The organism is Rhizobacter sp. P3_C12, assembly GCF_056402735.1.
On sequence record NZ_JBFUGW010000004.1, the window covers coordinates 1 to 54,651 of the forward strand.

Annotated in this window: 57 protein-coding genes and 1 pseudogene (1 of these 58 only partly in view); 24 read left to right on the top strand and 34 right to left on the bottom strand. The window is 68.8% G+C overall.

Annotated elements, in window-relative coordinates; genetic code table 11:
• The 3 genes from AC1DXV_RS01490 to AC1DXV_RS01500 form a co-directional block, all read right to left on the bottom strand.
• A partial coding sequence (locus AC1DXV_RS01490; RefSeq protein WP_477874657.1) for an ABC transporter permease occupies positions 1 to 725 on the bottom strand: 725 nt, incomplete at its 3' end.
• Positions 726 to 752: 27 nt separating this feature from the next.
• A complete protein-coding gene (locus AC1DXV_RS01495) occupies positions 753 to 1,577 on the bottom strand; it encodes an ABC transporter substrate-binding protein (RefSeq protein ID WP_477932202.1) in 825 nt (274 codons plus the stop codon).
• A gap of 47 nt (positions 1,578 to 1,624) precedes the next feature.
• The gene (locus AC1DXV_RS01500) at positions 1,625 to 2,182 is read right to left on the bottom strand and encodes a DUF308 domain-containing protein (protein ID WP_477865194.1); all 558 of its coding nucleotides are present in this window, start codon (positions 2,180 to 2,182) and stop codon (positions 1,625 to 1,627) included.
• A 222-nt stretch (positions 2,183 to 2,404) separates the two neighbouring features.
• Between AC1DXV_RS01500 and AC1DXV_RS01505 the strand changes: the two genes are divergently transcribed.
• Positions 2,405 to 3,724, top strand: coding sequence for a pectate lyase family protein (locus AC1DXV_RS01505; RefSeq protein ID WP_477865195.1), 1,320 nt, complete (start codon positions 2,405 to 2,407; stop codon positions 3,722 to 3,724).
• An 18-nt stretch (positions 3,725 to 3,742) separates the two neighbouring features.
• Here AC1DXV_RS01505 and AC1DXV_RS01510 read toward each other — a convergent pair whose 3' ends face one another.
• Genes AC1DXV_RS01510 through AC1DXV_RS01520 form a run of 3 tightly spaced genes read right to left on the bottom strand, consistent with a single transcriptional unit; the run spans position 3,743 to position 4,960 of the window.
• Positions 3,743 to 4,225: a hypothetical protein gene (locus AC1DXV_RS01510; RefSeq protein WP_477865196.1), complete on the bottom strand. Its 483-nt coding sequence runs from the start codon at positions 4,223 to 4,225 to the stop codon at positions 3,743 to 3,745.
• Positions 4,222 to 4,584, bottom strand: a complete 363-nt coding sequence (locus AC1DXV_RS01515; protein ID WP_477865197.1) for a hypothetical protein — start codon at positions 4,582 to 4,584, stop codon at positions 4,222 to 4,224. The genes AC1DXV_RS01510 and AC1DXV_RS01515 overlap by 4 nt, the downstream gene beginning before the upstream one ends.
• Positions 4,585 to 4,639: 55 nt before the next feature.
• Positions 4,640 to 4,960: a winged helix-turn-helix domain-containing protein gene (locus AC1DXV_RS01520; protein ID WP_477865198.1), complete on the bottom strand. Its 321-nt coding sequence runs from the start codon at positions 4,958 to 4,960 to the stop codon at positions 4,640 to 4,642.
• A gap of 277 nt (positions 4,961 to 5,237) precedes the next feature.
• On the opposite strand from AC1DXV_RS01520, the gene AC1DXV_RS01525 reads away from it, so the two are divergent.
• The 5 genes from AC1DXV_RS01525 to AC1DXV_RS01545 all read left to right on the top strand — a co-directional run bounded on the left by AC1DXV_RS01525 (position 5,238) and on the right by AC1DXV_RS01545 (position 14,564).
• Positions 5,238 to 5,891 carry a response regulator gene (locus AC1DXV_RS01525; RefSeq protein WP_477865199.1) on the top strand — a complete coding sequence of 218 codons (654 nt, stop codon included), beginning with the start codon at positions 5,238 to 5,240 and terminating at the stop codon, positions 5,889 to 5,891.
• Complete coding sequence (locus AC1DXV_RS01530; protein WP_477865200.1) at positions 5,875 to 8,919, top strand: sensor histidine kinase; 3,045 nt, start codon at positions 5,875 to 5,877, stop codon at positions 8,917 to 8,919. The genes AC1DXV_RS01525 and AC1DXV_RS01530 overlap by 17 nt, the downstream gene beginning before the upstream one ends.
• A gap of 144 nt (positions 8,920 to 9,063) precedes the next feature.
• A complete protein-coding gene (locus tag AC1DXV_RS01535) occupies positions 9,064 to 10,617 on the top strand; it encodes a methyl-accepting chemotaxis protein (RefSeq protein ID WP_477865204.1) in 1,554 nt (517 codons plus the stop codon).
• Between the two features lie 342 nt (positions 10,618 to 10,959).
• Positions 10,960 to 14,028 carry a di-heme oxidoredictase family protein gene (locus AC1DXV_RS01540; RefSeq protein WP_477932204.1) on the top strand — a complete coding sequence of 1,023 codons (3,069 nt, stop codon included), beginning with the start codon at positions 10,960 to 10,962 and terminating at the stop codon, positions 14,026 to 14,028.
• Positions 14,029 to 14,126: 98 nt separating this feature from the next.
• Positions 14,127 to 14,564 (top strand): DUF1801 domain-containing protein, encoded by a 438-nt coding sequence (locus AC1DXV_RS01545; RefSeq protein ID WP_477865202.1) that lies wholly within the window; start codon positions 14,127 to 14,129, stop codon positions 14,562 to 14,564.
• 30 nt (positions 14,565 to 14,594) lie between these two features.
• Here the strand turns inward: AC1DXV_RS01545 and AC1DXV_RS01550 are convergent, their stop codons facing one another.
• Together AC1DXV_RS01550 and AC1DXV_RS01555 are read right to left on the bottom strand one after the other, a co-directional pair.
• A complete protein-coding gene (locus tag AC1DXV_RS01550; protein WP_477932206.1) occupies positions 14,595 to 14,837 on the bottom strand; it encodes a glutaredoxin domain-containing protein in 243 nt (80 codons plus the stop codon).
• 78 nt (positions 14,838 to 14,915) lie between these two features.
• Complete coding sequence (locus AC1DXV_RS01555; RefSeq protein ID WP_477865680.1) at positions 14,916 to 15,317, bottom strand: nuclear transport factor 2 family protein; 402 nt, start codon at positions 15,315 to 15,317, stop codon at positions 14,916 to 14,918.
• 134 nt (positions 15,318 to 15,451) lie between these two features.
• Here AC1DXV_RS01555 and AC1DXV_RS01560 point away from each other — a divergent pair, with 134 nt between their 5' ends.
• Genes AC1DXV_RS01560 through AC1DXV_RS01575 form a run of 4 tightly spaced genes read left to right on the top strand, consistent with a single transcriptional unit; the run spans position 15,452 to position 19,034 of the window.
• Positions 15,452 to 16,651, top strand: a complete 1,200-nt coding sequence (locus tag AC1DXV_RS01560; RefSeq protein WP_477865681.1) for a hypothetical protein — start codon at positions 15,452 to 15,454, stop codon at positions 16,649 to 16,651.
• A 14-nt stretch (positions 16,652 to 16,665) separates the two neighbouring features.
• On the top strand, positions 16,666 to 17,307 hold the full coding sequence (locus tag AC1DXV_RS01565; protein WP_477865682.1) for a TerD family protein: 642 nt from the start codon (positions 16,666 to 16,668) through the stop codon (positions 17,305 to 17,307).
• A gap of 36 nt (positions 17,308 to 17,343) precedes the next feature.
• Complete coding sequence (locus AC1DXV_RS01570) at positions 17,344 to 18,291, top strand: hypothetical protein (RefSeq protein ID WP_477865683.1); 948 nt, start codon at positions 17,344 to 17,346, stop codon at positions 18,289 to 18,291.
• Positions 18,291 to 19,034: a VWA domain-containing protein gene (locus tag AC1DXV_RS01575; protein ID WP_477865684.1), complete on the top strand. Its 744-nt coding sequence runs from the start codon at positions 18,291 to 18,293 to the stop codon at positions 19,032 to 19,034. Before AC1DXV_RS01570 ends, AC1DXV_RS01575 begins: the two co-directional genes overlap by 1 nt.
• Positions 19,035 to 19,172: 138 nt before the next feature.
• Here AC1DXV_RS01575 and AC1DXV_RS01580 read toward each other — a convergent pair whose 3' ends face one another.
• From AC1DXV_RS01580 to AC1DXV_RS01610, 7 genes are read right to left on the bottom strand one after another with little or no spacing between them, the layout of a single operon-like run.
• Positions 19,173 to 20,780, bottom strand: a complete 1,608-nt coding sequence (locus tag AC1DXV_RS01580; RefSeq protein ID WP_477865685.1) for a gamma-glutamyltransferase family protein — start codon at positions 20,778 to 20,780, stop codon at positions 19,173 to 19,175.
• Between the two features lie 38 nt (positions 20,781 to 20,818).
• The gene (locus AC1DXV_RS01585) at positions 20,819 to 21,697 is read right to left on the bottom strand and encodes an ABC transporter permease (RefSeq protein ID WP_477865686.1); all 879 of its coding nucleotides are present in this window, start codon (positions 21,695 to 21,697) and stop codon (positions 20,819 to 20,821) included.
• 2 nt (positions 21,698 to 21,699) lie between these two features.
• Positions 21,700 to 22,641 (bottom strand): ABC transporter permease, encoded by a 942-nt coding sequence (locus AC1DXV_RS01590; protein WP_047507078.1) that lies wholly within the window; start codon positions 22,639 to 22,641, stop codon positions 21,700 to 21,702.
• A gap of 7 nt (positions 22,642 to 22,648) precedes the next feature.
• Positions 22,649 to 24,163 carry an ABC transporter substrate-binding protein gene (locus AC1DXV_RS01595; RefSeq protein WP_477932208.1) on the bottom strand — a complete coding sequence of 505 codons (1,515 nt, stop codon included), beginning with the start codon at positions 24,161 to 24,163 and terminating at the stop codon, positions 22,649 to 22,651.
• A 19-nt stretch (positions 24,164 to 24,182) separates the two neighbouring features.
• On the bottom strand, positions 24,183 to 25,256 hold the full coding sequence (locus tag AC1DXV_RS01600) for an ABC transporter ATP-binding protein (RefSeq protein ID WP_477932210.1): 1,074 nt from the start codon (positions 25,254 to 25,256) through the stop codon (positions 24,183 to 24,185).
• Positions 25,253 to 26,224: an ABC transporter ATP-binding protein gene (locus tag AC1DXV_RS01605; protein WP_477932212.1), complete on the bottom strand. Its 972-nt coding sequence runs from the start codon at positions 26,222 to 26,224 to the stop codon at positions 25,253 to 25,255. The genes AC1DXV_RS01600 and AC1DXV_RS01605 overlap by 4 nt, the downstream gene beginning before the upstream one ends.
• On the bottom strand, positions 26,221 to 26,316 hold the full coding sequence (locus tag AC1DXV_RS01610) for a DUF1028 domain-containing protein (RefSeq protein ID WP_477874930.1): 96 nt from the start codon (positions 26,314 to 26,316) through the stop codon (positions 26,221 to 26,223). Before AC1DXV_RS01610 ends, AC1DXV_RS01605 begins: the two co-directional genes overlap by 4 nt.
• A 181-nt stretch (positions 26,317 to 26,497) precedes the next feature.
• Here AC1DXV_RS01610 and AC1DXV_RS01615 point away from each other — a divergent pair, with 181 nt between their 5' ends.
• Positions 26,498 to 27,685, top strand: coding sequence for a Fic family protein (locus tag AC1DXV_RS01615; protein WP_477932214.1), 1,188 nt, complete (start codon positions 26,498 to 26,500; stop codon positions 27,683 to 27,685).
• 181 nt (positions 27,686 to 27,866) lie between these two features.
• On the top strand, positions 27,867 to 28,793 hold the full coding sequence (locus AC1DXV_RS01620) for a hypothetical protein (protein WP_477932216.1): 927 nt from the start codon (positions 27,867 to 27,869) through the stop codon (positions 28,791 to 28,793).
• Here the strand turns inward: AC1DXV_RS01620 and AC1DXV_RS01625 are convergent, their stop codons facing one another.
• The 3 genes from AC1DXV_RS01625 to AC1DXV_RS01635 are packed head-to-tail and all read right to left on the bottom strand — an operon-like array spanning position 28,794 to position 30,582.
• Positions 28,794 to 29,261 (bottom strand): type 2 periplasmic-binding domain-containing protein, encoded by a 468-nt coding sequence (locus AC1DXV_RS01625; RefSeq protein ID WP_477864466.1) that lies wholly within the window; start codon positions 29,259 to 29,261, stop codon positions 28,794 to 28,796.
• 13 nt (positions 29,262 to 29,274) lie between these two features.
• Positions 29,275 to 29,673: a GFA family protein gene (locus tag AC1DXV_RS01630; RefSeq protein WP_477864467.1), complete on the bottom strand. Its 399-nt coding sequence runs from the start codon at positions 29,671 to 29,673 to the stop codon at positions 29,275 to 29,277.
• Positions 29,674 to 29,724: 51 nt separating this feature from the next.
• Complete coding sequence (locus AC1DXV_RS01635) at positions 29,725 to 30,582, bottom strand: LysR family transcriptional regulator (protein ID WP_477864468.1); 858 nt, start codon at positions 30,580 to 30,582, stop codon at positions 29,725 to 29,727.
• A 100-nt stretch (positions 30,583 to 30,682) separates the two neighbouring features.
• On the opposite strand from AC1DXV_RS01635, the gene AC1DXV_RS01640 reads away from it, so the two are divergent.
• Positions 30,683 to 31,993 carry an aspartate aminotransferase family protein gene (locus AC1DXV_RS01640; protein ID WP_477864491.1) on the top strand — a complete coding sequence of 437 codons (1,311 nt, stop codon included), beginning with the start codon at positions 30,683 to 30,685 and terminating at the stop codon, positions 31,991 to 31,993.
• Here AC1DXV_RS01640 and AC1DXV_RS01645 read toward each other — a convergent pair.
• Positions 31,983 to 32,879 carry an SDR family oxidoreductase gene (locus tag AC1DXV_RS01645; RefSeq protein WP_477864469.1) on the bottom strand — a complete coding sequence of 299 codons (897 nt, stop codon included), beginning with the start codon at positions 32,877 to 32,879 and terminating at the stop codon, positions 31,983 to 31,985. The two genes, AC1DXV_RS01640 and AC1DXV_RS01645, sit on opposite strands and share 11 nt — an antisense overlap.
• Before the next feature lie 91 nt (positions 32,880 to 32,970).
• Here AC1DXV_RS01645 and AC1DXV_RS01650 point away from each other — a divergent pair, with 91 nt between their 5' ends.
• Positions 32,971 to 33,798, top strand: a complete 828-nt coding sequence (locus tag AC1DXV_RS01650) for a helix-turn-helix transcriptional regulator (RefSeq protein ID WP_477932218.1) — start codon at positions 32,971 to 32,973, stop codon at positions 33,796 to 33,798.
• 9 nt (positions 33,799 to 33,807) lie between these two features.
• Here AC1DXV_RS01650 and AC1DXV_RS01655 read toward each other — a convergent pair whose 3' ends face one another.
• Both AC1DXV_RS01655 and AC1DXV_RS01660 read right to left on the bottom strand, forming a co-directional pair.
• On the bottom strand, positions 33,808 to 34,854 hold the full coding sequence (locus AC1DXV_RS01655) for an NADPH-dependent curcumin/dihydrocurcumin reductase (RefSeq protein ID WP_477864471.1): 1,047 nt from the start codon (positions 34,852 to 34,854) through the stop codon (positions 33,808 to 33,810).
• Positions 34,855 to 34,859: 5 nt separating this feature from the next.
• Positions 34,860 to 36,053: an MFS transporter gene (locus AC1DXV_RS01660; protein ID WP_477864472.1), complete on the bottom strand. Its 1,194-nt coding sequence runs from the start codon at positions 36,051 to 36,053 to the stop codon at positions 34,860 to 34,862.
• An 88-nt stretch (positions 36,054 to 36,141) separates the two neighbouring features.
• On the opposite strand from AC1DXV_RS01660, the gene AC1DXV_RS01665 reads away from it, so the two are divergent.
• Positions 36,142 to 37,260: an AraC family transcriptional regulator gene (locus tag AC1DXV_RS01665; RefSeq protein ID WP_477864473.1), complete on the top strand. Its 1,119-nt coding sequence runs from the start codon at positions 36,142 to 36,144 to the stop codon at positions 37,258 to 37,260.
• Positions 37,261 to 37,629: 369 nt separating this feature from the next.
• On the opposite strand, the gene AC1DXV_RS01670 is transcribed toward AC1DXV_RS01665, so the two are convergent.
• The 4 genes and pseudogenes from AC1DXV_RS01670 to AC1DXV_RS01685 form a co-directional block, all read right to left on the bottom strand.
• On the bottom strand, positions 37,630 to 37,935 hold the full coding sequence (locus tag AC1DXV_RS01670) for a helix-turn-helix domain-containing protein (RefSeq protein WP_477864474.1): 306 nt from the start codon (positions 37,933 to 37,935) through the stop codon (positions 37,630 to 37,632).
• A complete protein-coding gene (locus tag AC1DXV_RS01675) occupies positions 37,928 to 38,242 on the bottom strand; it encodes a transcriptional regulator (RefSeq protein ID WP_477864475.1) in 315 nt (104 codons plus the stop codon). The genes AC1DXV_RS01670 and AC1DXV_RS01675 overlap by 8 nt, the downstream gene beginning before the upstream one ends.
• 178 nt (positions 38,243 to 38,420) lie before the next feature.
• Positions 38,421 to 38,723: a helix-turn-helix transcriptional regulator gene (locus AC1DXV_RS01680; protein WP_477864492.1), complete on the bottom strand. Its 303-nt coding sequence runs from the start codon at positions 38,721 to 38,723 to the stop codon at positions 38,421 to 38,423.
• Between the two features lie 135 nt (positions 38,724 to 38,858).
• A pseudogene (locus tag AC1DXV_RS01685) lies at positions 38,859 to 39,409 on the bottom strand (cupin domain-containing protein); the annotation flags it as partial.
• Positions 39,410 to 39,434: 25 nt separating this feature from the next.
• On the opposite strand from AC1DXV_RS01685, the gene AC1DXV_RS01690 reads away from it, so the two are divergent.
• Entirely contained in the window at positions 39,435 to 40,187 is a 753-nt protein-coding gene (locus AC1DXV_RS01690; protein ID WP_477864476.1) for an SDR family oxidoreductase, read from the top strand.
• Here AC1DXV_RS01690 and AC1DXV_RS01695 read toward each other — a convergent pair.
• The 5 genes from AC1DXV_RS01695 to pdxR form a co-directional block, all read right to left on the bottom strand.
• Complete coding sequence (locus AC1DXV_RS01695) at positions 40,180 to 40,677, bottom strand: GNAT family N-acetyltransferase (protein ID WP_477864477.1); 498 nt, start codon at positions 40,675 to 40,677, stop codon at positions 40,180 to 40,182. The genes AC1DXV_RS01690 and AC1DXV_RS01695 overlap by 8 nt on opposite strands.
• A complete protein-coding gene (locus tag AC1DXV_RS01700) occupies positions 40,677 to 41,096 on the bottom strand; it encodes a hypothetical protein (RefSeq protein ID WP_477864478.1) in 420 nt (139 codons plus the stop codon). Before AC1DXV_RS01700 ends, AC1DXV_RS01695 begins: the two co-directional genes overlap by 1 nt.
• Positions 41,097 to 41,207: 111 nt before the next feature.
• Complete coding sequence (sugE, locus tag AC1DXV_RS01705; protein WP_477864479.1) at positions 41,208 to 41,525, bottom strand: quaternary ammonium compound efflux SMR transporter SugE; 318 nt, start codon at positions 41,523 to 41,525, stop codon at positions 41,208 to 41,210.
• 1 nt (position 41,526) lies between these two features.
• On the bottom strand, positions 41,527 to 41,985 hold the full coding sequence (locus AC1DXV_RS01710) for a carboxymuconolactone decarboxylase family protein (protein WP_477864480.1): 459 nt from the start codon (positions 41,983 to 41,985) through the stop codon (positions 41,527 to 41,529).
• Between the two features lie 97 nt (positions 41,986 to 42,082).
• Complete coding sequence (gene pdxR / locus AC1DXV_RS01715; protein WP_477864481.1) at positions 42,083 to 43,504, bottom strand: MocR-like pyridoxine biosynthesis transcription factor PdxR; 1,422 nt, start codon at positions 43,502 to 43,504, stop codon at positions 42,083 to 42,085.
• Between the two features lie 179 nt (positions 43,505 to 43,683).
• On the opposite strand from pdxR, the gene AC1DXV_RS01720 reads away from it, so the two are divergent.
• From AC1DXV_RS01720 to AC1DXV_RS01730, 3 genes are read left to right on the top strand one after another with little or no spacing between them, the layout of a single operon-like run.
• Entirely contained in the window at positions 43,684 to 44,241 is a 558-nt protein-coding gene (locus AC1DXV_RS01720) for a 2OG-Fe(II) oxygenase family protein (RefSeq protein ID WP_477864482.1), read from the top strand.
• Positions 44,238 to 44,753: a hypothetical protein gene (locus AC1DXV_RS01725; protein WP_477864483.1), complete on the top strand. Its 516-nt coding sequence runs from the start codon at positions 44,238 to 44,240 to the stop codon at positions 44,751 to 44,753. The genes AC1DXV_RS01720 and AC1DXV_RS01725 overlap by 4 nt, the downstream gene beginning before the upstream one ends.
• A 6-nt stretch (positions 44,754 to 44,759) precedes the next feature.
• A complete protein-coding gene (locus AC1DXV_RS01730; protein ID WP_477864484.1) occupies positions 44,760 to 45,170 on the top strand; it encodes a hypothetical protein in 411 nt (136 codons plus the stop codon).
• Between the two features lie 8 nt (positions 45,171 to 45,178).
• On the opposite strand, the gene AC1DXV_RS01735 is transcribed toward AC1DXV_RS01730, so the two are convergent.
• Positions 45,179 to 45,610, bottom strand: a complete 432-nt coding sequence (locus tag AC1DXV_RS01735; protein WP_477864485.1) for a hypothetical protein — start codon at positions 45,608 to 45,610, stop codon at positions 45,179 to 45,181.
• 210 nt (positions 45,611 to 45,820) lie between these two features.
• Here AC1DXV_RS01735 and AC1DXV_RS01740 point away from each other — a divergent pair, with 210 nt between their 5' ends.
• On the top strand, positions 45,821 to 46,888 hold the full coding sequence (locus tag AC1DXV_RS01740) for a right-handed parallel beta-helix repeat-containing protein (protein WP_477864486.1): 1,068 nt from the start codon (positions 45,821 to 45,823) through the stop codon (positions 46,886 to 46,888).
• A gap of 48 nt (positions 46,889 to 46,936) precedes the next feature.
• On the opposite strand, the gene AC1DXV_RS01745 is transcribed toward AC1DXV_RS01740, so the two are convergent.
• Together AC1DXV_RS01745 and AC1DXV_RS01750 are read right to left on the bottom strand one after the other, a co-directional pair.
• Positions 46,937 to 47,392, bottom strand: coding sequence for a GNAT family N-acetyltransferase (locus AC1DXV_RS01745; RefSeq protein WP_477864487.1), 456 nt, complete (start codon positions 47,390 to 47,392; stop codon positions 46,937 to 46,939).
• Positions 47,389 to 47,517, bottom strand: coding sequence for a hypothetical protein (locus tag AC1DXV_RS01750; RefSeq protein ID WP_477864488.1), 129 nt, complete (start codon positions 47,515 to 47,517; stop codon positions 47,389 to 47,391). The genes AC1DXV_RS01745 and AC1DXV_RS01750 overlap by 4 nt, the downstream gene beginning before the upstream one ends.
• A gap of 253 nt (positions 47,518 to 47,770) precedes the next feature.
• On the opposite strand from AC1DXV_RS01750, the gene AC1DXV_RS01755 reads away from it, so the two are divergent.
• Both AC1DXV_RS01755 and AC1DXV_RS01760 read left to right on the top strand, forming a co-directional pair.
• Positions 47,771 to 48,295 (top strand): type II secretion system protein GspG, encoded by a 525-nt coding sequence (locus tag AC1DXV_RS01755; RefSeq protein WP_477864489.1) that lies wholly within the window; start codon positions 47,771 to 47,773, stop codon positions 48,293 to 48,295.
• A gap of 242 nt (positions 48,296 to 48,537) precedes the next feature.
• Complete coding sequence (locus AC1DXV_RS01760) at positions 48,538 to 50,853, top strand: IPT/TIG domain-containing protein (RefSeq protein ID WP_477932220.1); 2,316 nt, start codon at positions 48,538 to 48,540, stop codon at positions 50,851 to 50,853.
• A 50-nt stretch (positions 50,854 to 50,903) separates the two neighbouring features.
• Here AC1DXV_RS01760 and AC1DXV_RS01765 read toward each other — a convergent pair whose 3' ends face one another.
• Positions 50,904 to 52,028, bottom strand: a complete 1,125-nt coding sequence (locus AC1DXV_RS01765; RefSeq protein WP_477865244.1) for a hypothetical protein — start codon at positions 52,026 to 52,028, stop codon at positions 50,904 to 50,906.
• A gap of 227 nt (positions 52,029 to 52,255) precedes the next feature.
• Between AC1DXV_RS01765 and AC1DXV_RS01770 the strand changes: the two genes are divergently transcribed.
• A complete protein-coding gene (locus AC1DXV_RS01770) occupies positions 52,256 to 53,359 on the top strand; it encodes a helix-turn-helix domain-containing protein (protein WP_477865245.1) in 1,104 nt (367 codons plus the stop codon).
• 108 nt (positions 53,360 to 53,467) lie between these two features.
• Positions 53,468 to 54,651, top strand: the 5' portion of a protein-coding gene (locus AC1DXV_RS01775; protein WP_477932222.1) for a hypothetical protein. Its footprint extends 232 nt past the window's final position; 1,184 of the gene's 1,416 nt are visible here — the first part of the coding sequence; its start codon is at positions 53,468 to 53,470; the stop codon falls past the right edge of the window.

Here is a 54,651-nt window from a genome sequence, read left to right on the forward strand (position 1 = left end):
CGCAACGGTGGCACCGCGGGCAGCGCCCGCGTGCGCGCGCCCCACCACTGCAGCAGCATGATCACGCCATTGACCACGCCCACGATGCCCAGCAGCACCAGGCCCAGGCCGAGCGCCAGCGCGAGGTCGCCCTTGCTGGTCTCGAGCGCGATCGCGGTGGTCATCACGCGCGTGACGCCGGCGACGTTGCCGCCGACGATCATCACCGCGCCGACTTCCGCGACCGCGCGGCCGAACGCGGTCAGCAGCACCGTCGCGACGCCCAGCCGCTCGTGCACCAGCATCAGCAGCGCGCAGGCGAGCGGCCCCGCCCCGAGCGAGCGCAGCTGGTCGCCGCCTTCATCGAGTGCCACCAGCACCAGCCGGCGCGACAGCGCGGCGATCAACGGCGTCACGAGCACGCTCTGCGCCACCACCATGGCCGTCGGCGTGAACAGCAGCCCCCACGGCCCGAGCGGCCCCGCCCGCGACAGCAGCAGGTAGACCAGCAGCCCCACGACCACGGCGGGCAGCGCGAGCAAGGTGTTGACCGCCCAGACGAACACGCCGTGGCCGGGGAAACGCGCGACGGCCAGCCAGGCGCCGAGCAGCAGGCCCGCCACCGACCCGACCCCCACCGCGATGCCGCTCACCTGCAGCGAGAGCATCGCGATGCGCCACAGCTCGGCGTCGCCGCCGACGATCAAGGTCCACGCGAGCCGCCAGCTGTCGGCGAAGGTGCTCATCCGCCCGCGGCGTCAGTTCGCATCCGGTCAGTCCGCATTCGGGAAGAAGAGCGGCTGGCCCTCGATCTGGTAGCTGCCGATGGCGGCCTGGCCCGCCGGCGAGACCAGCCAGTCGACGAAGCGCTGCCCGAGCTCCTTCTTGACCTGCGGATGCCGGGCCGGGTTGACCAGCATCACGCCGTACTGGTTGAAGAGCCGCTTGTCGCCTTCGACGAGGATGGCGAGCTCGCCGCGGTTCCTGAACGCGAGCCAGGTGCCGCGATCGGTCAGCACGTAGCCGTTGATCGAGGCCCCCATGTTCAGCGCCGGCCCCATGCCGCAGCCGCATTCGCGGTAGCCGGCCGGCTTGGCGGCGGCCGGGTCGAGCCCCGCCAGTTTCCACAGCCGCAGCTCGGCGCTGTGCGTGCCGCTGCGGTCGCCGCGCGAGACGAAGGGCTGGCCGCCGGCGGCCACCTTGCCCATGCCRGCGACGATGTCGGTGCCGCGCGCGCCGGCCGGGTCCGGCTTCGGGCCGACCAGCACGAAGTCGTTGTACATGACTGCAAAGCGCTTCTCGCTCCAGCCCTCGGCGACGAACTTCTCCTCGGCCGCCGTGTCGTGCACGAACACCACGTCGGCATCGCCGCGCCGGCCGATGTCGAGCGCCTGGCCGGTGCCGACCGCGACGACGCGCACCTCGATGCCGCTGGCGCGCGTGAACGCCGGCAGCAGGTGCTTGAAGAGGCCCGATTGCTCCGTCGACGTGGTCGATGCCACGACGATGAACTTCTCCTGCGCACCGGCCGCCTGCGGCAGCAGCACGGCGCAGGCGGCCAGGAGCAGGGCGGCGAAGGCACGGCGAGACGGCGTCATGTCATGCAACGGAGGAGTCGATCGAAGGACCCCATCATCGCGGATATTCAGCGCGTGCGGCGCTCGCGCCAGAGCAGCATCAACCCTGAGATCAGGAAGTAGACCGCCCCCACCGCCGCGTACCCCGCCAGGTTCTGCAGCATCGGCGCCGGCCCGCTGGCCTGCTTGACGAAGAACGTGCCGGCCAGCGCCGACTGCGCACCGCTCAGCACCATCGCCCACTGCGCACCGTGGTGCTTCCAGCGGCGCACGGCGGTGCCCAGCTGCAGCAGGCCCGAGAGCACGGCCCAGACGCCGAACACGACGAACACCGCGGGCATGCCCCGCTGCACCGCCACGCCCATCGCGACGGTCGTCGCGGCGCTGACCAGCACGTTGACCATCTGCGTCGTGTTGGCCGACATGCCGCCCGATTGCCGGGCGTCGAGCGCGTTCGCCAGCGCATCCCACGCGGGGTACAGCACGAGCAGCACGCTCGCGACGACGGGCGATGCCAACGCCACCGTGAAGGCGAGCGCCACCCACGCGATCGAGAAGCCGGCGCGCGTGAGGTAGAGCGTCCTCAGCCAGGTGGAGTTCGTGGAAAGGGAGCTTGCAGTCGTCATGGCGTGATCTCGGTGGAAAGCGGATCAGGCCAGTCTGCGGCGCGCGGCCGGCCGGCGGAATCGGACGATTGACCGATGCCGGCATCGCTCCGGATGGACGGCCCGGGCTCACAACGTGTTTCGATCTTGTCGTTCCCGGCATCCCGCCAGCAAGGTTCCGTCACGACTTCGGCGAAGCCTTGCCCTAGGGTCGTGCATCGAGCCATCCGGAGGAACAGCATCTTGTCGACCCACCCAACCCATCGCGTCTGCAGCCCGGCGCTGTGGCTCGTCACCGTGGCTGCTGCCGTCCTCGCGGCGTGCGGTGGCACGTCCGAGCTCGATCGATCCGGCGCCGAGGCCAACGACGGCGCGGGCGCCGAGGCGCAAACCGTGCGCGCCGTCAGCAACGTGCCCATCGGCTTCGCGGCCGGCGTCACCGGCGGCGTCGGCGGCAGCACGGTCCGCGTGAGCACGGTCGCCGACCTGAAGCGCGAGCTCTGCCGCACCAGCAACGGCAACGGCTGCACCGACACCGAACGGCGCATCATCGAGGTGGCGTCCGTCATCGACCTGACCGACAGCGAGGGCAGCGCCTCGGCACCGGGCTGCTTCGCGACCAGCGTGTGCACCGGCGTCACGCAGAAGAGCGAGATCACGCTGAACGTGCAGGACTGGCAGAAGAGCTACTGCACGGGCAAGCCGACGAGCTCCTACCGGTACAAGGTGGCCGGCACCACCGCCCTCCTGATGGGCTCGAACAAGACCCTGGTCGGCGTGGGCGCCAACGCCGGCCTCAAGGGCAAGGGCGTGATCCTGCAGGGCGGCGTCAGCAACATCATCATCCGCAACCTGTCGTTCACCGACATCAACGAGGGCATGGTCTGGGGCGGTGACGGCCTGTCCATCCCCGCGGCCACGAAGGTGTGGATCGACCACAACCGGTTCGCGCGCATCGGCCGCCAGTTCATCGTCCTCGGCAACGGCGATGCCACGGCGACGGTCGACGAGATCACGCTCTCCAACAACGAGCTCGACGGCCGGTCGGCGTGGTCGGCGCGCTGCACCGGCAGCCACTACTGGACCCTGCTCGCCTACGGCAACGGCAGGATCACCATCGCCGGCAACTACCTGCATCACTTCGACGGTCGCGCTCCGCGCTTCAATTCCGCCGGCAGCGGTGCGCTGGTGCACCTCGTCAACAACTACTTCGAGACCGGCGGCTGGCATGCGCTCGACTACGAGGGGGCCAACACGCGCGTGCTGATGGAGGCCAACTACTTCCGGAACGTCTCGATGCCGGTGCTCACCGATGCCACCGGCAACGGCCAGCTGTTCGGCGTGTACGGGCAGACCTCGGCCACCAAGGCCACCTGCATCGCCGCGATCGGGCGCCCCTGCAACCCGAACATCGCCAGCCCGGCACCGACCACCGACAAGCTCGTGCAGGACTCGGCCGTGCCGGCCGCGTTCAAGCCCCTCGCGGGTGGATTGATCAAGCCGATCTCGGCCAACGACGTGCCCGACACGGTCAAGGCCCATGCCGGCGTCGGGAAGATCTGAGCGATCAGCAGGCGTCCATCAGCAGGAGTCACCCTGGCGGGTGATCCAGCACGGATACGGTGGGTTCGCCCCCCAGCGGGCCGGCAGGCCTGCGGTGACCTGGGTGTTCCTCGTGTCCGTCGTGTAGACGAAGCCCTGCGTCACGCCGCTGCCCTGGGCGGCAAGGAAATAGGTGGTGGCCGTGACCTGCATGCATTGCACGTGGAAGGTCCCGGCCGCGCCGGCCGGGAGGGTGTCGCAGGGGCTGACGATGTCCTCGCTGATGGTCAGGTAGGTGCGGTGGTGCCGGTGGTACGACTCCAGGCGCGCACGCAGGCCGGCCAGCGCACTCGTGCCGTCGACCAGCTGGTCGCGAGCGATGGCGTCGCCGTGGCGGCGCAGCGCCATCGCGGCGAGGATCGCCACCGCCGCCATCGCGACCAGCGCGAGGCAACGCCGCCGGACGGCGCGCTCCTCGGCGGCACAGGCATCGGCGTGTCCGGGCCCGCGACAGAGGCTCATCGACCCGCGTGCAGCGGGGCGCGTGCCGGCGCCGCCGTGGCGCCATGGCGCAGCAGCGCCTGCATCAGGCGCAAGCGCAGGATGGTCAGCCCGGTGCTCCGGCTGGCGAAGCCGATCGCCTCCAGCTGGACCAGCGCGCCCTGCAGCACGCCGACGGGCAGCCGGTGGGCCGCGGCGCGATCCTTGTAGCGCAGCGTGTTCTCGATCACGCTGAGGTGGATCAGGGTGCGCCGGGCCCCGGGATGCCGGGTCAGCAGCTCGCTCAGGTCGTCGGCGATGTGTTCGAGCGTCGCGCTCGCCAGCTCATCCAGCCAGCCTGGCAGCAGCGGGTACGGGTCGTTGATGCGGTACGAAGACATGGTGCATGCACCTCATGAAGAAGCAGGTCGGCATCGATCGATGGCGGGCGGCCGCTCAGCACGCCACCTCGCCATCGAGCACGGCGACGAAGCGATAGCCGACGCGCGGGTAGGTGCGGATCAACTGGCCGATGCCGGGCTCCCCTTCGCACAAGGCCTGGCGGATGCGCATCACCGCCGCGGCCAGCGAACCGGGCTGGACGATCTGGTGGCGCCAGACCTCGTCCAGCAGTTCGTTCGTGGTGCGCACCCGGGCACGGCTCTCGATGAGGACCAGCAGCAGGTCGAAGGGCCGCGGCTGCAGCGCGCGCAGCTGGCCGTCGACCAGGATCTCGCGCGACGCGGTCCGGACCTCGCAGCGGCCGAAACGCAGCACGGCGTGAAGCGCCGGCGCGCTGGCGGAACTGTCGTCCCGGACGCTCCAGGCAGCGTGGTCGGATCGATCTCGGGGTGATGGATAGATGAACATAAGCCCTTGCGGTGTAGTGCAACATCAAATCGTGTAGACATTAATCTACAAGAAACAGAGAATGATCGACGGGTAAATTCTCACAAACTGCTCGATTCCGACGCGACCGGGCCGGTGATCTGCCGATAAAGCGGGCATCCTGTAGACTGATCACTACATCAGGGGCACCGTCCCGGTGACTCCCATGCCGCCACACACCTCCATCGCCGTCCCGATCCGCGTCTTCATCGCCGACGACCACGCCCTCGTGCGCGAAGGCCTGCGCAAGATGCTCGAGCTCGACGCGGGGCTGGCGCTGGCCGGCCAGGGCGCGTCGGCGGCCGAGGTGCTGGCCGCTGTCGACGCCGGGGGCATCGACCTGCTGCTGCTCGACCTGCTGATGCCCGGCTGCAGCGGGGTCGACCTGATCGAGCGTGTCGCCGCGGCCCATCCGCAGCTGCCGGTGCTCGTGCTGACGATGCATGCCGATCCGCACATCGCCCGCCGCGCGTTGAAGGCCGGCGCCCTCGGCTACCTGACGAAGGACGTCTCGCCCGAGCAACTGCTGGATGCGATCCACCGCGTGGCGGCCGGGCGCGGCTATGTCGATCCATCGCTGAGCAGCGAGATGCTGCGCGCCGAGCAGGCGCAGGCCGAGCCGATGGCCTTGCTGTCGGCCCGCGAGCGCCAGGTGCTGCTCGCGCTGGTGAAGGGCCAGGCCCCGACCGACATTGCCAGCGAGCTGAACCTGGCCCCGAACACCGTCAGCACCTACAAGGCCCGGCTGATGGAAAAACTGAATCAGGATTCGCTGAGCGACCTGGTGCGCTATGCGCTGAGGCATGGCCTGGTGGATTGAGCGCGCCCTGGCGGCGCTCGCCGCGCTGCTGCTCGGGTGGAGCGGCCCTGCGCAGGCACAGCACGCGGTCTTCGAGGCCTATCAACAGGCGGCCGGACTGACCAACATGGCGGTCGGCTGCCTGACGCAGGCCGCCGACGGCACCCTGTGGCTGTGCACCGAGAACGGCCTGTTCCGCTTCGACGGCTTCCGCATCCATCGCGAGCCGATGGCCCCGGGCGCGCAGCGGTCCATGGTCCACGCGGCCCGGGCCGATGCCCGCGGCGGCCTCTGGGTGGCGACCGATGTCGGCCTGTTCCTGCGCCGCGAGAAGAACGGCGTGGCGCAGTGGTCGGCCATCACGCAGCCCGGCGGCAAGCCGATCGGCGTCGATCCCGGACAGCGCATCGACATCGACGAGCACGGCACCGTGCTGGCCATCGACCGCAGCAGCCGGATCTGGTCGATCGACGCCCCCCTGCCCGGCGCTGCACCGGTCGTGCGGCAGCTGCAGTTGCCGGCGTTCCCCGCGCCGCCGGGCGAGATGGATGCCGATTCCGGCCCGCTGCGCGCCGGCCGCGGTGCCCTGTGGTTCGGCTGTGGCCGGGGGCTGTGCGAGTGGCGCGCCGGCACGCTGCGCCGCTGGGGCGAGGCCGAGGGCCTGCCGGCCCGCATGTGGGGCAACCTGGTGATAGCGCGCGACGGCAGTGTCTGGGCGCGCAGCCGCGACCGGCTGGCCCACCTGCCGCCGGCGCAACAGCGCTTCAGCGCCGTCGAGGCCCCGTTGGCACAGCGGTTGCCGGCCACCGCGGCGCTGGCCGAGGACCCGGCAGGTGGCATCCTGACCGCCACCGATGTCGGCATCGCACGCTGGGACGGGCGGCGCTGGCGGGAATGGACACCGGCGCAGGGCTTGCCGGAGACGCTGATCCGCTCGCTGTTCTTCGATGCGGAGGGCAGCTTGTGGCTGGGCACATCGGGCCGCGGCCTGCACTGCTGGATCGGCTACCTGAACGTCGAGCACTGGACCCCGGCCCTCGGGCTGCCGGCACCCGCCACGTTCACCTTCGCGCGCGACGGCAGCGGGCGGCTGTGGGCCGGCACGGCCCGGGGTGCCGCGTGGCTGGACGAGAGCACGGCCCGGTTCCAGCCGTTGCCGGCGCAGGCAGGCCACCCGGCCAGCGCGGTCAGCGCTCTCGCCGTCGATGCGAGTGGCGACCTGTGGTGGGTGGAAGCAGGCCGCGTCATGCGGCTGAAGGCCGACACGGCCCGGGCCGCGGTGATCTTCGACGATCCGTCGCTCTCCGTCGTGATGCAGGGCCGGCAAGGGGGCATCTACCTCGCCGGGCGCAACGGCGTCGACCGCGTCGTCGCCGCGGCGTCGGGCCCGCAGCGCCAGCCCGTGGCCAGCGGGCTGCCGGACCAGGACTTCGTGAACGAGATCGCCTTCCCGGCGCAGGGGGTCGCGGCCAACGCGGTCGAATGGTTCCTCAGCGGGCACCGCGCCTTGCGCGCCGTCGACGGCCGCTGGCTGCCGATGCGCGATGCGCAGGGTGAGCCGGTCGAGGTCTACGGCCGCGCAGCGTTCGTCGATGCCACGGACTTCTGGGCCTTCGACAGCCAGGGCCTCTCGGTCTACGCCGTGGACGCCGCCGGCATCGCCCGGTTCACCCGCCGGTTCGACCTGGCCCAGTTCGGGAACCCGACCGAGTACTTCCTTCGCACCGCGTCCGACGGACGGGTCTGGTTCGGCACCGACCGGGGCGTGTTCGTGTTCGACGGCAGCCGCTGGTGGCACATCGACCACTCGAACGGGCTGCTGTGGGACGACATCGACGACGGTGCCGTGCTGCTCGAACCCGATGGCACCGCGTGGATCGGCAGCAGTGCCGGGGTCACCCGCATCCGCGCGCAGGCCACCGAACCGGCGCCGCCCGTGCTGCGCATCCAGGCCGTGGCGTTCGGCGACAGGACCGCCGCAGAGGTGCCGGCGCAGATCGACTGGGACGACCGCCATCTGCAGTTCACGCTGGGGACGCCGAACCTCGGCCGCAGCCGCATGCTGCACCTCGAATACCGCCTGCACGACAACGCGCCCTGGCAGGCCATCGCCGGGAACGTCGTGACGATCGAGTCGCCGGAGGACGGAAGCCAGGTGCTGGAGGTGCGCGCCGCCTACCGGTTGCCGCTCGTCGCGGCCGGCCCGCCGCTGCGGATCCCCTTCACCATCGCGCCGCCCTGGTGGCTGTCGACGCCGGCCAAGCTGGCCACCGCGGCCGGCCTGGGGCTGCTGTGGTGGCTGAGCACCTGGGCGACGAGCCGGCGCCAGCGGGCCGAGCGCCATCGGCTGGAGCACGCGGTGACCGAGCGCACCGCCGAACTCGAGGTGTCGCGCCAGGCGCTGCGCCGGCTCGGCGAGCACAACACGCGCGCGCTGGAGGACGAGCGCAAGCGCATCGCGCGCGAACTGCACGACGAGATGGGCCAGCAGCTGGCCGCCCTGCGCATGGAGGCCTCCGTGCTGCGCGCCCGCGCCCGCGGCGAGCAGCCGCCGGCACAGGAGCAGTACCAGCTGCTGCTCGACCGCATCGACAACCTGGCCGGCGGCGTGCGTGCGCTCGTGAAGCAACTGCGCCCGCCCGCCCTCGACGGCGGGCTGGCCGCCGCGCTGGAATGGCTGGCCGCGGAGTTCAGCCAGGCCACCGGCCTGCCGTGCCGGCTGCAGGTCGATGCCGGCGCGGACCGGCTCGCTCCTGACATCGCGACGCAGGTCTTCCGCATCGCGCAGGAATCGCTCACGAACGTGCGCCGGCACGCCCATGCCGCACGGGTGGACCTCGCGCTTCAGCACACCGACGGCCGCTGGCAGCTGGCGATTGCCGACGACGGCACCGGCTTCGACCCGTCGGACGAGCGCAGCGGGCATGGCCTGCTCGGCATGGAGGAACGCGCCCGCCTGCTCGGCGGCACGCTCGAGATCGCCAGCCGGCCCGGCGGCGGCACGACCGTGCGCCTGCACGTCGAGGACCCGGCAATCCTCCGCACCTGAGCCTGCGCCGCCGACTTGTTCACGTTCGCCGGCTCAGGCTCGCGCCCGCCCTGCCGATAGTCCCGGTACATCACGCGTTGGCAAATGCAAGCGCGGCAAGCGCGAACCAGGCTCCGCGGAGCAAGAGAGGTCATCTTGAAAGCTGTGGACAACCTGAAGATCGGCACCCGCCTCACCGCGGCCTTCGCGCTGGTCATCGGCCTGCTGGTCGCCGTTGCCGCCATCGGCTACACGCAGATCGGCGCCGTCAACGCGAACACCGAGACCATCCTCCATGACCGCTACGCCAAGGTGGCGCTGGCGCAGACCATCGAGAACGAGGTCAACAAGCAGCTGCGTGCGATCCGCACCGCACTGATCGCGACGGACCCCGCCGTCGCCCGCGAGGAGCTGCACAAGGTCGAGCAGTCGGCGCCGATCGTGGCCGGCGCCATCGATCGCCTGAAGGGGTCGGTCCACTCGGAGAAGGGCGTGGCGGCGCTCGCGCACCTCAACGAGCGCCGTGCGAAGTTCAAGGAGCGCGAAGCCGGGTTCGTCGAGCTGATCAAGGCCGGCAAGACCGACGAGGCGCGCCAGCAGCTCGTGAGCGTCATCCTGCCGCTGCAGAAGGATTACCTGGAGTCGATCGAGGCGTTCTCGACCAGYCAGGTCGACGGGATGGAACAGTTCGGCATCGAAGCGTCCGGCATCGCCGGCACGGCCAAGCTGCTGATGATCGGCCTGACGGTCGTCGCCGTCGCTCTGGCCAGCGGCATCGCCGTCGTGCTCACGCGCTCGATCACGCTGCCCATCGCCGAAGCCGTGCGCGTGGCGCAGACGGTCGCATCCGGCGATCTCACCTCGCAGATCACGGTCGAGCGCAAGGATGAGACCGGCCAGTTGCTGGCCGCGCTGAAGGCGATGAACGAATCCCTGGTCCGCATCGTCGGCCAGGTCCGCCAGAGCAGCGACTCGATCGCCACCGGCTCGAGCCAGATCGCCACCGGCAATGCGGACCTGTCGCAGCGCACCGAGGAACAGGCCTCCAACCTGCAGCAGACCGCGTCGTCGATGGAAGAGATCACCGCGACGGTGAAGAGCAGCTCCGATGCCGCACGCACGGCCACCGCGCTGGCGGCTTCAGCGAGCGTCGTGGCCACCAAGGGCGGCACGGTCGTGTCGCACGTGGTCTCGACGATGAACGACATCAGCGCGAGCTCCCGCAAGATCGCCGACATCACCGGCGTGATCGACGGCATCGCCTTCCAGACCAACATCCTGGCCTTGAATGCCGCGGTGGAGGCGTCCCGGGCCGGCGAGCAAGGGCGCGGTTTCGCGGTGGTTGCCGCCGAGGTGCGCACGCTCGCGCAGCGTTCGGCCACGGCAGCCAAGGAGATCAAGGCCCTGATCGGCGAGAGCGTCGGTCTCGTGGCCACCGGCGCGGGGCTGGTGGCCGACGCCGGCACGACGATGCGCGACATCGTCAGCTCGGTCCAGCGCGTCGCCCAGCTGATCTCCGAGATCGGCACCGCGTCCGAACAGCAGTCGCTCGGCATCGACCAGGTCAGCCATGCCGTGACCCAGCTCGACCACGTGACACAGCAGAACAGCGCACTCGTCGAGGAATCGGCTGCGGCTGCGGACAGCCTTCGCGTCCAGGCGCAGCGCCTGACGGAAGTGGTCGGCGCCTTCCGGCTTCGATCCGCCGTCGCCGCCTGAGCGCTGCCAGCGGGGAACCACCCCGCACCCATCGAATATCGAATGGCATCCATCGCCTGATCGATGGGGTGCATTGCAGCACCCGCGGCCGCAAACTGTTCCCGGGCATCCCATCCGGTCAAGCTTGTTTCCAGTTGTTTCTGTCGTGAAATGCGTCGCTCTTCGGGCGACGCCGCGCGCTTGCGGGCTCCGTAGGACGCACGGTGCGGAACCGGTTCCGTTGCATCGACGTTGGCATCAAACCTGCGCATCAGTTCCTGCATGCACCCGGCACTGAGGATTGATGAAGTTCTCGGGCGCCGCAGCCCCAAGCCAACAGACACGATCAAAGGACCTGTAAGCATGAAGCACCAGATTCCCGAGGGACAGAGCCGGCCGCGCGCAGCGCTGGTGGCGCTGAGCTCCCTCTTCCTCGCAGCGGCCGTCCTCAGCGGGTGCGGCGGCAAGGATGCGGATTCCGCCGCGGCACCGAGTCCCGACGTCGGCGCCCCCGCGCCGCAACCGCCGGCCCAACCGCCCGCCTCCGGTGGCGGCAATCCCAATGAGCCGGTGCTGGAGCCGGTGACACCGGCACCGCCGCCGTCGATTCCGTCCGGCGGCGCACCCGCTGCGCYGGCCCCGACGCCCGCGCAGCAGCTGCCGACCGGCGTCGACATGAGCAAGCCCGGCGTCGCCGTCGTACCGACCAAGGCCACCGCCTCGAGCGCCAACGGCGGCAACACCGCCGACAAGGCCATCGACGGCAACGCCACCCAGAACAGCCGCTGGGAAAGCTCCCAGTCGGATACCAACTGGCTGCAGTTCGACTTCGGCGCCAAGACCCAGATCGGCTACCTGAAGCTGGTGTGGGAAGCCGCGTACGCCAAGGAGTACGCGATCCTCGTCTCCGACGACGGCGACACCTGGTACCAGCTGCGCTACGTGGCCGACGGCAAGGGCGGCACGGAAGAGTTCTACAACCTGAACGCCAACGTCCGCTACGTGCGCATCAACGGCGTCAAGCGCGCCACCGGCTACGGCTACTCGATCATCGAGGCGAGCTTCAAGTCCCCGGGCAGCGACAACACGCTGGGCTMGACGGTCGCGACCTCGCTCATCCCGCACCCGGCCGACGGCAGCAACCTGATCCCGGCAGCAGCCCAGCAGGCACCGATCGACACCATCCAGTTCTCGCTGCCGGACGGCACGCTGGTGACCCGCGTCGGCTTCGTCGGCCGCTCGCGCCACGCCCGTGAGCGCGGCGAAGACTGGAACGAGGTCGGCTACGGCGCGAACGAGACCGTCGATGCCGCCGGAAAACCGGTGGACAAGGGGCCCGGCGCGCACCTGAACTTCGTGGCCAACTACTTTGCCTTCCGCACCTGGGGTGTCGAGTTCATCGACAACAGCAAGGTGACCGGCGTCACCAAGCCCAAGCTGATCGTCAACGAGTACTTCCAGCAGCCGCAGTTCGGCGGCGGCCATTCCTTCGTTCGCGGATTCGACAACCCCAACACCACCGGCTTCGGCTGGATGAGCCCGGGCGACCTGCTGGACGACGACACCTACAACCTGGGCCGCCAAGGCATCGCCGCGTGCCCCGTGGTGCCCAAGCCGCCGCAGAACGCGCTGGCCAAGCCGACGAGCGGCTACAACAACATCATCGGCGCGAACGATGGCTGCAGCGTGGTGTTCGACACCTTCCCCGGCCATGCAGCACTCTCCACGGACGCCAACGGCGTGCTGAGCCGCAGTGCCGACGTGCCCGGCGCCACCCAGTTCTACGACTACGCGGTGAACTTCGATGCCGCCACCGGCAAGTCGACCACCGGGACCCTGGTCGCCGGCAAGACCGTCGCGGCGCGCTCGTTGAAGACGGGCGACGTGATCGAGTTCACGCCGTCGTTCTTCTCCACGACCGAGATCATGAAGGGGCTCGGCACCAGCGACGGTCATCGCTACTACACCAACGAATTGAGCTATGTGGTGGGGGCCGGCCTGCGCCCGTATTACGGTGCCCAGCCGCGCCTGAACAACACGCCGTTGCCGCCCGAGGCGTTGCAGGGCGGGCTCGGTTCGGTCTCCTACGACTACGCCGACAACTCGACCTTCGTGTTCCAGCAGCCGCACAACAACATCGGCATGCAGAACATGCAGCGCTTCGTCGAAGGCCGCCGCTGGTTCCACAGCAACATGCAGACCGGCGAGCACACCGAGAACGGCAACGACACGAACAAGGCCGCGATCGGCCTGCAAGGCCCGATGTTCAACCAGTCGACCTGCTTCGGCTGCCACATCCACAACAACCGCAGCCTGGCACCGACCGTCGTCAATCAGAAGCTCGACACGATGGCGGTTCGCACGGCAGCAGTCGATGCGAACGGGCAGCAGCTGCCGCACCCGATGTACGGTCTGGGCGCGCAGATGAACGCCAAGGGATCGACCGACGGCGTGCGTCGTGACTGGGGCACCGCGGTGCACGTCTCAGGCTTCGAACTGAAGACCGTGAAGCTGGCCGACGGCAGCTCGGTGGAGCTGAGCAAGCCGACGATCTCGTTCGACGGCCCGACCCCGAGCGTGTTCTCGGTGCGCAGCGCCCAGCCGGTGATCGGCATGGGCCTGCTCGAGGCGATCCCGGACGCCGACATCATCGCGCGCGCCAGGACCACCCCGGATGCCGACGGCGTCATGGGGGTCGCGAACTTCGCGTACGACCCGGAAACCGGCAAGGTGCGCCTGGGCCGCTACGGATGGAAGGCATCGAAGGTCAGCCTGCGCCACCAGGTGTCGGCCGCCGCGCTGCTGGACATGTCGGTCACGTCGCCGGTGTACCCGAACCGCGACTGCCTGTATGGCCCGGCGAAGTGCACCACCGCGAACCGTGTCGACACCGGCCTGACGGAAGACGCGCTGAAGTTGCTGGAACGCTACGTCGCCCTGCTGGCCGTGCCGGCGCAACGCAACGTGGCGAGCGGCTACCCGAAGGGTGTCACTCCGCTGGCCGCGCTGAACCCGGACGTCGACAAGATCGCCGCCGGCGCCAAGGTCTTCACCGACATCAAGTGCTCGACCTGCCACGTCACCCAGATGAAGACCGGTTCCACCAGCGAGTTCCAGGAAGTGCGCGACCAGACGATCAAGCCCTACACCGACATGCTGCTGCATGACATGGGCTCCGAGCTGGGCGACGGCCTGACCGAAGGCCTGGCCACCGGCAACATGTGGCGCACGTCGCCCCTGTGGGGCATCGGCTACACCGAACTGGTCGCAGGCAAGGACGTCAAGTTCGGCTACCTGCACGACAGCCGCGCCCGCACGCTGACCGAAGCCATCGTGTGGCACGGCGGTGAAGGCAAGGCCAGCCGCGATCGCTTCGTCGCGCTGAGCAAGACCGATCGGGAAGCCTTGCTGGCCTTCCTCGGTTCGCTGTAACGCCATCGCCAGACAGGAACGCCGCCTTTCGAGGCGGCGTTTTTCGTTGCACGATCGGCTTTTCAGCAACCGCGCTGCTGCGCGCAGCGTTCACTGCCATGAAATCGACATCGAAGGCGACATCGAAGGGCAAGGCGCCCGTGCTGCTGGCCGGCGGCAATCCGCAGATCCCGAAGGGAGATGGCGACGCACCCGTGCAGGCCTTCATCGCCGCGATGCCGGGCTGGAAGCGCGACGTGGGGCGCCGCATCGACGAACTGGTCGTTCGCGCGGTGCCGGCCGTGCACAAGGCGGTCAAGTGGAACTCGCCGTTCTACGGGATGGCGGACAAGGAATGGTTCCTCAGCTTCCACGTCTTCACGAACTACGTGAAGGTGGCGTTCTTCCGCGGAGCACTTCTGGAGCCCATGCCGCCGGTCGAGTCGAAGAGCCCGGAGACGCGCTACCTGCACATCCGCGAGGACGAGCCGTTGGACGAGGCCCGGTTCATCGATTGGGTGGCGCAGGCGAGCCGGCTGCCGGGAGAGCGGATGTGAGGCCGGAGGGCCGGAGCAGCACGATGCCGCTCACCGCCCGAGCTGCGCCAGCGCCGCCTGCAGCCCCGCCAGCCCGCCGACCCGCTGGTCGTTGATGAAGACCTGCGGCATCTGCCGCACCGACGGGCCGCATTTCTCGAAGAACGCCAGGCGCTCGGCCTCGTCATCGATGCGGATCTCCTTGAACTCCAGCGCGCGGGAGCTCAGCAGCATCTTGGCCGAGTCGCATTGCGGGCAGGCCGATTTCGAATAGACGACGATGTTCAGGGTCATGGGGGTCGAGGTTCATGGAGCGGGGCCGCCAGGGTAGCGAATTTTCCCGGCATCGGCAGGCCCCGCCAGCCTCGCCCCTCAGTGCTTCGTCGGCGCCCCCTCGGCCGGCGTCTCGGTGTGCATCACGCACTGCCAGCCGCCGCCGTTCTTCACCCAGGTCGACGAGTCGTTCATCACCTGCTGCGTGGCCTTGCTCTCCCCGCGCGGCGCGACGCCCTGCTTGACGCGGTAGGTCACGATGGCCGTCGCGTCGTTCGGGAACACCACCTCCACGTCGCTCAGCTCGAACGACGTGATCACCATGTTGCCGTGCTCCGCCATCTGGCGGTAGGCCGCGTGGTCGAACTTCATCGCGCCGTGCGAGCTGACCATCAGCGAGGGCTCGCTGAGCATCGCGAGCGCGGTGTCGGTGTCCTGGTTCACCATCGACTGCCAGAACTTCTTCTCCAGGTCGATCAGTGTCTTCTGCGGTGTCGGCATGAGGAACTCCTTTCAGGCTCGATCAGGAACAGGCTTCCATCCTGCGACTCCTGTGCGGCAGGGACATCGGAGAAGGCGGGGTTCCCCCGTAGGTGTGCTCCTACATCCGCAGCGCTTGTATGAGAATGGCGCCCATGACCGACCCCAACGCCCTCGTGGCCACCTCGCCGGCGTCGCTGGCGACGAACCCGCAGCTGAGCCTGCCGCAGAACTTCCCGCTGGCCTTGTCGCCGCAGCAGCAGGACAGCCTGCTGGCCCGGGTCGACGCCTTCCGGTTCACCGAGATCTCGCAGCACGACATCGCCTCGCTGGCCCTGGAGCCCGAGCTGGCGCTGAACCGCACGCTCGACGGCTTTCTCTCGCGCATCGACAAGAGCACCTCGCCGCAGCTGTTCACGCTGGTCGCATCGTTGAACCAGCATGTGCAGGACGAGAACCTGCCCGAGCTGGCCAACCGCATCCTGAACGCGCAGCCGTCGCTGCTGGCGCGCATCCTCGGCCTCTTCAACCGGAAGTCGCTGCGCCAAGCCGCCAGCCGGGCCTATGAAGAGGCGGCGCGCATCGCATCGGGCCGCTCGAAGGCGCTGTCCGAGCTGATCGCCGGCATGGAGACCAGGCTGCGCACCGAGATGACCCGCCTCAACGAGGAGCTGCGCCACCTCGACACCGTGAAGGCCGAGTACCGCAAGAGCTTCGTCGCCTTCGCTGAAGACGCCGTCTTCCTGAACAGCGCGCTGGCCAAGGCGCGCGCCGAGGTCGCTGCACTGGAGCCCGTGCTCGCCGGCGACCCGCAGCGCCGCCACGACCTGCGCGACAAGCTGCAGTCGCTCGAATCGCGCGCGCTCGCCGTCGAAGGCACGCTGAGCAAGCTGCCGGCCGACCAGCTCGTGATCCGCCAGCTGCAGAACGCCGGCGTCGCGACGCTGCAGGAACTGGCGACGACGATGGCCTCGCGCTTCGCGAGCATCAAGATGACGCTGCTGACCATCCACGGCGCGCGCATGGTGCAGGACCTGCAGCGCCTGGGCCAGCAGGGTGCCGACCTCGATCGCAACCTGAACCGGGTGCGCAGCATCCTGATGCAGGATGCCGTCCAGAACGCTGCCACCGCGCCGGGCAACAACCGGCTGGCACAGGCGCAGCAGCTGCAATCCGTCGTGGCCGACACGCAGAACCTCGTGGCCCTGGTCGATGCCGCACGCGACACCAACCAGCGCAAGTTCGACGAAGCCCGCGCGCTGATGGCGCAGGCCCGCGAAGACATGCTGACCCTCGGCAAGGGGCTGAACCCCGCCGCCACCGTCGCCGCCCAGTCCTACACCCTCACCCGCTGATCAGCGCTGCCCCCATGACCGCACCTTCGCTCAAACTCAACCTGACCAAGCCCGGCGATGCCGCCCCGAAGCTGTCGCTGTCGCTCGACAAGGGCGAGCGCTTCAAGGTGCGGCTGGCCTGGGACGGCGACACCGACATCGACCTGCACGCGCTGGTGGCCGTGAACACCGGCGGCGGCGCAAAGGTGTCGAGCTTCGGCGACATCCTGTCGACCTACAACGTGCAGCGCACGATCCGCGGCCAGGCCACCGGCACGCTGCCGCTGAATGCCGACAAGACCTTCTCGGTGCACGGCGGTGCGCTCGTCCACAGCCCCGACGCGACCGACGGCCTGGCCACCGGCGACGACGAGTGGGTGTCGATCCAGCCCGACCGGCTCGCGCCGCCGGCGGCCGGCGTGATCGAGATCCCGCTGGTCGCGATGATCCATCCCCAAGGCTCCGGCCGCTCGTTCCGCACCGTGCGCAACGCGCGCGTCGTCGTCGAGAACGCGCTCGGCAAGGAGCTGCTGAACGTGAGCCTGTCCGACCAGTTCGGCGAGTTCGTCGGCGTGCAGATGGGCTCGATCATGGTCGAGGCCTCGGGCTCGTCCTTCGTCGGCGTCGGGGTCGGCTTCAACAGCGACTTCAACCAGGTGCTGGGCCACTTCTCGTGATGCGGCGCTCGTGAGACTGCGCGGCTGGCGCATGGCATGAGCATCAAGGTCACCGTGATCGGCGGGGCGGGTGGGCCCGAACCCGCGCCGGCACCGGGAACCGTCAAGCCGACGGTGTTGCCGGGGTCGGTGCTGCCTGGGTCCACGCGGACGGTCACGGCGATGCCATCGGCGCCGGCGACTCCGGTCGTTGCCGCGCCCCCCGTCTTCGCCGCCTCGGCGCTGCCCGGCGTGCAGCGCAAGCCGGTGGAGGTGCCGCTGACCGAGCTCGCACGCCGCTTTCCGCACGCCGAGGCCGCGGCGCTGCAGCGCACGCAGGGCGTGCTGGCGGGCCTGCACGTGCAAAGCCTCGATGCGAGCGGCTGGCTGCGCTTCGGCATGCCCGAGCAGGAAGAACTCGCCGCGCTCATCCGCCAGCGCCTGCAGCTTGCGCAAGAGGCCACGACGCGCAGCGTGCCGCAGCACCTGCGCCGGCTGCACGAGCTGCTGTCGGACGTGCTCGAAGCGCTGGACGGCGGTTTCTTCCGCAAGCCGGCCGCTGCCGTGTGGGCGGGGCACGAAGCCGAGGTCGCGCAGCTCGAGGCGCTGCTCGGCGCCTCTCGTGCGGCGCTGTCCGATCAGCTGCAGGCGCTCGGCTTGCTGCGGCAGCCGGTGCTGGCCTGCGGCCAGCGGCTGGAAGCGAGCGCGCTGGCCGCTGAATACCTGCTCGACCACCTCGGCGCCGACGCGGGCGGCCTGCTGCTGGCCCGCCTCACGTCGCTGACCGGCTCGCAGGCGATGCTGCAGGAGCACCGCCTGCACCTGGCGCAGGACGCGAGCCGCCTGCAGGAGCTGATGACCTGGGTGCAGGACGGCGTGCTGCTGAAGCTGCCCGCGGTCCACGCCCAGCTGGCCGGCCTGGCCTCGCGGCCCAGCGAGACCCAGCGTTTCCTCGCGGCCGAGAAACTCCACGACATCCTGCAAACCCTGAAGCGAGCCCTCTGATGGCCTTGACCCTGAACCTCGAAAAGTCCGCCCGCACGCTGGTCCTGAGCCTCGAGAAGGCCGGCGTCACCCAGCCCCCCGCGCTGGAGGTCGGCTTCGGCCTGGACGTCTCCGGCTCGTTCGAGGACGAGCACCGCGCCGGCATCACCGACCAGTTGCTGACGCGGCTGGTGCCCTGGGGCCTGGCGTTCGATCCGGACAGGAAGGTCGATGTCTTCACCTTCTCGTCGGGTGCGAACGGCGTGCACGACGTGGGCTCGGTCGACGCGGGCAACTACGACGGCTACGTCGCGAACAACATCATCGCGAAGGTGCCGGGCTGGAACGGCGGCACCGACTACTCGCATTTGCTGGAGCGCATGCTGAAGCACTTCGGCTGGGCCGGCCCGATCGAGAAGAAGGCGGGCTTCTTCGGCCGTCTGATGGGGCAGAAGGACGAGGTGATCCCCGTCGCGAAGAAGCGCTCGCTGGTGATCGTCGCGACCGACGGCGACAACGCCGACAAGGAGCGCACGATGCGCGTGCTGCGCGAATCGGAGCAGCGGCAGGACCAGGTCTATTTCCTGTTCCTCGGCATCTCGAACCAGGGCTCGACCTTCCCGTTCCTCGATCGCATCGGCGACCAGTTCGGCAACACCGGCTTCAAGGCCATCCACAACCTGCGCAAGTTCGTCGCGCAGTCGGACGAGGAGTTGAACGAGCAGTTGATCGATGGGGAGTTGATTGCGTGGTTGAAGGGGTGAGCGCGTGACGCTCCGTTCGCCCTGAGCAGGGACTGAGCTTGCCGAAGGCCCGTCCGTCGAAGGGTTGTGCCCGAAGCGTGCGGGGCCTTCGACAAGCTCAGGGCGAACGGTGTTTCTTTGCAACCGCCGGGCCTTCACTCAATACCCCGCCGCCTGCCCGTCCCGCCGTGAATCGCTGGCCGCGACGTAGCCGTCTTCGAGGTCATCGCTCAGCTTCCAGATGAACTGCCCGCTGCCGTAGTCCATGTACGCATCGGGCGTCGGCTCGAAGCGGTGGCCGAGTGCCTTCAGCCCATCGACCAGCGCCGGTGCCATCGTCGATTCGAAATCCACTGCCCGCCCGTTGCCTACCTTCCAGCGCGGCGCATCGCAGGCCGCCTGCGGCTGCTGGCGGTGCACCAGCATGCGCACCAGCGTCTGCAGGTGGCCTTGCGGCTGCATGTTGCCGCCCATCACGCCGAAGCTCATCTGCGGTTGGCCGTCGCGCGTCAGGAAGCCGGGGATGATGGTGTGGAACGGCCGCTTGCCCGGTGCGACCACGTTCGGGTGTTTCTCGTCCAGCGTGAAGCCATAGCCGCGGTTCTGCAGGCTCACGCCGGTGCCCGGCACCACCACGCCGCTGCCGAAGCCCATGTAGTTGGACTGGATCAGGCTGATCATCATCCCGCGCTCGTCGGCCGCGCTCAGGTAGATGGTGCCGCCCGCAGGCGGCGTGCCGTGCGCCGGGTCGCCGGCGCGCTTCGGGTCGATCAGCTTCGCGCGCTCGCTGAGGTAGCCGTCGCTCAGCAGGTCGTCGGCCGTCACCTCGGTCATCGCGCGCGCGTCGGCCACCCAGCGGTAGGTGTCGGCGAACGCGAGCTTCATCGCCTCGATCTGCAAATGCTGCGACTCGACGCTGTCGACCGGGTACCGCGCCAGGTCGAGCCGCTCCAGCATGCCCATGGCCATCAGCGCGGCGATGCCCTGCCCGTTCGGCGGGATCTCGTGCACCGTGTGGCCGGCGAAATCCTTGCGGATCGGCATGACCCACTCGGGCCGGAAGTTCGCAAGATCCGCCAGCGCCATGCTGCCGCCGTGCGCCTTCGCGTGCGCCACCAGCTTCTCGGCGATCTCGCCGCGGTAGAACGCCTCGCCCTTCGTCAGCGCGATCTGCCGCAGCGTGGCTCCGGCCGCCGCGAACACGAAGCGCTCGCCGGGCTCCGGTGCACGCCCGCGCGGCATGAAGGCCTCGGCATAGCCGGGCTGGTCCTGCAGGCCGGGCACCTGGCGACCCCACTTGTCCGAGACGATGCGGCCGACGCCATGGCCGCGCTCGGCCAGCTCGATCGCCGGCTCCAGCAGGTCGGCGAACGGCAGCTTGCCGAAGCGCTCCGACAAGGCCATCCAGCCCGCCACCGCGCCGGGCGTGGTCACCGCGTCCCAGCCGCGCATCGGCATCTTGTCGCCGTGTTTGCGGCGGAAGTAGTCCGGCGTCCACGCGGCCGGCGCGACGCCCGACGAATTGAGCCCGTGCAGCGCCTTGCCGTCCCACAGGATCGCGAAGTTGTCGCTGCCGAGCCCGTTCGACACCGGCTCGACGATGGTCAACGCGGCCGCCGCGGCAATCGCCGCATCGACCGCATTGCCGCCTTTCAGCAGCATGCGCAGCCCGGCCTGCGAAGCCAGCGCCTGCGAGGTCGCGACGACGTTGCGGGCCATCAGCGGGCTGCGGATGGTGGGGTAGGGATTCGTCCAGTCAAAGTTCATAGGGAGCCCCGTAGCCCGGATGCCAATCCGGGAATTCATCATCGCTGGCGCGGATCCAGCGCATCGCGCAGCCCGTCGCCGAGCAGGTTGAAGGACAGCACCAGCAGGAAGATCGACACGCCCGGCCAGATCGCCATCCACGGGGCCGAGTCGACATAGTTCTTCGCAGTATTCAACATGCTGCCCCAGCTCGGCGCCGGCGGCTGCTGCCCGAGCCCGAGGAATGACAGGCTGGCCTCGGCGATCACCGCCGACGCGATCGCGAGCGTCGCCTGCACGATCACCGGCGGCGTGATGTTCGGCAGCACATGTCGCAACGCGATGCGCAACGGCGGGTTGCCGACCGCACGCGCCGCCTCGATGTAATCCTCGACCTTCACGTTCAGCACCTGCGCCCGCGCGAGCCGCACGAAGATCGGCGTCGCCGACACCCCGATCGCGATCATCGCGTTGGAGAGGCTCGGCCCGAGAAAGGCCGCCAGCGCGATCGCCAGGATCAGGAACGGGCACGCGAGGAAGGCATCGGTGATGCGCGAGATCAGCGCATCGGCGAACCCGCCGAGGAAGCCCGCGGCCAGCCCGATCGGCACGCCCAGCAGCAGCGAGATGCTCACCGACACCAGCCCGGCGAGCAGCGACGCGCGCGTGCCCCACGCCACGCGCGACAGCACGTCGCGGCCGATCTCGTCGGTGCCGAACCAATGCTCGGCGCTCGGCGCCTTGCGGATCGCGCTCCAGCTGGTGGCGACCGGATCCTGCAGGCCGAACCACGGCGCGAAGAAGGCGATCGCGATGAAGAGCAGCACGACCGCGAGGCCGAGCAGCGCGCCGCGGCGGCGCTTCAGCCGGCGCCAGGCGCGGCGCCACGGGCCGGCCTCGGAACGCGGCGCAACGGGGAGAGGAAGCACGGCAGCCATCGTCAGCGCCTCAGTCGCGGGTTGACCGCAAAGTAGGCCAGGTCGGCCAGCAGGTTGAGCAGCATGTAGGTGCTGGCGGTGACGAGCACCACGCCCTGCACCACCGCGTAGTCGCGGTTGAACACCGCATCGACCACCAGCTTGCCGAAGCCCGGGATCGTGAACACCTGCTCGGTGAGCACCGCGCCTGACAGCAGCGTTCCCAGCTCCAGCGCGCCCAGCGTGATGATCGGCGTCAGCGCATTGCGCAGCGCGTGCTTCAGCACCACGGTGCGCTCGCTCAGGCCCTTGGCGCGCGCGGTGCGCACGTAGTCGGCCGACATCACCTGCAGCATCGCGCTGCGCGTGTGGCGCATCAGCACCGCGGCGATCGCGTTGCCGAGCACGAAGGCCGGCATGATCATCGCAGCCAGGTTCGCGCCCAGGTCCTCGAACGGGCTCACGTAGCCCGAGGCCGGCAGCCAGCCGAGCTGCACCGAGAACAGCAGGATCATCAGGATGCCGAGCCAGAAGTTCGGCGTCGAGATGCCCCACAGCGCGAACGCATTGGCCGCCCAGTCCCAGGCCGTGCCGCGCCCCACCGCCGAGACGATGCCCGACGGGATGCCGATCGCGAGCGCGATCGCCATCGCCAGCAGCGCGAGCTCCACCGTCACCGGCAGCTTCTGCAGGATCAGCTCGAGCACCGGCTGCTGGTTGCGCACCGATTCACCGAGGTCGCCCTGCAGCACGCCGCCCACCCAGCGGGCATAGCGCAGCGGCAGCGGCTCGTCGAGATGCAGCTTGGCGCGCAGGTAGGCCACCACCTGCGGATCCTGGTCTTCGCCGGCCAGGATCTTGGCCGGGTCGCCGGGCAGCAGCTGCTGCAGCCCGAAGATCAGCATCGAGACGAACAGCAGCGTCGGCAGCAGCGTCGCGACGCGCTTGACGAGGTACTCGAACATCAGCGGGTCACGGCGCGAATTTGAGGCCGCTGACGCGCAGCAGGCCGTCGGGCACGTTGCGCACGCCGCCGAGCTTCGCGTTGTAGGCCCACAGCCAGTTGCGGTGGTACAGGTAGACGATCGGGCGCTCCTTCAGCACGCGGGCGGCGATCTGCTCGAACACCTTCTTGCGCTCGGCGGGGTCGCGCAGTTCGCGCGAGCGGGTCAGCAGCGCATCGGTCTCGGCATCGCAATACCCGGCGTAGTTCAGCGGCTGCTTGCAGCCGTGGAAGCTGAACAGGTTGCCGTCCGGATCGGCGCGGCCGCTCCACGCCAGCACCAGCGCCTCGAAGTCGCCCTTGTCGGCCATGTTCAGCGAGGTCGCGAACTCGGCGGCCTGGATCTTCACGTCGAAGCCGGCCTCGCGCGTCATCGCCTGCACCACCAGCGCCAGGCGCTGCGCGTCCGACGTGGTCGGCGCCACCAGCGTGAAGCTCGGGTTCGGGATGCCGGCTTCCTTCAGCAGGGCCTTGGCGCGAGGAATGTCGCGCCTGGGCACCGGCACGTTCTTCGCGTACCAGGCGTTGCCCGGCGCGACCCACTGGTTGCCCACCGTCGCCTCGTTGTCCATCACCACCTGCGCGATGCCCTGGCGGTCGAGCGAGAGCTCGAAGGCCTCGCGCACGCGGGCGTCGCGGCCCAGCGGGTTCTGCTTCGCCTTGTCGCTCTTGGCCAGGTTGATCGTGATGCCCTGGTAGCCGATCTCGGTGATGCGCGAGGTCTTCAGCTTCTTGTCGGACTGCAGCTTCTCCATGTCGCTGGAGGCGACGCGCTCGATGAAATCGAGCTGGCCGGATTTCAGGTTGGCCAGCCGCACCGTCGCGTCGGGGATCGGCGTGTAGACGATCTTGTCGAAGTGGATCGCGTCCTTGTTCCAGTACTGCGGCCAGCGCTCGAACACCATGCGGTCTTGCGCGACGCGCTCGACGAACCTGAACGGCCCGGCGCACACCGGCTTCGTGCCGAACTTGTCGCCGGCCGCCTGCGCCGCCTTCGGCGAGACCATCATGCCGGCGCGGTCGGCCAGCTGCGCGAGCAGCGGCGAGAACGGTGCCGACAGGTTCAGCTTCACCGTCAGCGGGTCCACCACGTCGACCGTCGCGACCGGCGCCAGCTCGCCGCGCCGGTTCGAGCCGGGCAGCGTCTTGTGGCGTTCGATGTTGAACTTGACGGCCGCGGCATCGAACTTCTCGCCGTCGTGGAAGGTCACGCCCGGGCGCAGCTTCAGCGTCAGCGTCTTGCTGTCGGCCGACCACTCGTAGCCGGTGGCCAGCTGCGGCTGGATCGCGAGCTTCTCGTCGACATCGAACAGCTTGTCGCACAGCGCGCTGAACACGACGCGGCCGACGAAGCTGCGCGAGAGCGACGGATCGAGCACGTCGGGGTCTTCGGCCAGGCCCACGCGCAGCGTCTGCGCCGGCGCGAGCAGCGGCGCGGCCGCCAGCAGCAGCGCGGGGATCCATCGGGTCATCGGATACGTCATCGTGAACTCCAGGAACAGATCAAGGGGTGGCTTGGATGAAGGCGGCCTGCAGGCGCGCGAGGCGGATGCTGGCCGGCGTGGTGGCGGCCGCGGGCTTGAGCGGCGCAAGCGCCGGCAGCTCGCGCCAGAAGTGGCAGGCGACCGCCTGGCCGTCGTGCAGCTCCAGGGCCGGCGCCTCTTGCGCGCAGCGCTCGCGCGCATGCGCACAGCGCGTGTGGAAGTGGCAGCCGCCCGGCGGGTTGACGGGGCTCGGCACGTCGCCGGCCAGCAGCACGCGCTGGCGCAGCAGGCCCGGCTCGGGCACCGGAATCGCCGACAGCAGCGCCTGCGTGTACGGGTGGCGCGGCGCCGCGAACAGCGTGCGCTTGTCGGCCAGCTCGACGACGCGGCCGAGGTACATCACCGCGACGCGCGTCGCGATGTGCTTGACCACCGCCAGGTCGTGCGCGATGAAGAGGTAGGCGATGCCGAAGCGCTGCTGCAGGTCCTGCAGCAGGTTCACCACCTGCGCCTGCACCGAGACATCGAGCGCCGACACCGCCTCGTCGCAGACGATCAGCTTCGGCTCGACCGCCAGCGCCCGCGCGATGCCGATGCGCTGGCGCTGGCCGCCGGAGAACTCGTGCGGAAAGCGCTGCGCATGCTCGGGCGCCAGGCCCACGGTGTGCAGCAGCTCGGCCACGCGCTCGCGGTGCCGGCCGGTGTGCAGGCCGTGCAGCATCAGCGGCTCGGTGAGCGTCTGGCCGACCGTCATGCGCGGGTTCAGCGACGAGAACGGGTCCTGGAAGATGATCTGCATCGCGCGGCGCTGCGCGCGCAATGCGGCGGCATCGAGCGCGCCGAGATCCTGCCCGTCGAACCGCACCTGCCCCGCGCTCGGCTCGATCAGCCGCAGCACCAGCCGGCCGAGCGTCGACTTGCCGCAGCCCGATTCGCCGACCACGCCGAGCGTCTCGCCGCGCGCGATCGTGAGGTCGATGCCGTCGACCGCGCGCACCGCGCCCTTCGCACGCCCGAACAGCCCGCGGCGCACCGGGAAGTGCTTGACCAGGCCGTCCACCTTCAACAACGGATCGCCGATGGGATCGCTCATGGCAACGGTGCCCTCCAGCACGCCGCCTCATGGCGCGGTGCCAGTTCGTACAACTCCGGCGCCGCCTCGCGGCAGCGCGGCTCGGCGAACGGGCAGCGCTCGGCGAAGCCRCAGCCCGGCGGGCGGCGCAGCGGGCTCGGCACCTGGCCGTCGATCGACGCGAGCCGCGTGCGCTCGCCGTCGAGCCGCGGCACCGAGCCGAGCAGGCCGATCGTGTACGGGTGCTGCGGCGCTTCGAACAGCGCCTGCACCGGCGCGCGCTCGACGATGCGCCCGGCATACATCACGACCACCTCGTCGGCCACCTCGGCGACGACGCCGAGGTCGTGCGTGATCAGGATGACGGCGGTGCCGGTCTCCTGTTGCAGCGAGCGCATCAGCGCGAGGATCTGCGCCTGGATCGTCACGTCGAGCGCGGTGGTCGGCTCGTCGGCGATCAGCAGCCGCGGCTCGCAGGCCAGCGCCATCGCGATCATCGCGCGCTGGCGCATGCCGCCCGAGAGCTGGTGCGGATGCTCGTCGAAGCGTTGCTCCGGTGCCGGGATGCGCACCTTGCGCAGCATCGCCAGCGCCTGTTCGCGGGCCTCGGCGCGGCCGATGCGGCGGTGGCGCAGCAGGCCCTCGACGATCTGCTCGCCGATCGTGAAGACCGGGTTCAGCGACGACATCGGCTCCTGGAAGATCATCGCCATGCCGTTGCCGCGCAGGTCCTGCAGCGCCTGCGCCGGCGCACCGACCAGCTCGCGGCCCTCGAAGCGGACCGAGCCGCCGGCGATGCGCCCCGGCGGCGACGGCACCAGGCCCATGATCGACAGCGAGGTCACGCTCTTGCCGCAGCCCGATTCGCCGACGATCGCCAGCGTGCGGCCGGCCTGCACCTCGAAGCTGACGCCATCGACCGCGGCGAACTCGCCGTCGTCGGTCTTGAAGAGCGTGCGCAGCTGGCGCACCTCGAGCAGCGCCGTCATGGTGCGCACAACGCACCGACGGCGAGGAAGCGGCTCGCGATCGCGACCCCGAAACGCCCCTGGCCGTCGCGCGCAATGATGGACCAGGTCATCGCCGCAGGCGCCTCAGCGAAGCGCTTGCAAACATGATCTCAACGACATATTCGTGTTCTCTGGCAGAAGACCGACGGGGTTGCAAGCCGTGTGCCACATCGAATGGCGGCCGGCACCGCGTGAGCCGCAAATCCAGATTTGCGGCTCACTATTTGAGCCGAATCGCCTAGAATGCGGCTCATGGTTTCCACCAAGCCCCTCTATGTCTGGCAGCAGCCGGCGTGGCCCGCGCTGAGCTTCGACCCCGCACGGGTCGGGCCGGCACTGGCGCATGCGCGCCGCATGCAGGGCCTGGTGGAGGGCAAGGCGCAGGCGATCGGCATCGAGCGCGACGGGCAGGTCGCCCGCGAGTTGATGGAAGACGAAGTGATCGCCACCGCCGCGATCGAAGGCGAACGGCTCGACCCTGCGGCCGTGCGCTCGTCGGTGATGCGCCGGCTCGGCCTCGCGACGACAGGGCCTCGTGATCGCCATGTCGATGGCCTGGTCGAGGTGCTCAACGACGCGATGAACGGGTTCGACACGCCACTGGATGGCGAGCGCCTGCAGCGCTGGCAATCGGCGTTGTTTCCTGGCGGAACGAGTGGCCTGCGGCGCATTGCCGTGGGCCGCTGGCGCGACCACGCCGAGGCGATGCAGATCGTCAGTGGCCCGCCCGGCAAGGAGGTGGTTCATTACGAAGCCCCGCCGTCGCGCCGGGTCGCGAAGGAGATGGACCGCTTCCTCGCGTGGTTCGCGAAGACCACGCCGCAGCCGGCTCGCCTGCCCGTGCTCGACGGGCTGGCGCGAGCGGCGCTGGCCCACCTGTGGTTCGAGAGCATCCATCCGTTCGAAGACGGCAACGGCCGCGTCGGCCGCGCCGTCGTCGACATGGCGATCGCACAGGACCATCGCGTTCCGGTGCGGCTGTACAGCCTGTCGCGCCAGCTCCTCGCGTCGCGCAAGGGCTACTACGACGCGCTGAACGCCGCCCAGCGCGGCAACGGCGACGCCACCGACTGGGTCCTGTGGTTCGCACAGCAGTTCGCGCTGGCCTGCGAGCGCTCGAGCCAGGTGATCGACCGCGCGATCGAGAAGGCCAGGTTCTGGCAAGGGCACGCCCACCTCGAACTCAACGAGCGCCAGCGCAAGGTCCTGCAGCGGCTGCTCGACGACGGCGACGGCGGCTTCCTCGGCGGCCTGAATGCCGACAAGTACATCAAGCTCACCGGCACCTCGAAGCCGACAGCGACCCGCGACCTGGCCGACCTGGTGCGGCACGGCCTGCTGTGGACGACAGGCCAGGGCAAGGCCGTGCGCTACTTCGTCAACGTGCCGGGATGGACCCACGGGGTGACGGATCATTTCAACGGCGACACAGTCGTGTGAATTCAGTGCCGCGCGTAAGCGGCTCCACCACTTTCCGTGCATTTGGTAAGTGCAGGCCGATGCAGCTTACGAAGCCGCGACAGCGTGCAATCGCCAACCTACATTGCGCCGGCAGTCCCCACCGGCGCACCGCTCCATGCAGTGCGCTTCATCCAAGAACGCATCAGAGGAGTTGTCACTCATGAAGTTGCTGAAGCCCACGTCCGCATTCCAATGGTCCGCGCTGGCCCTGTCCAGCGCCCTGCTCTTCGGCTGCGGCGGCGCCGACAAGAGCGCCGACGGCGAATCGGCCTCGGCCGCATCGGTCACCGTCAGCGAGTCGGCCGCCGGCCTGTCGGTGCGCACCGTCACCGGCGAAGGCAGCCGCTTCAACGGCAGCCATGTCGAGGCCGCGCTGTACACCTTCGCGGCCAAGATCGCCGCCGGCACCGATGCCGGCCAGGCCCTCGACGGCACGCTGGTGCTGCAGAGCGTCGCGCAGGACGACGGCAGCACCGCCCTCACCGGCAAGCTGATCGGCGGCAAGCTGACCGCCACGCCGAGCGATGCGGTGACTGCGCTGCAGGCCGAGTTCGCCACCGCGCTCGAAGCGCTGAAGACCGCATACAAGACCGATGTCGAGGCGCTGCAGGCCACGCTGAAGACGGCGCTCGAGGCCGCCGCGACGCCCGATGCCGGCCGCCGCCTGAACGAGGCCCAGCGGGCCGCGATCAAGACCTTCATCGATGCGGTGAAGACCCGCACCGAGCAGTTCCGGACCGACACCACCGCGCTGGTGACCAGCTACCAGGAGAAGGTGACAGCGGCCGGCGGTGACGCGAGCAGCATCACGCCCTGGGGCAGCCATGGCGGCAAGCAGCACGCCCGCAAGACGGTCTACGACGTGACCGGCACGCAAGCCGCCGACGGCAGCCTGACACTGAAGCTGACGGCCGGCAGCACGGTGCTCACCGGCACCGGCACGCTGGCGGCCGACGGCAACCTGTCGGGCACGCTGGCCGGCCCGGCGAGCGACGACACCGGCACGTGGCAGGCCACCGCGCTGTTCAAGCCGACGCCGACCCCGCCGTCGCCACCGGCTTCGTCGGCGAGCAGCTCGACGAACTGATCAGTCTTCCTCCGGGACGAGCGAGATCCGGCGCTCGGCCCGCAGGACGGCCTCCAGCCGGGAGGCCGCCTTCGCGACCTCTTGCGCGAGACGCTGGATCGCTGCACGCCGCCTGGCGAAGCGCAGCGACCACATCGGCCGGTCGAAGCCCACGAAGGCGGTCCACTTCATCGACGCGCCGTCGGGGACGAACGCGGCCCGCTGCGCTTCACTCATCTTGCCGAGAAGGTCCGGCAACCACACGTTGCCGCAGCCGATCCACAGCAGTCCGTCGCTGCGGTCGAGCATCACGCACCAGCCCCAGTCCTCGGTGATCACGTCTTCCGGCGTGTAGTCGAGCTCGGTGAACCGCGCCTTGATCCAGGCGGCCAACTCGCGGCCGTAGCAGTGCGGATTCGTCTGCTCGTCTTCGTGGGGGTCGATACGGAACAGGTCGGAGCGGAACCAGAACTGGTGGTCGTCGTGCATGCGGTGCCCGTTCCTACGCCAGCCGCTCGGCGTGCTGCGGCAGCCCGTCGTGGATCTCGAACCACTCGGCCTTGGAGCCGACGAAGATGTGGGCCGACGGCGCCTGCGGCAGCGGCGTGTTCAGGCTGCCGACGCGCAGCCGGACCACGTCGGGCGCGGAGTCGCGCCGGCTCAGGATCGGCGAGCCGCACTCGGCGCAGAACACGCGGTGGATGCCTTCGGCGGTGCTGAAGATCTTCAGCGCGGCCTCGCCCGCGACGAAGCGCAGGTCTTTCGCTGCGACCGGCGCGGTCACCGCGAAGGCCGCGCCATTCGCCTTGCGGCAGCGCGAACAGTGGCAGTAGACGGCCGCGCCGATCGGGCCGTCGATCTCGTAGTGGATGGTGCCGCAGAGGCAGGTGCCGGTGTGCAAGGTGGGCTCCGTCGGGGTGGAGTCGAAACTGTAGCCGGCCGGATCGCCGCCCTACGCGAGCGGCAGGGCCTGCCGCACATGCGCCCCGAAGGCCGACACCAGCGCCGACGGCTGCTCGCGGTCGAACGCCAGCGCGATGCCGACCGTCGGCAGCACCGGCAGCCCGGCATCGGCCGGCAGCACCTGCAGGTCGTCGGGCACGGCGGTCTGCGTCAGCACCGTGATGGCCTGGCCCGACCGCACCATCGCGACCAGCCCGGCCAGGCTGCTGCTCGCGCAGGCCAGCCGGTAGGCCCGGCCCGCGGCATCGAGCGCCTGCCGCGGCGCCTGGTGGTCGAACGCATCCGGCGCGCCGAGCGCAAGCGGCAGCGGGTCGAGCGATGCGGCATTGCCGCCGCGCTGCCCCACCCACACCAGCGGCTCGCGGCGGATCACGTCGCTGCCCTCCACGTGACCTGTCACCGACACCAGCGCGAGGTCGATCGCATGCCGCGCCAGCAGTTCGCGCAGGCGCGGCGTCGGCGCGCACACCACCTCCAGCTGCACGCGTGGGTTCAGGCTGGCGAAGCCACGCAGCAGGTGCGGCAGGAACACCACTGCATAGTCGTCCGGGCAGCCGAAGCGCAGCACGCCCGAGAGCTGCTCGCCGCGCAGCTCGGCGAGCGTCTCGTCGTGCAGCGCGAGCAGCTGCCTCGCGTGCGCCAGCAGCCGCTCGCCGGCCGCGGTGAGCGTGACGCCGCGCCCGGTGCGAAACAGCAGCGGCTGCTCGACCACGCCTTCCAGCCGCTGCATCTGCATGCTGAGCGCCGACTGCGTGCGCCCGACGCGCGCGGCCGCCTGGCCCAGCACGCCGGTCTCGGCGATGGCGACGAAGCTGCGCAGCAGGTCGATGTCGAGTGACTGGCCCACGGTATGAATTCTCCTGATGGCTCGTTCCAAAACTATTCGCTTCACGAAGCGCCCGCYGGTGCGCAAGATGCCACAACTCCACCACGAGGCCATCACCATCATGAGCAGGAACGACGACCCGCAGTTCTGGCAGCAGGCGCGCCAGCACCTGATCCGCTATGGCGGCAGCTTCGAGCCGCTGATCATCGAGCGCGCGAAGGGCAGCTTCGTGTACGACGCCGACGGCCGGGCGATCCTCGATTTCACGTCGGGGCAGATGAGCGCGGTGCTCGGGCACTCGCACCCGGACATCGCCGCGGTCGTCACCGAGCAGATCCATTCGCTCGATCACCTGTTCAGCGGGATGCTGTCGCGCCCGGTCGTGGCACTCGCGGCGAAGATCGCACAGCACGCACCGCCCGGATTGGAACGCTGCCTGCTGCTGAGCACCGGGGCCGAATCCAACGAGGCCGCGCTGCGCATGGCCAAGCTGGTGACCGGCGGGCACGAGGTGGTGGGCTTCACGCAGTCATGGCACGGCATGACGGGGGCCGCGGCGTCGGCCACCTACAGCGCCGGCCGCAAGGGCTACGGGCCGGCCTCGGTCGGCTCGATGGCCATTCCGGCACCGAATGCGTACCGGCCGCGCTTCACCCACCCCGATGGCACGCTCGACTGGCGCCGCGAGCTCGACGACGGCTTCGAGCAGGTCGATCGCCAATCCACCGGCGCGCTGGCGGCCTTCATCGCCGAGCCGATCCTCAGCAGCGGCGGCATCCTCGAGCTGCCGCCGGGCTACATGGCGGCGCTGAAGCAGAAGTGCGTCGAGCGCGGCATGCTGCTGATCCTCGACGAGGCGCAGACCGGCGTCGGCCGCACCGGGCTGATGTTCGCGTGCGAGCGCGACGGCGTGGCGCCCGACATCCTGACGCTGTCGAAGACGCTGGGCGCCGGGCTGCCGCTGGCTGCCATGGTGACCACCGCGGCGATCGAGGAGGAAGCCCATGCGCGCGGCTTCCTGTTCTACACGACGCACGTGTCCGATCCGCTGCCGGCGGCGGTCGGGCTGAAGGTGCTGGAGGTGGTGGAGCGCGACGGCCTGGTCGAGCGCGCCCGCGTGGCCGGCGAGCGGCTCGCGCACGGGCTGCGGCGGCTGCAGTCGCGGCACGAATGCATCGGCGATGTGCGCGGCCGCGGCCTGCTGCTCGGGTTGGAGGTGGTCAAGAGCCGCGACACGAAGGAGCCGGCCTTCGAGCTCGGCGAGGCGATCACGCGCGAGTGCATGAAGCTCGGGCTCAGCATGAACATCGTCAAGCTGCCGGCGATGGGCGGCGTGTTCCGCGTGGCGCCGCCGCTGACGGTGAGCGACGGCGAGATCGACCTGGGGCTGGAGTTGCTGGACCGGGCGATCGGGTTCGCGGTCAGGCGCTGAAGTACCCGCTGTCCCGCAGGTCCTCCAGCAACCCCGGCCCGCTCGGTTGCCACCCCAGTGCCTGGCGCGTGACTTCGCTGCTGCTCGGGTTGTCGATCGCGACGAAGCCGGCCATCCAGCCGAAATGCGCGCGCGCTTCGTCCGGCGTGAGGCTGCGCACCGGCAGGCCGAGACCGCGGCCGATCGCCTCGGCGATCTCGCGCATCGGCACGCCCTGCTCGGCCACGCCGTGCAGGCGCGATCCCGGCTTCGCGCCCTCGACGGCCAGCCGGTAGAGCCGCGCGGCATCCGGGCGGTGCACCGCCGGCCAACGGTTTGCGCCGTCGCCGATATACGCCGCAAAGCCGGTGCGGCGTGCGATGTCGATCAGCATCGGCACGAAGCCGTGGTCGCCCGCGCCGTGCACCGATGGCGGCAGCCGCACCACGCTCGATCGCACGCCGATCGCGGCAGCGGCCAGCACCTTGGCCTCCGACGCGGCGCGCATGTGGCCCGCAGTGCCGGGCGTCGGCGCATCGGCTTCGGTGCCGAGGCGGCCGCCCGCCAGCAGCGCCGTGCCGCAGGTCCCGATGAAGGGCTTGCCCGTGCCTTCCAGCGCGCGGGTCATCGCGTCGACGGCGCGCAGGTCGGCCTCGACCGACGCCCCGTACGCGCTGAAGTCATGGATGAAGGCCATGTGGATCACGCCGTCGCAGGCCCTCGCGCCGGCGACGAGGCGGTCGATGTCGGCCAGCGCGCCGCGATGCGCCTCGACGCCCATCGCCTCCAGCCTGGCGACCGCCGCGTCGTTGCGCGCCAGGCCCAGCACCTGGTGCCCCGCGGCCTGCAGCTCCTGCGCAATGGCCGACCCGATGAAGCCGGTGGCTCCCGTCACGAATACACGCATACTGACTCCCGATGAATGAAGGGGCGTACTGTCCTTCGTTGCACGGGCCACGAAAAGCCGAGAGCGCATACAGGTATGAGAGCTAACAGGCATGAGCGCTGACACCCTGCCGGACCCCGTCCTCACGCTCGGCGCGTTCCTGCGCGACCGCCGCGCGCGGCTGCTGCCCCCCGCGGATACGCCCGGCCGGCGCCGCACGCCGGGGCTGCGGCGCGAAGAGGTCGCGACACGCGCCGCGGTGAGCATCACCTGGTACACGTGGTTGGAACAGGGGCGCGGCGGCCCGCCTTCCGATGAAGTGCTGGAGCGGCTCGCGCACGCGCTGGAGCTCGATGCCGCTGGCCGCGAAATGCTGTTCCTGCTCGCGCAGCAACGGCCGCCGCCGCTCAACCCGGCCCCGCCGTCCGCGGTGGCACCAGCACTGCAACGCGTGCTCGATTCGTTCGCCACCAGCCCCGCCGTCGTGAAGACGCCGACCTGGGACATCGTCGCGTGGAACACGGCCGCCGCCACGGTGCTGACCGACTACGCGGCATTGCCGCCCGACCAGCGCAACCTGCTGCGGCGCCTGTTCGGCGAGCTGCCCGCCCGCAAGCGCTGGCCCGACTGGGAATCGGACGCGCGCTTCGCAGCCGCGGTGTTCCGCATCGACGTGGCCCGCACCGGCGGCTCCGCCGAGGCCGTCGCGCTCGCCGCCGAGCTGCAGGCGCGCAGCGCCGATTTCCGGCGCATGTGGGCCGAGAACGAGGTGAGCCGGCATTGGGTCGGCCACAAGCGCATCACGCACCCGGTCGCCGGGCCGCTCTCGTTCGAGTATTCGACCTACTCGGTCGATGCGGCCGACGGCTTGAGCCTGGTGGTGTTCACGCCGACCACGCCGGAGGTGACGCGCGCCATCGCGGCGCTGCTGCAGAAATAGCGCCGCGGCTCAGTCCTGCGCCACGTGCACGACGAGCTTGCCGAAGTTGCGCCCTTCGAGCAGCCCGCGCAACGCGGCCGGTGCGTTCTCCAGCCCGTCGACGATGTCCTCGCGCAGCGTCACAACGCCTTCGGCGACGCGTTGCGCCATCTCGCGGCGGAAGGTGTCGAAGCGCTCGCCCTGGTGGTCGCCGTAGTGGTCGAGCACGATGAAGCCCTGCATGCGGATGCGCTTCTGCAGCAGCGCGGCGTGCACCTGCGGCAGGCGGTCCGGCCCGGTCGATGCGCCAGCTTCGTTGTAGTGCGCGATGAACCCGCACACCGGCACGCGCGCGCCGATGTTCAGCAGCGGCAACACCGCATCGAAGACGGCACCGCCGACGTTCTCGAAGTACACGTCGATGCCGGCCGGGCAGGCCGCGACGAGGCGCTCGGCGAATTGCGCGCCGCGGCGGTCGATGCAGGCGTCGAAGCCGAGCACGTCGACCGCGTACCGGCACTTGTCGGCGCCACCGGCGATGCCGACCACGCGCGCGCCCTTCAGCCGGGCGAGCTGACCCGCCACCGACCCGACCGCACCGGTGGCCGCCGACACGACCACGGTTTCCCCGGCGCGCGGCTGGCCGATGTCTTCCAGCCCGACCTGCGCGGTGAAGCCCGTCATGCCCAGGCCGCCCAACGCGAGCGACGGCCGTGCCATGTCGCCCAGCACCAGCAGGTCGTCGCCGTTCGACAGCGCGTGCTCCTGCCAGCCCGCGTTCGCGAGCACCAGTTCGCCGACCGCGAAGCGCGGGTGCCGCGAGGCGATCACCCGGCTCACCGTGCCGCCGACCATCACCGCGCCGATCGCCACCGGCGGCGCGTAACCCGGGCCGACCGGCTCCATCAGGTTGCGCATGTACGGATCGATCGACAAGTACAGCGTGCGCAGCAGCACCTGGCCCTCGCCCGGCTCGGGCACCGGCTGCGTCTCGAGCCGGAAATCGTGCGCCGCCAGCAGGCCGTGCGGATGCGCGGCAAGCACGATGCGGCGGCTGGCGGTGTCGGTGGTGGCCATGGCGATCAAGCCCGCACCGGCCGCGGCCCGTGGCGCAGCGTCAGCAAGGTGCCCAGCGTCAGCGCCGCCACCGCGAAGGCCGGCCCGCCGAGCGCGCCGATGTGGTCGACCAGCAGCCCGCCGCCGATGGCGCCGCTCGCGATCGCGATCTGGAACGCCGCCACCAGCAGGCCACCGGCCCCTTCGGCCTGGTCGGGCGCGGCCCGCACGATCCAGGTCTGGAAGCCCACCGGGAACGCGCCGAACGCGAAGCCCCACAGCGGCACGGCAATCGCCGTGACCCACATCGAGCTGCCGCCCACCAGCAGCGTGGCCGCCAGCAGCGCGATCAGCACGCCACCCGCCACGATGGCATGGCGCTCGCTGCGCTGCGCGATCCAGCCGCCGGCGAAGTTGCCGAAGAAGCCACCGATGCCGTAGCCCAGCAGCACCGCCGAGACCGCGCTCACCGACAGGTGCGTCACGTGCTCCATCAGCGGGCGGATGTAGGTGAAGCCCGCGAAGTGACCCGACACCACCAGCAGCACGGCCAGCAGCGCCACGCGCACCGGCGGGCGCCGCAGCAGCTCGCCGAGCACGCGCAGGCTCGGGTTGTCGCGCGGCGGCAGCGCCGGCAACGCGAACAGCTGCACCGCGAGCGTCAGCACGCTGACGACGCCGGCCGCGATGAACGCGCTGCGCCAGCCCCACACCGAGCCCATCCAGGCACCGATCGGCGCGGCACCGACGGTGGCGACCGAGACCCCGGTGAGGATCACCGACATCGCGCGCGCGAACTGCGCCTCGGGCACCAGCCGCAGCGCCAGCGCCGCCGACATCGACCAGAAGCCGCCGAGCGCGATGCCCAGCATCACGCGCGCCACCAGCAGCACCGGCAGGCTGGTGGCGGTGGCCGCGATCAGGTTGGACAGCATCAGCAGCGCGGTCAGCGCCAGCATGACGATGCGGCGGTCGATGCGGCGCGTCAGCAGCGGGATCGACGGTGCGGCGACCGCACCGACCAGCGCGGTGGCCGTGACGGCCTGGCCGGCCGCGCCGTCGGTGACGCCCAGGTCGGCTGCCATCGCGGTCAGCAGGCTCGCGGGCAGGAACTCGGCCGTGACGAGACCGAACACGCCCAGCGTCAGCGAGGCGATGGCGAACCAGTCGGCGTGGCCGGCCGGGGAATCGGGAAGTGCGGCGATCGGGGCAGAAGACACGGTGCGCAGGCCGGGGGAAGGCCTTGTGGTGGACTGGGAACACAGCTTATGGCTAGGATCTCGGCGTTTGAATGCCGGAAAAGCCGAAATGAATGACTTTTTGTCCGACCGTGACCAACTCACCGAGATCCTGCTGGGGCTGCGGCTCGATGGCGTGGAGTACGGCCGCTGCGTGATGCGGGCGCCGTGGGCGATCGCGTTTCCGGCGCAGCGCGCGGCGCGCTTTCATTTCGTCGGCAGCGGCGGCAGCTGGCTGCGCACCCCGTCGACCGACTGGAAGCGGCTGAACCCGGGCGATGCGGTGCTGCTGCCGCGCGGCAGCTTCCACATCCTGGCCAGCGCGCCCGACGTGCCGGCGGTCGACATCGATTCGCTCGCGCGGGTGGCGGTCTCGGACAACATCTACCTGGTGGGGGCCGAGAACATCGGGCCGGCCGTGCCAGCCATCGAGGCCGACAGCGCGGTGCCGCCCGACGTGATGTTCTGCGGCGCGCTGCGCTTCAACCTCGACCCCTTGCACCCGCTGCTGACGATGATGCCGGACGTGATGCATGCGGGCGACCTCGCGACGCGCGACGTCACCGTGCCGGCGCTGCTGGAGGCGATGGAACGCGAGGTGGCGCTCGACCGCATCGGCGCCTGCGGCATCCTCGCGCGGCTGGCCGACGTGCTGGCGGCCAGCATCATCCGCGCGTGGGTCGAGTGCGGCTGCAGCGACTCCACCGGCTGGATCGCGGCGGTGCGCTGCCCGAAGATCGGCAAGGTGATCGCGGCGATCCATGCGTCGCCCGAGCGCGACTGGAGCGTGCCGATGCTGGCCGACCTGATGGGCTCGTCGCGCTCCAGCTTTGCCGAGGCCTTCACGCGCACGATGGGCGAGAGCCCGGCGAAGTACGTGGCCAAGGTGAAGATGTTCCAGGCGCGGCACTGGATCGCCAACGACGGCATGCGCATCGCGGTGGCGGCCGACCGGCTCGGCTACGACTCCGAGGCGTCGTTCAGCCGGGCGTTCAAGCGGGTGATCGGGCACCCGCCGAGCGCGTCGCGGGTGGGTGAGCGGGTGCCGGCGGGGGCCAGGGAACCAGGGCGCAGGGCCGTGCCGTCAACGGCAGCTGCCGCCTTGCCGCAGGTACTTGAAGGCGCCGGTGTCCAGCTGGACGACGAATCGCCCGCCGATGCTGTCGTCGATCACCAGCTCCTTGTCTGATGTTTCCGATCCCGCGGTTGTGCCAGTTGTCGAGGGTCACCAGCACGCCCTGGTTGGTGAACTCCATGTCGATGGGCGCGATGGGGTTCAACAGGAAGCTCGTGTGGATCTTTCGATACGACACGCCGTCGAACCGGTGCCACTCCGCCGTCGCGAACGGCCCCGTGGGCCTGCCGCCATAGCCGTAGACATCGCCCATGCTCTGGCCCGGAACGACGCGCACGACGAACTGCCCGTTCTCGCTGGCCCGTGCCTGAATGCGGGCAGGGGGCGACGAATCGGCCTGTGCTGAGGGGGCCTGCAGCACGCCGCTGACGAAGGCAATCTGAACGGCGAACCGAAGAAACTTCCGCATGATCTGGAGCCCGTTCACGCAAGTGCCTCGCGGACGATTTCCGGGTGCTTCATCGCAATGCGGATCAAGGTCTGGGCAGCACCCGATGGCGATCGACGCCCTTGCTCCCACTCCTGCAGCGTGCGCTTGGAGATGCTCAACGCCTCGGCGAACTGGGCTTGCGACAAGCCTGTGTTTTCACGCGCCTGCACCACTTCGTTCGGCTCGACCTTCGTCGTGCGCGCGGCGCTCCCAGCCTTCATTTCGCGCACTGACTGCAACAGCTTGAGTCCCAACGCCTCACCGGCGGATGCTCGCTTCGACGAAGGACGGCTAGCCATGTTCGATCTCCTCTCGTATCGCCTTGAGCAAGTGGGCGGGAATATTGTCTCGCACGGACTTCGCATAGACCAGAAGCATCCAGATCTCGCCGCACGCCAGGCGAACGAAGTAGATGACCCTGACGCCGCCTCGCTTGCCCATGCCAGCACGCGACCAGCGCACCTTCCGACATCCCCCACTCTCCGGAATCAGATCGCCCGCCTCCGGATTGGCTGCGAGCCAGCGGAAGAAGTCGATCCGCTCGTCTTCGGTCCATACCTTGTCTGCTTCAGCGGCAAAGGTCGGGGTTTCGGCAAAGGTGAACATTGGCAATGTACGTCTCAGACGTATGCACGTCAATGACGTACAGACGATGTGGCTGGGATCCGACCCCACTGCCGTCGGCGCGGCGAAGCCTATCGCCAAGCCCTCTCGCTGACGACCGGTCCATAACGACCATGGCTTCGGCGCGAACCGCGTGCAGCCGCGGCGGCCTTGTTCGACATCAGCCCTGCTGAGCCGCCGACTGCAGCCGCGCATACCGCCCCGGCGCCTGCCCCACGTGCCGGCTGAAGGCCGTGCTGAAGGTGCTGGCCGAGCTGTAGCCGACGCGTTCGGCGACCTCGGCCATCGCGACGCCGCTGCGGCCGAGCAGCTCCTTCGCGAGGGCCATGCGCCAGCCGAGCAGGTAGGCCATCGGCGACAGCCCCACCGCGCGCGAGAAGCGCTCGAAGAACACCGAGCGCGACAGCGCGGCCCGCTTCGCGAGTTCATCCACCGTCCACGCACGTGCGGGCTCGCCATGCATGTCGCGGATCGCCGTGGCCAGGCGCGCATCGGCCAGTGCACGCAGCAGGCCCGGCGGCGCCGTGTCGCCGGGCGCGGAGCGCAGCGCCTCGATCAGCAGCACCTCGACCAGCCGCGACAGGATCAGCTCGCGGCCCGCTCGCTGCTCGGTCGATTCGCCCCGCACCAGCTGCACCAACAACGGCAGCCGCTCGACGCCGCGCACATGCAGCACGCTGGGCAACAGCGACACCATCAAGGCCGCATCCGGTGAATCGAACGCGAAGTACCCACCGAGCATGCGCACCTCCGGCGGCCCGTCGCGCAGGCCGTGGCGGATCTCTCCTTCGGGCGCCGGCTGCGCCAGGGGATCGACGAAGACGGGAACGGCCGGCGAGGCACTCGACATCGTGACCCGGGCGTGGCCGGCATCAGCAGGAAATCGCCGGCCGCCAGCGTGATCGGCTGCCGCCCATCGACAGCCAGCAGGCACTCGCCCTCGAGCATCGTGCAGAAGCTCGGCTGGCCGAAGCTCGAATAGCGCACCGCCCACGCGCCGGCGCCGCTGATCACTTTGGCGTACACCGCGCGCGGCCGGAACATCGCGATCACCTCTGCGAGCGGATCCACCATCGCCGGACTCCTGCAAACGAATATCGGACTGTTGATTGTAGAGAGTCCTGACTCCCGTCGGTATCGTTCCGCCATCGTCAACACACCACCAAGGCCCCGAATGAAAACCGTCCTGATCACTGGCTGCTCTTCCGGCTACGGGCTCGAGACCGCCCGCCACTTCCATGCGCAAGGCTGGAACGTGGTCGCCACGATGCGCACGCCCCGCACCGATGTGCTGCCCGCCGGCGAGCGCCTGCGCGTGCTGCCGCTCGATGTGACGCGGCCCGACAGCATCGCCGCCGCCCTCGACGCCGCCGGGCCGATCGACGTGCTCGTCAACAATGCCGGCCTCGGCCTCTTCGGCGCGTTCGAGGTGACGCCGATGGCCACCGTGCGCGACATCTTCGAGACCAACACCTTCGGGATGATGGCGATGGCGCAGGCGGTGCTGCCGCAGTTCCGCAGCCGCCGCGCCGGGCTGGTGATCAACGTGACCTCGACCGTGACGATGGCGCCGATGCCGCTCGTCGCGGCCTACACCGCGAGCAAGACCGCGATCCAGGGCTTCAGCACCTCGCTCGCGCTCGAGCTGGAGCCGTTCAACGTGCGCGTGAAGCTGGTCGAGCCGGGGTACGGGCCCGGCACGCGCTTCACCGCGAACGGCACCGAGCGCATGCAGGGCTTGATTCCCGAGGCCTATGCGCCGTTCGCGCAGGCGATCTTCGCGTCGCTCGGGAATCCGGCGGCAGTGACCACCGCACCCGATGTGGCCGAGGCGGTGTGGCGCGCCGCGACCGATGCGAGCGGGCGACTGCGCTACCCGGCGGGTGCGGATGCGGTCGCGCTGGCCGAGCGGGTCGGCCTCAGCTGAGCGGCTTGCTGAGCACGACGCTGCGATACACCTTGCCCGACCACTGCACCCAGTCGACGTGCCGGTAGCCCAGCCGGCCGTAGAGCTCGATCAGGTGGGTCGCCTGCTCGGCGGTGTCCATCGCCAGCTCGCGGAACGATCGCTGCTGCGCCCAGCGTTCCGATTGCGCGAGCAGCGCGCGGCCGATGCCGTGGCCCTGCAGCGTCGGCTCGACACCGAACTGGTGAACCGCCGCGACGCCCGGCCGGGTGAAGTAGCTGCACTCGTTCACCGTGTACGTCGGCTTCACGACGATGGTGCCGGCCAGCGCACCCGCCCATTCGGCGAGGTAGCACTGGCCGCCCTCGATGCGCCGCGCGGTGACCTCGGGCGTCTGGTCGACGGCGGTGTAGTTCAGGCCCATCGCGCCGAGCCGGGCGTAGGCGCGGTGCAGCAGCCCGGTCAGGTCGTGGAGGGAATCGGTCGGGGCGAGCGGGCGAATCTGCAGCATCACTGATCGCGCGGTACAACTGAGCGCACCGCGATGTGGGCGCCGAGCACCGCCGTGGGAATCACGGTGGCCAGCGCGAACAGGTTGAACCACAGCGGGTTGCTGCCCCAGAAGAGCAGCCCGAAGGCCAGGCCGAGCACGCCGACCGCGAAGCCGTTGAAGTAGGGATAGCGCTTCGCCAGCCGTGCGGCGACAAAACCACCGGCCATCGTCGTCAGGCTGCCGAAGACGATGTTGAACAGCAGGAAGCTCGGGCTGTTGGTGACCGCCGCCAGGTCTTGCGACACCTGCTCGGCAGAGCGGCCGGTGACGGTGACCTCGTCGCTGTGCATCAGCAGCAGCGCGATGCCGAGCAGCGTGTCGAGCCCGATCGTCAGCAGGAAGCCGAGCGCCACCGCGCGGGCGTTGATGCGGCTCACTGTGTGCGCGCCACGAAGAACGGCGCGACGGCCAGCACAAGAAGCAGAGGAAGGGTTCTCAAGGCGTACTCCACGGACGAAGAGCGCCTATTCTGCCCGCCGGGCTCGACATCAGTCGACGACCAGCTTCAGCCCGATCACGCCGGCCAGGATCAGCGCGAGGCACAGCACGCGCAGCGGCGCCGCCGAATCGCCCATCACCGCGATACCGACGATCGCCGTGCCGGCCGCGCCGATGCCGGTCCAGACCGCATAGCCGGTGCCCATCGGCAGCGTGCGCATCGCGAGCGACAGCAGCACGACGCTGGTCAGGCCGGTGGCCACCGTCAACAGCGACGGCATCAGCCGCGTGAAGCCTTCGGACGACTTCATGCCCCAGGCGAACGCGATCTCGAGCAGCCCCGCGATGACGAGCAGCAGCCAGGCCATCTCAGGCTGCCTGGGCCGCTGCGGCGGGGGTCGCGCGGAATGCGACGCCGAGGCGGTTGAAGGCGTTCATCAGGCCGATGGCGTAGGTGAGGTCGGCCAGTTCCTTCTCGTCGAACTCGGCGGTGGCGGCCTGGTACTCGGCATCGGGCACGCCGGTGTCGGCGACGCGGGTCACGGTCTCGGCCCAGGCCAGCGCGGCGCGTTCGCGGGTGCTGAACAATGCGCCGCCTTCGCGCCATCCCGGCACCAGCACCAGCTTGTCGATGGACAGGCCCGACTTCAGCAGGTCGCGCGAATGCATGTCGATGCAGAACGCGCAGCCGTTGATCTGCGAGACGCGCAGGTAGACGAGGTCGATCAGTTCCTTGGGCAGGCCGCTTTTCTGGACGGCGGTGTAGACGCCGAAGTAGGCCTTGTAGCCCTCGGGCGCGGCCTTGGCGTAGTCGATGCGATGGCTCATGACGATCCTTGTGTGTCGTGGGATGGAAAGACGCCATCGTGCGCCGTCTTGGCCCGCCACAGAAGAGCCAAGAATCGCCTTGCGGACTGGGCCATGATCAGAGCAGGTCGACGATGCGCCTGGCGAGGTTCTCGGCGGTGCGCCGCGAATCGATGTTGGTGAAGGCCAGCAGCAGCGCCGGCGGGCCATCGCGCTCGAAGCTCCAGTCGGTGAGTGCTTCGGCGAAGAGACCGGCCTCGCGCATGCGCGCCGACAGCTTGCGGTCGGAGCGCCGGGCCTGCAGCCGCAGGATCAGGTGCATGCCGCCGGGTTGCGGATCGACCCGCAGGTGCCGGCCCAGCACGCTCTCGAGGCCGGCCACCGCGGCTTCGCGGCGCTCGGCATAGAGCCGGCGCATGCGCTGGATGTGACGCGCGAAATGGCCTTCGGTGATGAAGGCCGTGACGATGGCTTGCGTCAGCTGCGGGCTGCCGCCGGCGAAGGCCTGGCTGATCTGCTCGAAGCGTTCGACCAGTGCCGGTGGCACCACCAGGTAGGCCAGCCGCAGGCTCGGGAACAGCAGCTTGCTGAAGGTGCCGGCGTAGAGCACGCGGCCATCGCGGTCGAGGCTTTGCAGCGCGGGCAGCGGGCGGCTGACGTAGCGGAACTCGCCGTCGTAGTCGTCCTCGACGATCCAGGCCTTGCTGCGCGCCGCCCAGTCGAGCAGCGCCAGCCGCCGCGGCAGCGCGAGCGACACGCACAGCGGCGCCTGATGCGACGGTGTGACGATCGCGCCCCGCGCGCGCGGCGCCCGCCGCAGGCCTTCGTCGACCACGAGGCCGTCGGCATCGACCGGCACCGGCGCGGGCTTGATGCCCATGTGCTGCAGCAGTTCGCGCGTCGGCGGGTAGCCGGGGTCTTCGAGCCAGACGCGGTCGCCGGCCCTGAACAAGGCCTGGCCGATCAACTGCAGGGTGTGGCGATAGCCGGTGGTCACGAAGACCTGCGAGGGCGAGCAGCTGACGCCGCGCGACAGGTGCAGGTAGGCGGCGATCTCGGTGCGCAGTGCCGGCAGGCCGTACACCGAGGGATGCGCCATGTCGATGGGCTGCATCGCGCGCACGCAGCGCGCGCCGAGGCGCGCCCAGATCTTGCGCGGGAAGGCATCGAGGGCGGGCAGGCCCATCTGGAAGGGCAGCGTGGTGTCGGGCCGGAAGGTCGGCTCGGCCGCGAGGGGACTGGCAGGCGGTGGCGTTTGCGGCAGCGGCGCGCGCGGCTTCAGGTCGGGCGAGACGATGGTGCCGGCCTGGCCACGGGCCTGGATGTAGCCCTCGGCGACCAGCAGGCCGTAGGCCGACTCGATGGTGCCGCGCGCCAGGCCGAGCTCTTTCATCAGCGCGCGGGCCGACGGGATGCGGTCGCCGGGCTTCAGCACGCCGGCGTCGATGGCGGCGCGCAAGCGGTCGTAGATCTGGCGGTAGTAGGGCTCGGCCGCCGAAGGGTCCAGGGGCGGGAGGGTGCTGGCGGGCGGGGCATTCATGAACTCATCATGGACCAGTCCGGGAGCCGATTCATGGCTCTTCGACATGGGCCACACCGTGACTGCGCAGGGCAAGGTGGGTGCATTGCGCGACCGGCAGAGCGGGCGCTGGCGGAGCACGTCGCATTGATTGCGAGACAATCCGGCCCCATCGAGCACCGCACGGACCCAGGACCCCAGTGAATCTCAACCGCCTAGGCGCCGGCGTCTTCACGATCCCGGGCTTCCTCACGCCCGAAGAATGCGCGGGCTTCATCTCGCGAAGCGAGCGCATCGGCTATTCCGAAGCGGCGATCCGCACCGAGGACGGCGAGCGCCTGTACAAGGACGCGCGCAACAACGATCGCATCATCTTCGACGACAGCGACCTGGCCGACACCCTCTTCTCGCGCGCCAGCGCATCGCTGCCCGCCGAGCTCGATGGTTGGTCACTCAGCGGCTTCAATGAGCGATTTCGCTTCTACCGGTATGACCAGAGCCAGCAATTCACCTGGCACCTCGACGGCACGGTCCGGCTGAGCCCGAATCGCGAGAGCGTGCTGACCTTCATGATCTATCTCAACGATGACTTCGAGGGCGGGAGCACCGATTTCGGTTGGGAAACCGTCAAGCCCGTCCAGGGCATGGCGCTGGGATTCCCGCATCGGCTGCGCCATCAGGGGGCGATGGTCCAGTCTGGCGTCAAATACGTTCTTCGGACTGACGTCCTGTATCAACAGACACCTGCAAGATCATGAAAATTCTCGCCTTGTCGGCACTCGTCGCGGCCCAGTGGGTCGCCTCCTCCAGCGCTTTCGCGGCCGACCTGGTCCTCACGATGAATTCGTACGGGCCTGTTCAGATCGGCATGCCCATTGCGCAGGCCCATCAGCTGCTGACCAAGCTGGGGCGGAAGAACCTGCCCAACCCCAAAGGCGTCGCGAAGGTCGGCTGCAGCTATTACAGCGTGTCCGAAGAACTGCGGTTCATGACGGAGGACCAGAAGATCGTGCGGATCGAGACACGTGAGTCGAACGTGGTCACGCCCTCGGGCATCCGCGTGGGCGCGAGCCTCGACAAGGTTCGGCGCTCGCTGGGATCGCGCATCGAGGAAGCCCAGCAGCACGCCTCCAATGACCCGAGCAACCGGACCATCGTGCTCGTTTCGGGCGACAGGCAGTTCGCGATCCGAGTCGACGGCAACCAGGCTGTCGCCGAGATCTTCGCCGGGGCGGAGCGCGCCATACGGTCTGGGCCAGCTTGCTCCTGAGATCACGTGAACCGCCTCATCCACTTCAGAGCCGTCATTCGCGGTGCACTTCGCCTGCTGTGTCTGGGTGCAGGCGTCTGGTTGGCGGTCGTGGTACCGGCAGCTCATTCCGCCAACGTCAGCCGGGAGTCAAATGCCGCCATGGGGTACCTGCCCAACATGGATCCGGGAACCGGCGCCTCGCTCGCGGTTCTGCTCGCCGTCCCGGTTCTCATTGCTGTGGTGGCGATCGAGCTGTGTCGCGCATGGGCCTGGGGGAAGAGGCCGCTGGCACTGCCCTCGCTCTTCGTGCTGGGCGCGGTGGCAACGTGGCCCATCGGCGCGACAGCGCACGGCATCCTGTGGGCTTGCCCGCTCAGCGTCGGCGCGTTCTATGGCGTTCGCAGCTGGTGGATGGCCAGGCAGGCAAAGGCCTGAACGCCGGCCTACTCGCCACTCTGCGCATCGCGAACGATCTCTTGCGTGGCCAAGAGCATGTCATCGAGAGGCTCTGGGTCGTCGCCTTCGTACGTGACGATGGCCCCGAAGTCTTTCGTCAGCGCGCAGCTGACGATCATCACGCAGGCCAGGTCCTTCATGTCGCCACGCCAGCACATGCTGATGCAGTGGTCGCGCCCTTCGGCCAGCGCGCGGAAGAGCTTGTCGCCGCCGACGACATCGTCGGTGGACTCATGGAAGATCTCGAAGCCCGGGCCCTCTTCGCCATTGAGGACGAAGGGCAGAAAGCCTGCGCTCGTGAACGGCGAGAATTCGGGATGCAGCTTCAGGTCGAAGCCCAGGGCATCGATCGACGACTGCAGAGCGGCGCGATCGGGCACACGGGCCTTGTCGATGAATGCGTATTGCGTGTTGGACATGTCGTGTTCTCTTCTACAACGCATCAGAGCATATCAATGCGCTGACCTCGTGGGCCGGCAACTCCATGGAAGAACACGGCCGCCGAGGTCGGAGGCCCAGGTCTTGAGAGTCGCCCTTTGGGGTGATATCTGCTCCGGCGCCCCGTGACTAGACTGCGATCGCCTCGCTGTCAGTGGCACTCCTCAACGTGTCTGGAACGGGAACCCCCAATGAACTCTTTGCTGATCAGATCCCTGGTCGCTTCAGGCCTGGCCATTGCCGCGGCTGCTGCCCACGCCTCGACGCTGCTGGTACCAGAGCAATACGCCACCGTGCAGGCTGCGATCAATGCGGCCCAACCGGGAGACACGGTGCTCGTGTCTCCCGGCGTCTACCGGGAGAGCCTGCAGATCGAGAAGCCCCTGACGCTTCGATCCACTCAAGGCGCGGAAACGACAACGCTGGACGGCAGCGGCGCATGCAGCGTCGTCTGGGTGAACGGCACCGGCACCGAGGAGGTGACGATCTCGGGCTTCAAGATCACGAAGGCATACGGAACCATCTGGGACAGCAACGGACTGCGATGCGGCTTTGGTGGCGGGTTGGTACTGGACGCCGCAGTCGTGACGGTCAGCGACAACATCATCACCGGCAACTCGTCCTGCTATGGCTCAGGGCTCTCGAGCAATTCCTTGTCATTCATCCATCACAACCAGATCAAGGACAACATCCAGGCGGCCGGTTGTCAGGGCGCCGGCGATGGCGGTGGCATCTTCCTGAACAGCGACATCTTCAACGCGCGAGCGTCGGTGATCTCGGACAACATCATCTCCGGGCACCGTGTGGCGGCCAATGGCGGTGGCATCGAAGTGCATGGCGCCAAGGTCCGGATCACCGGAAATGTGATCCGAGACAACCAGGCCGGGTACTCCGGCGGAGGCATCAATGTGTCTCGCGGGATCGTCGACATCTCGAGGAACGAGATCGTCGGAAACTCACTCACGGGTCAGCTGACCCCCACCTCCGGAGGAGGGATCAACGCGATCGTGATCGACGTCATCGACCGGGCCAGGATCACCGAGAACAGGTTTGAGGGCAACAAGGCCGACAAGGGTTCGGCGGCCACACTCTTCGGCTTCTATGAGGAGAACGTCCGGTTCAACCGAAACCTCGTGCGTGGGCGAACTGCCGCCGCGCTCGTCGAATGCGAGAGCTGGGCCTATGTGGTCCGGCACAACCTCATGAACAATCCGCTCGGCAACGAGGTAGGCGGCACTTGCATCGTGGACAGCCGCTGATCAGTGGACGCTGGCGATGAAGGCACAGACGACACCATCGCCAGCAATTCAAGCCAGCTCGAACAAGACATCGGGGCATTGCTCTTCGTTCGCACTGCCATCGGTGAACTCGATGGCGCTGAAGCCATGCCGCTCATAGAAGCGGCGCGCGCCCGTATTGGCCTGGAACGTATACAGCCTGACCGGCCGAGCCAGAGACGCAAGCGCGTGCCCGAGGAGCAACGAGCCGACCCGCTGGCCGACAAAGCCGGGCGACACGTACAGCTGATCGATCCACGCGACGCCTTCTGATTCCGACGTGGCCAGCACACCGACCACGGCCCCTGACACGCAGGCCACCGTGACTCCGCCACGGGGGATCAGCGTGCCCCGGATCCACTGGCGCACCTCGGAAGGGCTGTGCGCCATCGGCGCATAAGGAATGAAGGCGGCGCGGGACGCAATGAGAATCTCGGCGACCGCCGGAGCGTCGCCGTCAGAGGCCGCGCGCAGGGTGATCTTCAACCGATGGCAAGCCACACCACGGCAACGATGGGTGGCAGTGGAATTGAAAGCCACTTGCGCCTCGTCATGCCCTGCACCAGGGCGCCGAGGACGAACGCAAATGCGACGAGGGCGATCGGTTTCATGCGGACACGGAATCTACAGGCAATCGCCTGCAGAAGGGATGACAACGAGGCGACCACGACTCCGCAGGGTTCGACGGCGGACGAAAAACGCAAGGACCGCGAGAACGTCATCAAGCCAACCCCGGCAAGTTCCTGAAGGATCGCAAGCCCGGCACGGGCCCGGCGCTGCCGACGCGTTGAGTTCGGGCAGCCGAGGCCTTTGCGCTAGGCTTCTCGCCATGAGAGCCGCTCCTGCAACGCCACATCGACATCCATGCGCCGATCGACACTGACAGCGGCCGTTGTTGCGTTCGGTGCTTTGGCCGGTGCGGCGCTGGGGCCTTTGTCTGGAATCGACCATCGTGGGTACCGCCTGCAAGAAGTCCTGACCAATGTCGCCAATCTTTCGCAGGCAGTCGAGATCTACCGGCAAGACAGCGGCGACATCCCGACCGACGCGCAGGGGCTGGCGGTTCTGGTCAGCAGCTCGCCGCCGGTCATTGATCGATTGCCGCGCGACCCTTGGGGGACGCTGTACATCTATCGGCGTACAGCATCGAGGCCCGGGTTCGAGATTCACTCCGCCGGACGCGATCGGCGTGACGAGGGCGGCGCGGGCGATGACATCACCTCGGATGACAAGGCGTATCGCTGCGAGGACTATCAAGTCAATTGCGGACTGACTTCGGAAGCGCTGTGGCTTCTGGTTTTCACTGCGGCATTCCTCGCCAGCCTGGGCACGCTGGTGTTCAACGGGATCAAGTTCCTGCTTGATCGTTTCAGCACCAAAGCCGACTGAATCCGCGCACGGACGGCGACGCCATTCAGCCGCTGATGGGCGCCAAGGTGCTCAAGCAGATGGGCACGGAGTTTGCTGCTGCCAGCGCACGACGAGGATCACCTCGCGCAGGCGTGGACCGTGACGCAAGTCGCAGATCGACTGGCGATGAGCGAAGCGTTTCGGGTTTGCACCGACGGCGATGCGGGAGGCATCGGCGCACAGGTGCGAGAAGATCGGGACATAACGAGGAGGGGTTTTTCATGACTGGAATGTGGCTTCGCGCGGCCATGGTGTGCTGCGCATGGGTGCTGGCGTCTTGCGGCGGCGGTGGGGGCGACGGCGGCGTCACTTCCCAGGTGAATGTCACCAGCGATCGCTCGAACATCGAGTTCATCGGCTTCACCGGTACAACGGCCGTGCAGCAAGACGTGAACTTCACGTTGCTCAACGGCTCGGGCACCTATTACGCCGAGGCCGTTCTCGATCGGCCGGGGGAGTTTGGCTGGACGTTCACGCTCACCGGCAACACGACCGCACGCGTCACGCTGACCCGGTTCAGCTCCGCACCAGCGGGCCAGGGCAGCGGCAACGTCGTCTTCCGGCTGTGCACGGACGCGGCGTGCAAGAACGTCGCCTGGTCGCAGACCATGCCCTACAGCTACACGATGTTCGGCATCGACAGCAGGGCGCTGGCCTTCGGCGGCGTCGAGAGCGATGCCGCCGCGGCGACGCCTCTGGCCATCACGCCGGCCGACACCGGCAACCGCCTCGTCGTCTCGAGCAGCATGATCAAGGGCACGGGATGGCTCTCGGCCACCCGCACCTCGGCCAGCGGCATCAGCGTGGCGGCCACGGCCGCGTCTCTCGCGCCGGGCAGCTACCAGGGCACGGTGCAGGTGCGATTCGCCAACCTGGCGAATTCGCCGATCCTGGACATTCCGGTGGCCTTCACGGTCGGCTCGGGCCTCAAGGCCCCGGCCGCCGGCCAGCTCGTCATGACCGCCAACACCGCCACGATCACCGGCACCGCCGACGTGGCCTTCAACACCAGCCAGGGCCACGCCTGGACGGCCAGCAGCGACCAGCCCTGGCTGGTGCTCGACACACCCGCCGGCGCCGCCGCCGGCACGCTGCAGTACCACGTCGACCTGGCGCGCGTGGGCGAGGTCGCCAACTGGGGCTCGACCATCGCCAACGTGACGATCCACGCCGCGGGCCTGACCGATGCCACGCTCCCGGTCACGCTGAGCAAGCAGCTGCCCGAGATCTACACAATCTCGCCCGCGACGATCCTGGCAGGGCAGCCGGCCACCGTGCGCGTGACCGGCCGTGGCCTGTCGCAGTTGTCCGGCATCGGGCGCATCCAGGTGGCCGGCGCTGCCGGCGTCACCGGCACCGTGACCAGCGATCGCGAGGCCGTGCTCAATGTCCCCGCGCTGGCGGCGGGCCGTGCGACGGTGTCGGTGACGAACGCTGCGGGCTTCGCGGCCTGGAGCGGCGCCATCGGTGTCGCGACGCGGGGTGTGCTGCCGTCGAGCACGGTGGCCAACGCCGGCGAGAAGYGCTCGGCGCTGTTCGACCCCACGCGCAATGCGCTGTACGCCATCAACCTCGATCAGAACACCTTGGTGCGTTTCCGCTATGCGGGCGGCCAGTGGCAGGTCGACGGGCTGCCGATTGCGGCCATCGGCGACCTGGCGATGTCGCCGGACAGGCAGACGCTGTACGTGGGCTCGGGCACGCGCAACCTGCTCGCCGTCGATGCGGACACGCTGCAGGTGAAGAACACCTACCCGCTGCCGGCGCAGATGGATGGGTCGGTGTCGCCGTCGAAGTACTTCACGCGCGGCATGGCAACCACCAGCGACATGCGCCTGTGGTTCGGTGGCAGCCAGTGGTCGAGCATGGGCTACTTCGACATGCTCAGTGGCAGCTACGGGGCGCTGCCGGTCACCGGCTCGAACTTCAGCCTGTACTCGCCGGAGTTCTACGCGCCGGGCGATGGTTCGAAGCTGTTCGTGCTGAACCCGCCGATGCTGTCGCCGAGGTTGCCCAGCTACCTGTACACGCCCGCCACCGAGAGCCTGAGCTCCCCGTCGACGCTGCCCAACCCGTACCGCAGCGTCGCCTACGACGCGACCGGCAGCAGGGCCCTCGTCGATGACGAGATGCTCTACGACGGCGTCAACTTCAGCCTGATCGGCACGGCACTCATCAGCTCGGCCATCGGCACCAACGCCGTCATCTCGCCCGACGGGACGCGGATGTACCGGCTGGTCACGGCCGACCACGACAGCCTGGTCATCGACCACATCGATGTGTACGACACCACCCAGGTGCAGCCGGGCACCTCGGCGCTGGTGAAGCTGAGCCAGATCGCCGTGACAACGCAGGCGCTGGACTGCGGGGTGCAGCCGGCCTACGGCTGCGACGTGCGAGGCGCCTTCGTGATCAGCCCGCTGGGCGACACGCTGTTCTGGGTCGGCAACCAGCGGCTCGTGGTGTTCCCGATTCCGAGTGCGCTGTCGGGGATCCAGTCGGCGTCGCCGCGCTTGCTGAAGGCGGCGAGCCGCTGATTCGCCAGGCAGTCGCTTCCCCTCTCGCCGGGGGAGCGCTGCCATGTCCCTCACATCCAGCTGGCCACTTCCCGGAACAACAGGCCGATGAACTGACGCTGTTTCCTGATGTTCTCTTCTTGAGCGATTTCCTTGACGTCGTCGGACCACCGCCTCTGGAGCCACTCTCTCGTCATGCCGGTTTCACGGATCACCAACTGGTAGATCTCGTCTTCGTCCAGCAACTTCACGTACCGGTCTTCGGGGTTGCCGCTGGCCAGCATTTCTCCAATTCGCTTGCCATCCTTCCTGTGGAAGATGGTGGGCGGACCCTCTGCCGTGTTCTGTTCTGAGTGTGCGGTGAACTCCTGCACCTGGGTCCGCCTCACCTTGCCCAGCCCTGCCGAGAAAAGCACCAATTCCGGTTCACCGCGCCCGCCGTCCTTCTTGACGAGATAGCCGTCGCTTCCCGGATGCATGGCCTTGACGCCCCTGGCCTCGATGTCGCCGTTCCCGCCGAAGGACTTCAGGCCCTGGTGCCTGAGGGTGCCGTCCAGGTGCTCCCAATCCTCAAACTGCTTGATGACCAGAGGGGACCTGGCCTTGAAGGTATGCAGGAACTGCTTCGATCCGTCTCCTTCGAACTTGATGGCAGCCGCTTGCAGACTGAACTCTTCGTCGAAAGAAAACCATGCCGGCGCATTCGGCACCAGCACCACGGCCCCTTCGTCGCCCAGGGTGAAGCGTTCGGCAGTGGTGCCGTGAATCAGCGCGGTGCCTGTCGGGACGGACGCATCGGCGGCCTTGGGTGCGTGTTCGGACTCGTCCCACAGGTAGCGCTGGCTTGCCAGGTCCCAGGCGGCGGTCTTGGCTGTCTTTCCGAGCCGGAACCTCACCACGCCTGCTTCGTCGCCCATCGAGCCATCCACCAGGAACAGCTGCAGGTTGCCGAATACCTCCGGATCGAGGTAGTGATCTTGCTCGTCCTCTTTCACTGGTTTGCGTTGGGCCACCCTGGCCGGCCCGAAGATCGCTCGCAAGGCTTGGCGCTGCGCCAGCATGCGCGGTGACTGGTTGATGTCGATGTGCGAGGCGGCGCGCTGAACCAGGGCCCCACTCCGCGCGGACCGCGCACCTGCCTCAACCGCGGCGGGCTGGCATTGCACGGCACTGGCATGGACATCACGGGCTTTCATGGCCTGCACGATAGCCATCAAGTCCGCCACCGCACATCAGCCTGGTGCTGATATTGCAATCCGGTTCCGGGAGCGTTTCGGGTTTGCGCCGACGGCCATTCGAGGGCATCGGCGCGCCGGTGCATGAGAAGATCCCGGCACAACGAGGAGAGGGCCCTTCATGACCGGAAGAGCTGAATCGCTGCAGCAGTCAGGCCGACCTGTCTTCGCGAACTGCGGATCAGAAAATGGCTCCTTCGACTCCTCCTCCCGTCGCCAGTGGCCCCGTCCACTTCTCCACCGCCGTCTATGGATCGCCACAGCAGGCCTTCCAGCGATTTTGCGAGCTCACGGCCGACATCTGCGATGTGACGATGCTTGGCGATGCCGCCAACTTCCAGGTGGCGACGACCACCTGGCACCTCGCGGGTGCGCTGCTGCTCGAGAACAGATCGAGCACGCTCAAGTACGACAGAACGTCGCTGCACGTCGGACGGGGCATCGACCACTTCCAGATTGCGATGTACCTTTCCGGGGGCGCCGAGTTCGTGCAGGCGGACCACGTGCTGCACCAGCGCGCAGGCGACGTCAGCATCATCGACATGGCGCAACCCAATCAGACCCGCGAACGGCCGGGCGCGGACGGATCGGCGAAGGTACTGACCTGCATGCTTCCGCGGGCCTTGGTGTCGCCCGCGGCATCCCATGCGGCCCCACTTCCCTCGCTTGCCGTCCTCGGGCACGACACGCCCTATGGACGGCTGCTCGGCGACTATCTGCTGGGCCTGCGCCGAGGTGGCTGCGACCTCACTTACGGACAAAGCCAGGCCGCGGTTCAGGCGCTTGCCCAGTTGGTCCTGGGCAGCAGCGGGCACAGCGCGGACACGCGGGCGCCCGCCCACCGAACCAAGCAAGCCTTGCAAAGCCAGGTCAGGCAATTCATCGAACAGAACCTGGGATCGGATTCGCTCGACGTGGAGGGCTTGTGCCGCCGCTTTGCCGTCTCGCGAGCCGGCCTCTATCGGTTGTTCGGCTCGACAAGCCCGGCGAACTACATCCAGCAACGCCGCCTGCAGCGCGCGTTTGCGATGCTCATCTCTCCCGCCTTTCGATCGTGGCGAATTCTCGATGTGGCGGTCGAGTGCCAGTTCGCCGGTGATGCTGCGTTCATTCGGGCGTTTCGAAGGGAGTTCGGCCTCACGCCGGGCGATGCCCGCGACCTGTCGGCTTCCGCGGTTTCAGGCGCGCCACCCCGCGGCCATGCGAATGGCCATCCCTGGCCCGACGCAGAGGCCGTCAACTGGATCAAGCAGCTCACCAGCGCGATGCCGCAGCCGGCCTCGAGTACGTAGTTGAGACGCCCGGCATGTTCCGTTGGAACGCGCGGCATGTCGCCGGTTTCGGATCGGGCGTAACTTGCGTTCGCACCGATTCTGGTGCGACAGCCCAGGGAGAACTCCATGACCACCGCGCTTGGCCGGCCATCCGCTTCCATCTTCGATCACACGCAGCTGCACGTCGCCTACGTCACCACAGACGGCTCGATCCTCGACGACTACTACGACAGGCAGGCAGGCTGGATGAGGCAAGACATTACCGCCCGCATCAAGGGAACGCCCGCAGCGGCCCGCGAACTCACCACGATCGTGACCAAGGACCAGTGGCACGCGATCTACCGCACCGCGGACAACGGCCTGTCTCACTTGTATTACCGAGAGAACGAAGGCTGGTTCCATGACGACCTGACCGGCCTTGCCAAGGCGCGGGCGACGATCGGTGCCGCTTCGTTGGTGGTCACGCCAGGTCAATTGCATGCCTTCTATCGCGACGACCGCAACCACGTCTCGCACGTCTACTTCCGCAAGGGTGAATGGGTGTGGGAAGACATGCAGACCGTCGTGCCGGGAAACCTGCCTGACGCTGCCGAAGACCCGGCGGCCATCCACGCCTATGAGCAACTCCACGTGGCCTACCGCGCAGGCGACGGCCAGCTGGGCCACTTCTATCACGACAACAAGAAGGGCTGGGTGCGGCAGGACATGATGACCCCGGAGAATCGGGCGCCGCGGGCCAAGGGCGTGCCGGTCTTTCTTGCGTACCACAATCGTCTCGAGTGCTTCTATCGAGACAGTGCCGATCACATTGCGCGCCTCTATTTCGCGAAGGGCGGCTGGCGCTACGAAGACCTGACGGTGGCCAGCGGGTGCCCCGTGGCAGCCGCCGGGGATCCCGCGGCCATCGATCACAAAGGCCCGCACATCGTCTTTCGAGACGCCGGCGGGCATCTTGCCGACGTATCGATGCCGCAGGACGACACCTGGGTCTATCGCGATCTGACGCGCGAGAGTTCTGCACCCAAAGCCGTGAGCGATCCGGGTGTCGTCGCCCACGAGGGCCACTGGCACGCCGTTTTCGTCGCGGAAGACGGCCATGTCCACGATGTGTACTTCGATGGCACCTGGCACACTCAGGATCTGGATGCGCTCGCGAAGAATCCCGCTCCCATCGGAAAGGTGGCCTTGCGCAACGAGGGCGCGTACTTCGTGGCGGTGCGCTTCGACTACCTTCGGAGCGATGGCCGCCAGCGCATATCGTCCGCGACCACCGGCACGCCGTTCCCTGTCGGCGAGACCAACATCAGCGA

Coding starts and splice junctions, on each gene's coding strand:
- AC1DXV_RS01500 (WP_477865194.1), bottom strand. CDS start 2,182: ATGACGACTGCAAGCTCCCTTTCCACGAACTCCACCTGGCTGAGGACG.
- AC1DXV_RS01510 (WP_477865196.1), bottom strand. CDS start 4,225: ATGAGCCTCTGTCGCGGGCCCGGACACGCCGATGCCTGTGCCGCCGAG.
- AC1DXV_RS01515 (WP_477865197.1), bottom strand. CDS start 4,584: ATGTCTTCGTACCGCATCAACGACCCGTACCCGCTGCTGCCAGGCTGG.
- AC1DXV_RS01525 (WP_477865199.1), top strand. CDS start 5,238: ATGCCGCCACACACCTCCATCGCCGTCCCGATCCGCGTCTTCATCGCC.
- AC1DXV_RS01530 (WP_477865200.1), top strand. CDS start 5,875: ATGGCCTGGTGGATTGAGCGCGCCCTGGCGGCGCTCGCCGCGCTGCTG.
- AC1DXV_RS01545 (WP_477865202.1), top strand. CDS start 14,127: ATGAAATCGACATCGAAGGCGACATCGAAGGGCAAGGCGCCCGTGCTG.
- AC1DXV_RS01550 (WP_477932206.1), bottom strand. CDS start 14,837: ATGACCCTGAACATCGTCGTCTATTCGAAATCGGCCTGCCCGCAATGC.
- AC1DXV_RS01555 (WP_477865680.1), bottom strand. CDS start 15,317: ATGCCGACACCGCAGAAGACACTGATCGACCTGGAGAAGAAGTTCTGG.
- AC1DXV_RS01560 (WP_477865681.1), top strand. CDS start 15,452: ATGACCGACCCCAACGCCCTCGTGGCCACCTCGCCGGCGTCGCTGGCG.
- AC1DXV_RS01565 (WP_477865682.1), top strand. CDS start 16,666: ATGACCGCACCTTCGCTCAAACTCAACCTGACCAAGCCCGGCGATGCC.
- AC1DXV_RS01570 (WP_477865683.1), top strand. CDS start 17,344: ATGAGCATCAAGGTCACCGTGATCGGCGGGGCGGGTGGGCCCGAACCC.
- AC1DXV_RS01575 (WP_477865684.1), top strand. CDS start 18,291: ATGGCCTTGACCCTGAACCTCGAAAAGTCCGCCCGCACGCTGGTCCTG.
- AC1DXV_RS01580 (WP_477865685.1), bottom strand. CDS start 20,780: ATGAACTTTGACTGGACGAATCCCTACCCCACCATCCGCAGCCCGCTG.
- AC1DXV_RS01585 (WP_477865686.1), bottom strand. CDS start 21,697: ATGGCTGCCGTGCTTCCTCTCCCCGTTGCGCCGCGTTCCGAGGCCGGC.
- AC1DXV_RS01590 (WP_047507078.1), bottom strand. CDS start 22,641: ATGTTCGAGTACCTCGTCAAGCGCGTCGCGACGCTGCTGCCGACGCTG.
- AC1DXV_RS01595 (WP_477932208.1), bottom strand. CDS start 24,163: ATGACGTATCCGATGACCCGATGGATCCCCGCGCTGCTGCTGGCGGCC.
- AC1DXV_RS01600 (WP_477932210.1), bottom strand. CDS start 25,256: ATGAGCGATCCCATCGGCGATCCGTTGTTGAAGGTGGACGGCCTGGTC.
- AC1DXV_RS01610 (WP_477874930.1), bottom strand. CDS start 26,316: ATGACCTGGTCCATCATTGCGCGCGACGGCCAGGGGCGTTTCGGGGTC.
- AC1DXV_RS01615 (WP_477932214.1), top strand. CDS start 26,498: ATGGTTTCCACCAAGCCCCTCTATGTCTGGCAGCAGCCGGCGTGGCCC.
- AC1DXV_RS01620 (WP_477932216.1), top strand. CDS start 27,867: ATGAAGTTGCTGAAGCCCACGTCCGCATTCCAATGGTCCGCGCTGGCC.
- AC1DXV_RS01625 (WP_477864466.1), bottom strand. CDS start 29,261: ATGCACGACGACCACCAGTTCTGGTTCCGCTCCGACCTGTTCCGTATC.
- AC1DXV_RS01640 (WP_477864491.1), top strand. CDS start 30,683: ATGAGCAGGAACGACGACCCGCAGTTCTGGCAGCAGGCGCGCCAGCAC.
- AC1DXV_RS01645 (WP_477864469.1), bottom strand. CDS start 32,879: ATGCGTGTATTCGTGACGGGAGCCACCGGCTTCATCGGGTCGGCCATT.
- AC1DXV_RS01650 (WP_477932218.1), top strand. CDS start 32,971: ATGAGCGCTGACACCCTGCCGGACCCCGTCCTCACGCTCGGCGCGTTC.
- AC1DXV_RS01655 (WP_477864471.1), bottom strand. CDS start 34,854: ATGGCCACCACCGACACCGCCAGCCGCCGCATCGTGCTTGCCGCGCAT.
- AC1DXV_RS01665 (WP_477864473.1), top strand. CDS start 36,142: ATGAATGACTTTTTGTCCGACCGTGACCAACTCACCGAGATCCTGCTG.
- AC1DXV_RS01670 (WP_477864474.1), bottom strand. CDS start 37,935: ATGGCTAGCCGTCCTTCGTCGAAGCGAGCATCCGCCGGTGAGGCGTTG.
- AC1DXV_RS01675 (WP_477864475.1), bottom strand. CDS start 38,242: ATGTTCACCTTTGCCGAAACCCCGACCTTTGCCGCTGAAGCAGACAAG.
- AC1DXV_RS01680 (WP_477864492.1), bottom strand. CDS start 38,723: ATGCATGGCGAGCCCGCACGTGCGTGGACGGTGGATGAACTCGCGAAG.
- AC1DXV_RS01690 (WP_477864476.1), top strand. CDS start 39,435: ATGAAAACCGTCCTGATCACTGGCTGCTCTTCCGGCTACGGGCTCGAG.
- AC1DXV_RS01695 (WP_477864477.1), bottom strand. CDS start 40,677: ATGCTGCAGATTCGCCCGCTCGCCCCGACCGATTCCCTCCACGACCTG.
- sugE (WP_477864479.1), bottom strand. CDS start 41,525: ATGGCCTGGCTGCTGCTCGTCATCGCGGGGCTGCTCGAGATCGCGTTC.
- AC1DXV_RS01710 (WP_477864480.1), bottom strand. CDS start 41,985: ATGAGCCATCGCATCGACTACGCCAAGGCCGCGCCCGAGGGCTACAAG.
- pdxR (WP_477864481.1), bottom strand. CDS start 43,504: ATGAATGCCCCGCCCGCCAGCACCCTCCCGCCCCTGGACCCTTCGGCG.
- AC1DXV_RS01725 (WP_477864483.1), top strand. CDS start 44,238: ATGAAAATTCTCGCCTTGTCGGCACTCGTCGCGGCCCAGTGGGTCGCC.
- AC1DXV_RS01735 (WP_477864485.1), bottom strand. CDS start 45,610: ATGTCCAACACGCAATACGCATTCATCGACAAGGCCCGTGTGCCCGAT.
- AC1DXV_RS01740 (WP_477864486.1), top strand. CDS start 45,821: ATGAACTCTTTGCTGATCAGATCCCTGGTCGCTTCAGGCCTGGCCATT.
- AC1DXV_RS01750 (WP_477864488.1), bottom strand. CDS start 47,517: ATGAAACCGATCGCCCTCGTCGCATTTGCGTTCGTCCTCGGCGCCCTG.
- AC1DXV_RS01755 (WP_477864489.1), top strand. CDS start 47,771: ATGCGCCGATCGACACTGACAGCGGCCGTTGTTGCGTTCGGTGCTTTG.
- AC1DXV_RS01765 (WP_477865244.1), bottom strand. CDS start 52,028: ATGAAAGCCCGTGATGTCCATGCCAGTGCCGTGCAATGCCAGCCCGCC.
- AC1DXV_RS01770 (WP_477865245.1), top strand. CDS start 52,256: ATGGCTCCTTCGACTCCTCCTCCCGTCGCCAGTGGCCCCGTCCACTTC.